Annotated in this window: 59 protein-coding genes and 1 tRNA gene (2 of these 60 only partly in view); 23 read left to right on the top strand and 37 right to left on the bottom strand. The window is 64.0% G+C overall.

Annotation, left to right across the window (positions count from 1 at the left end; genetic code table 11):
* A protein-coding gene (gene glmM, locus RID11_RS04040) for a phosphoglucosamine mutase (RefSeq protein ID WP_350136148.1) crosses the window boundary here: on the top strand, positions 1-1194 show its 3' portion. 147 nt of this gene lie to the left of the window's left edge; only the last 1194 of its 1341 coding nucleotides appear in the window; the start codon falls outside the window, past its left edge; it ends in the stop codon at positions 1192-1194.
* 18 nt (positions 1195-1212) lie between these two features.
* On the opposite strand, the gene rnr is transcribed toward glmM, so the two are convergent.
* A complete protein-coding gene (gene rnr, locus RID11_RS04035) occupies positions 1213-3468 on the bottom strand; it encodes a ribonuclease R (protein WP_350136147.1) in 2256 nt (751 codons plus the stop codon).
* A 180-nt stretch (positions 3469-3648) separates the two neighbouring features.
* Here rnr and RID11_RS04030 point away from each other — a divergent pair, with 180 nt between their 5' ends.
* The 8 genes from RID11_RS04030 (at position 3649) to dapD (ending at position 13155) form a co-directional block, all read left to right on the top strand.
* Positions 3649-4221, top strand: a complete 573-nt coding sequence (locus tag RID11_RS04030; protein WP_350136146.1) for a helix-turn-helix domain-containing protein — start codon at positions 3649-3651, stop codon at positions 4219-4221.
* Between the two features lie 10 nt (positions 4222-4231).
* The gene (locus RID11_RS04025; protein ID WP_350136145.1) at positions 4232-4852 is read left to right on the top strand and encodes a LysE family translocator; all 621 of its coding nucleotides are present in this window, start codon (positions 4232-4234) and stop codon (positions 4850-4852) included.
* A complete protein-coding gene (locus tag RID11_RS04020; protein WP_350136144.1) occupies positions 4852-5223 on the top strand; it encodes a GFA family protein in 372 nt (123 codons plus the stop codon). Before RID11_RS04025 ends, RID11_RS04020 begins: the two co-directional genes overlap by 1 nt.
* 12 nt (positions 5224-5235) lie before the next feature.
* Positions 5236-7680, top strand: a complete 2445-nt coding sequence (locus tag RID11_RS04015) for a GcvT family protein (protein WP_350136143.1) — start codon at positions 5236-5238, stop codon at positions 7678-7680.
* Positions 7681-7682: 2 nt separating this feature from the next.
* The gene (locus tag RID11_RS04010; RefSeq protein ID WP_350136174.1) at positions 7683-8747 is read left to right on the top strand and encodes a zinc-binding dehydrogenase; all 1065 of its coding nucleotides are present in this window, start codon (positions 7683-7685) and stop codon (positions 8745-8747) included.
* Positions 8744-9640 (top strand): homocysteine S-methyltransferase family protein, encoded by an 897-nt coding sequence (locus RID11_RS04005; RefSeq protein WP_350136142.1) that lies wholly within the window; start codon positions 8744-8746, stop codon positions 9638-9640. Before RID11_RS04010 ends, RID11_RS04005 begins: the two co-directional genes overlap by 4 nt.
* Before the next feature lie 57 nt (positions 9641-9697).
* Positions 9698-12145: a GcvT family protein gene (locus RID11_RS04000; RefSeq protein ID WP_350136141.1), complete on the top strand. Its 2448-nt coding sequence runs from the start codon at positions 9698-9700 to the stop codon at positions 12143-12145.
* A gap of 182 nt (positions 12146-12327) precedes the next feature.
* Entirely contained in the window at positions 12328-13155 is an 828-nt protein-coding gene (gene dapD / locus RID11_RS03995; RefSeq protein ID WP_350136140.1) for a 2,3,4,5-tetrahydropyridine-2,6-dicarboxylate N-succinyltransferase, read from the top strand.
* A 309-nt stretch (positions 13156-13464) separates the two neighbouring features.
* On the opposite strand, the gene RID11_RS03990 is transcribed toward dapD, so the two are convergent.
* Positions 13465-13857 (bottom strand): rhodanese-like domain-containing protein, encoded by a 393-nt coding sequence (locus RID11_RS03990; RefSeq protein WP_350136139.1) that lies wholly within the window; start codon positions 13855-13857, stop codon positions 13465-13467.
* 120 nt (positions 13858-13977) lie between these two features.
* Between RID11_RS03990 and RID11_RS03985 the strand changes: the two genes are divergently transcribed.
* Both RID11_RS03985 and RID11_RS03980 read left to right on the top strand, forming a co-directional pair.
* Entirely contained in the window at positions 13978-14310 is a 333-nt protein-coding gene (locus RID11_RS03985; RefSeq protein WP_350136138.1) for a DUF8846 family protein, read from the top strand.
* Positions 14311-14436: 126 nt separating this feature from the next.
* A complete protein-coding gene (locus tag RID11_RS03980; protein ID WP_350136137.1) occupies positions 14437-15723 on the top strand; it encodes a sensor histidine kinase in 1287 nt (428 codons plus the stop codon).
* A gap of 13 nt (positions 15724-15736) precedes the next feature.
* Here RID11_RS03980 and RID11_RS03975 read toward each other — a convergent pair whose 3' ends face one another.
* Both RID11_RS03975 and RID11_RS03970 read right to left on the bottom strand, forming a co-directional pair.
* The gene (locus RID11_RS03975; RefSeq protein ID WP_350136136.1) at positions 15737-16828 is read right to left on the bottom strand and encodes a Hint domain-containing protein; all 1092 of its coding nucleotides are present in this window, start codon (positions 16826-16828) and stop codon (positions 15737-15739) included.
* A 1-nt stretch (position 16829) separates the two neighbouring features.
* Entirely contained in the window at positions 16830-18410 is a 1581-nt protein-coding gene (locus RID11_RS03970; RefSeq protein WP_350136135.1) for a Hint domain-containing protein, read from the bottom strand.
* 361 nt (positions 18411-18771) lie between these two features.
* On the opposite strand from RID11_RS03970, the gene dapE reads away from it, so the two are divergent.
* Both dapE and RID11_RS03960 read left to right on the top strand, forming a co-directional pair.
* Positions 18772-19923: a succinyl-diaminopimelate desuccinylase gene (gene dapE / locus RID11_RS03965; protein WP_350136134.1), complete on the top strand. Its 1152-nt coding sequence runs from the start codon at positions 18772-18774 to the stop codon at positions 19921-19923.
* Positions 19924-19931: 8 nt separating this feature from the next.
* Positions 19932-20519 carry a TIGR04282 family arsenosugar biosynthesis glycosyltransferase gene (locus RID11_RS03960; RefSeq protein WP_350136133.1) on the top strand — a complete coding sequence of 196 codons (588 nt, stop codon included), beginning with the start codon at positions 19932-19934 and terminating at the stop codon, positions 20517-20519.
* Here the strand turns inward: RID11_RS03960 and RID11_RS03955 are convergent.
* The 6 genes from RID11_RS03955 to RID11_RS03930 form a co-directional block, all read right to left on the bottom strand.
* Entirely contained in the window at positions 20516-20767 is a 252-nt protein-coding gene (locus tag RID11_RS03955) for a hypothetical protein (protein ID WP_350136132.1), read from the bottom strand. The genes RID11_RS03960 and RID11_RS03955 overlap by 4 nt on opposite strands.
* Positions 20760-21488, bottom strand: coding sequence for an alpha/beta fold hydrolase (locus RID11_RS03950; RefSeq protein ID WP_350136131.1), 729 nt, complete (start codon positions 21486-21488; stop codon positions 20760-20762). Before RID11_RS03950 ends, RID11_RS03955 begins: the two co-directional genes overlap by 8 nt.
* A 97-nt stretch (positions 21489-21585) precedes the next feature.
* Positions 21586-22569, bottom strand: coding sequence for an alpha/beta hydrolase (locus tag RID11_RS03945; protein ID WP_350136130.1), 984 nt, complete (start codon positions 22567-22569; stop codon positions 21586-21588).
* Positions 22569-23327 (bottom strand): alpha/beta fold hydrolase, encoded by a 759-nt coding sequence (locus RID11_RS03940; protein ID WP_350136129.1) that lies wholly within the window; start codon positions 23325-23327, stop codon positions 22569-22571. Before RID11_RS03940 ends, RID11_RS03945 begins: the two co-directional genes overlap by 1 nt.
* 67 nt (positions 23328-23394) lie before the next feature.
* On the bottom strand, positions 23395-24630 hold the full coding sequence (locus RID11_RS03935) for an MFS transporter (protein WP_350136128.1): 1236 nt from the start codon (positions 24628-24630) through the stop codon (positions 23395-23397).
* Positions 24631-24654: 24 nt separating this feature from the next.
* A complete protein-coding gene (locus RID11_RS03930; protein WP_350136127.1) occupies positions 24655-24900 on the bottom strand; it encodes a hypothetical protein in 246 nt (81 codons plus the stop codon).
* A gap of 266 nt (positions 24901-25166) precedes the next feature.
* Between RID11_RS03930 and thrS the strand changes: the two genes are divergently transcribed.
* Positions 25167-27146 (top strand): threonine--tRNA ligase, encoded by a 1980-nt coding sequence (gene thrS, locus RID11_RS03925; RefSeq protein ID WP_350136126.1) that lies wholly within the window; start codon positions 25167-25169, stop codon positions 27144-27146.
* 12 nt (positions 27147-27158) lie between these two features.
* Here the strand turns inward: thrS and RID11_RS03920 are convergent, their stop codons facing one another.
* Both RID11_RS03920 and RID11_RS03915 read right to left on the bottom strand, forming a co-directional pair.
* Positions 27159-27527 (bottom strand): hypothetical protein, encoded by a 369-nt coding sequence (locus RID11_RS03920; protein WP_350136125.1) that lies wholly within the window; start codon positions 27525-27527, stop codon positions 27159-27161.
* A 46-nt stretch (positions 27528-27573) separates the two neighbouring features.
* Positions 27574-27888, bottom strand: coding sequence for an arsenate reductase family protein (locus tag RID11_RS03915; RefSeq protein WP_350136124.1), 315 nt, complete (start codon positions 27886-27888; stop codon positions 27574-27576).
* A gap of 208 nt (positions 27889-28096) precedes the next feature.
* On the opposite strand from RID11_RS03915, the gene RID11_RS03910 reads away from it, so the two are divergent.
* Complete coding sequence (locus RID11_RS03910; protein WP_350136123.1) at positions 28097-28303, top strand: cold-shock protein; 207 nt, start codon at positions 28097-28099, stop codon at positions 28301-28303.
* A 71-nt stretch (positions 28304-28374) separates the two neighbouring features.
* Here the strand turns inward: RID11_RS03910 and RID11_RS03905 are convergent, their stop codons facing one another.
* The 4 genes from RID11_RS03905 to thyX form a co-directional block, all read right to left on the bottom strand.
* Entirely contained in the window at positions 28375-28671 is a 297-nt protein-coding gene (locus tag RID11_RS03905; protein ID WP_350136122.1) for a hypothetical protein, read from the bottom strand.
* A 157-nt stretch (positions 28672-28828) separates the two neighbouring features.
* Positions 28829-29278, bottom strand: coding sequence for a hypothetical protein (locus tag RID11_RS03900; protein ID WP_350136121.1), 450 nt, complete (start codon positions 29276-29278; stop codon positions 28829-28831).
* A complete protein-coding gene (locus tag RID11_RS03895; protein WP_350136120.1) occupies positions 29278-30141 on the bottom strand; it encodes a hypothetical protein in 864 nt (287 codons plus the stop codon). Before RID11_RS03895 ends, RID11_RS03900 begins: the two co-directional genes overlap by 1 nt.
* Entirely contained in the window at positions 30134-31042 is a 909-nt protein-coding gene (gene thyX / locus RID11_RS03890) for an FAD-dependent thymidylate synthase (protein WP_350136119.1), read from the bottom strand. Before thyX ends, RID11_RS03895 begins: the two co-directional genes overlap by 8 nt.
* A gap of 183 nt (positions 31043-31225) precedes the next feature.
* Between thyX and RID11_RS03885 the strand changes: the two genes are divergently transcribed.
* Together RID11_RS03885 and RID11_RS03880 are read left to right on the top strand one after the other, a co-directional pair.
* Positions 31226-31654, top strand: a complete 429-nt coding sequence (locus tag RID11_RS03885; protein WP_350136118.1) for a VOC family protein — start codon at positions 31226-31228, stop codon at positions 31652-31654.
* 5 nt (positions 31655-31659) lie between these two features.
* Positions 31660-32325: a DUF1194 domain-containing protein gene (locus RID11_RS03880; protein WP_350136117.1), complete on the top strand. Its 666-nt coding sequence runs from the start codon at positions 31660-31662 to the stop codon at positions 32323-32325.
* Here the strand turns inward: RID11_RS03880 and RID11_RS03875 are convergent.
* From RID11_RS03875 to RID11_RS03865, 3 genes are all read right to left on the bottom strand, one after another.
* Positions 32319-32819 carry a MarR family winged helix-turn-helix transcriptional regulator gene (locus tag RID11_RS03875; RefSeq protein WP_350136116.1) on the bottom strand — a complete coding sequence of 167 codons (501 nt, stop codon included), beginning with the start codon at positions 32817-32819 and terminating at the stop codon, positions 32319-32321. The genes RID11_RS03880 and RID11_RS03875 overlap by 7 nt on opposite strands.
* 91 nt (positions 32820-32910) lie before the next feature.
* On the bottom strand, positions 32911-33135 hold the full coding sequence (locus tag RID11_RS03870) for a succinate dehydrogenase assembly factor 2 (RefSeq protein WP_350136173.1): 225 nt from the start codon (positions 33133-33135) through the stop codon (positions 32911-32913).
* A gap of 34 nt (positions 33136-33169) precedes the next feature.
* Entirely contained in the window at positions 33170-33571 is a 402-nt protein-coding gene (locus tag RID11_RS03865; RefSeq protein WP_050662205.1) for a helix-turn-helix domain-containing protein, read from the bottom strand.
* An 85-nt stretch (positions 33572-33656) separates the two neighbouring features.
* Between RID11_RS03865 and RID11_RS03860 the strand changes: the two genes are divergently transcribed.
* Both RID11_RS03860 and RID11_RS03855 read left to right on the top strand, forming a co-directional pair.
* Positions 33657-34859 (top strand): pyridoxal phosphate-dependent aminotransferase, encoded by a 1203-nt coding sequence (locus tag RID11_RS03860; RefSeq protein WP_350136115.1) that lies wholly within the window; start codon positions 33657-33659, stop codon positions 34857-34859.
* 8 nt (positions 34860-34867) lie between these two features.
* A complete protein-coding gene (locus tag RID11_RS03855; RefSeq protein ID WP_350136114.1) occupies positions 34868-35272 on the top strand; it encodes a hypothetical protein in 405 nt (134 codons plus the stop codon).
* 238 nt (positions 35273-35510) lie between these two features.
* On the opposite strand, the gene RID11_RS03850 is transcribed toward RID11_RS03855, so the two are convergent.
* The 4 genes from RID11_RS03850 to ppk2 form a co-directional block, all read right to left on the bottom strand.
* A complete protein-coding gene (locus tag RID11_RS03850; protein ID WP_350136113.1) occupies positions 35511-36866 on the bottom strand; it encodes an MATE family efflux transporter in 1356 nt (451 codons plus the stop codon).
* A gap of 42 nt (positions 36867-36908) precedes the next feature.
* Positions 36909-37805, bottom strand: a complete 897-nt coding sequence (locus tag RID11_RS03845; protein WP_350136112.1) for a nickel/cobalt transporter — start codon at positions 37803-37805, stop codon at positions 36909-36911.
* A complete protein-coding gene (locus RID11_RS03840) occupies positions 37787-38431 on the bottom strand; it encodes a DUF1007 family protein (RefSeq protein ID WP_350136111.1) in 645 nt (214 codons plus the stop codon). The genes RID11_RS03845 and RID11_RS03840 overlap by 19 nt, the downstream gene beginning before the upstream one ends.
* 73 nt (positions 38432-38504) lie before the next feature.
* Entirely contained in the window at positions 38505-39398 is an 894-nt protein-coding gene (ppk2, locus tag RID11_RS03835; RefSeq protein ID WP_350136172.1) for a polyphosphate kinase 2, read from the bottom strand.
* 385 nt (positions 39399-39783) lie between these two features.
* Here ppk2 and RID11_RS03830 point away from each other — a divergent pair, with 385 nt between their 5' ends.
* The 3 genes from RID11_RS03830 (at position 39784) to RID11_RS03820 (ending at position 41704) form a co-directional block, all read left to right on the top strand.
* A complete protein-coding gene (locus RID11_RS03830) occupies positions 39784-40122 on the top strand; it encodes a helix-turn-helix domain-containing protein (RefSeq protein ID WP_350136110.1) in 339 nt (112 codons plus the stop codon).
* A 499-nt stretch (positions 40123-40621) separates the two neighbouring features.
* Positions 40622-41245 carry a hypothetical protein gene (locus RID11_RS03825; RefSeq protein ID WP_350136109.1) on the top strand — a complete coding sequence of 208 codons (624 nt, stop codon included), beginning with the start codon at positions 40622-40624 and terminating at the stop codon, positions 41243-41245.
* 261 nt (positions 41246-41506) lie between these two features.
* Positions 41507-41704, top strand: a complete 198-nt coding sequence (locus RID11_RS03820) for a hypothetical protein (protein ID WP_350136108.1) — start codon at positions 41507-41509, stop codon at positions 41702-41704.
* Positions 41705-41847: 143 nt separating this feature from the next.
* On the opposite strand, the gene RID11_RS03815 is transcribed toward RID11_RS03820, so the two are convergent.
* On the bottom strand, positions 41848-42006 hold the full coding sequence (locus RID11_RS03815; RefSeq protein ID WP_350136107.1) for a hypothetical protein: 159 nt from the start codon (positions 42004-42006) through the stop codon (positions 41848-41850).
* Here RID11_RS03815 and RID11_RS03810 point away from each other — a divergent pair.
* Positions 42005-42784 (top strand): DUF3800 domain-containing protein, encoded by a 780-nt coding sequence (locus tag RID11_RS03810; protein ID WP_350136106.1) that lies wholly within the window; start codon positions 42005-42007, stop codon positions 42782-42784. The two genes, RID11_RS03815 and RID11_RS03810, sit on opposite strands and share 2 nt — an antisense overlap.
* Before the next feature lie 134 nt (positions 42785-42918).
* Here RID11_RS03810 and RID11_RS03805 read toward each other — a convergent pair whose 3' ends face one another.
* The 13 genes from RID11_RS03805 to acs all read right to left on the bottom strand — a co-directional run.
* Positions 42919-43863: an IS1595 family transposase gene (locus RID11_RS03805; protein ID WP_350136105.1), complete on the bottom strand. Its 945-nt coding sequence runs from the start codon at positions 43861-43863 to the stop codon at positions 42919-42921.
* Between the two features lie 92 nt (positions 43864-43955).
* Entirely contained in the window at positions 43956-44408 is a 453-nt protein-coding gene (locus tag RID11_RS03800; RefSeq protein ID WP_350136104.1) for a hypothetical protein, read from the bottom strand.
* 81 nt (positions 44409-44489) lie between these two features.
* Entirely contained in the window at positions 44490-44801 is a 312-nt protein-coding gene (locus RID11_RS03795) for an ETC complex I subunit (RefSeq protein ID WP_350136103.1), read from the bottom strand.
* Between the two features lie 323 nt (positions 44802-45124).
* The gene (locus tag RID11_RS03790) at positions 45125-46921 is read right to left on the bottom strand and encodes an ABC transporter transmembrane domain-containing protein (RefSeq protein WP_350136102.1); all 1797 of its coding nucleotides are present in this window, start codon (positions 46919-46921) and stop codon (positions 45125-45127) included.
* An 88-nt stretch (positions 46922-47009) separates the two neighbouring features.
* Positions 47010-47083, bottom strand: a tRNA-Gly gene (locus tag RID11_RS03785).
* A gap of 56 nt (positions 47084-47139) precedes the next feature.
* Positions 47140-49206, bottom strand: a complete 2067-nt coding sequence (locus RID11_RS03780; protein ID WP_350136101.1) for a 3'-5' exonuclease — start codon at positions 49204-49206, stop codon at positions 47140-47142.
* Positions 49203-49583 (bottom strand): response regulator transcription factor, encoded by a 381-nt coding sequence (locus RID11_RS03775; RefSeq protein ID WP_350136100.1) that lies wholly within the window; start codon positions 49581-49583, stop codon positions 49203-49205. The genes RID11_RS03780 and RID11_RS03775 overlap by 4 nt, the downstream gene beginning before the upstream one ends.
* Positions 49584-49617: 34 nt before the next feature.
* Positions 49618-50124, bottom strand: a complete 507-nt coding sequence (locus tag RID11_RS03770) for a hypothetical protein (RefSeq protein WP_350136099.1) — start codon at positions 50122-50124, stop codon at positions 49618-49620.
* Between the two features lie 3 nt (positions 50125-50127).
* Complete coding sequence (locus tag RID11_RS03765; RefSeq protein WP_350136098.1) at positions 50128-51969, bottom strand: DUF294 nucleotidyltransferase-like domain-containing protein; 1842 nt, start codon at positions 51967-51969, stop codon at positions 50128-50130.
* Between the two features lie 118 nt (positions 51970-52087).
* The gene (locus RID11_RS03760; protein ID WP_350136097.1) at positions 52088-53872 is read right to left on the bottom strand and encodes a sodium:solute symporter family protein; all 1785 of its coding nucleotides are present in this window, start codon (positions 53870-53872) and stop codon (positions 52088-52090) included.
* A 14-nt stretch (positions 53873-53886) separates the two neighbouring features.
* The gene (locus tag RID11_RS03755; protein WP_050662583.1) at positions 53887-54147 is read right to left on the bottom strand and encodes a DUF4212 domain-containing protein; all 261 of its coding nucleotides are present in this window, start codon (positions 54145-54147) and stop codon (positions 53887-53889) included.
* 69 nt (positions 54148-54216) lie between these two features.
* Positions 54217-54903, bottom strand: coding sequence for an adenylate kinase (locus tag RID11_RS03750; protein WP_350136096.1), 687 nt, complete (start codon positions 54901-54903; stop codon positions 54217-54219).
* Positions 54904-54917: 14 nt separating this feature from the next.
* Positions 54918-55646, bottom strand: partial view of an acetate--CoA ligase gene (gene acs, locus RID11_RS03745; protein WP_350136095.1) — the 3' portion only. The gene runs 1212 nt beyond the window's last position; the window shows 729 of its 1941 coding nt (coding positions 1213-1941); the start codon falls outside the window, past its right edge; its stop codon occupies positions 54918-54920.

Below are 55646 nucleotides of genomic sequence, written 5' to 3'. Positions count from 1 at the left end.
GATACACGGCTTTCTGGTTACATGCTGGAATATGCGCTCACCGCCGGGTTCACCTCGACGAGGATGAACGTGTTTCTCCTGGGGCCGGTGCCGACCCCGGCCATCGGCTATCTCACCCATAGTCTGCGGGCCGATGTGGGCGTGATGATCTCGGCCAGCCACAATCCTGCCTCCGATAACGGGATCAAGCTGTTTGGTCCGGATGGATACAAGTTGAGCGACGAGGCTGAGGATGCCATCGAGAAACTACTGAACGAGGGCGTGACCGCATCGGCCCCGCAGCATATCGGGCGCGCGCGCCGCGTCGATGACGCACGCGGGCGCTACGTGGAATATGCCAAGACGACCTTTCCCAAGCGTCGCCGACTCGATGGGCTGCGTATCGTGGTTGATTGCGCTCACGGCGCCGCCTACCGCACCGCACCAGAGGTTCTGTGGGAACTTGGCGCCGAAGTCATCCCCATGGGAGTGGAGCCCGACGGCTTCAACATCAACCTCAACTGCGGCTCTACCCGGCCCGAGGCCGCCGCGCGCAAGGTTCTGGAAACACGGGCCGATCTTGGCATCTGTCTTGACGGTGACGCCGACCGCGTGGTGCTGATCGACGAGCAGGGCCGGGTCGCGGATGGCGATCAACTCATGGCCCTGATCGCGACACGGTGGGCGCAAGAGGGGCGGCTTGCGGGCAATGCGCTGGTCGCGACGGTGATGTCCAATCTGGGGTTGGAGCGGCACCTGAACGCTCAGGGGATCGGACTCAAGCGGACCCCGGTCGGCGACCGTCACGTCGTTGAGGCGATGCGCGCTGGCGGGCACAATCTGGGCGGCGAACAGTCGGGCCATATCGTGATGACGGATTACGCCACAACCGGTGACGGGCTGATCGGGGCGCTGCAATTCCTTGCCGCGATGGTCGAAACCGGCCAGCAGGCGAGCGAGCTCGCACAGGTCTTCGCGCCGGTGCCGCAGCAATTGATCAACGTGCGCTTCGCGAAGGGCAAGGCGCCGTTGAAAACCGATCTGGTTCAGACCGCAATGGCCGAAGCCGAAAAGGAACTGGGCCAGAACGGGCGCCTGCTGATCCGCGAATCGGGCACCGAGCCGCTGATCCGCGTGATGGCAGAGGCGCTCGATCCAGGGCTGCTCGACCGGGTGATGGACAAGGTTGTGGGCGCGGTCCGGAAGGAAAGCTGACGCCGCGCGGCGGGTCAACTAGTCGCGCTTGCGCGCGACCTTGCGCTTGGCCTTGGCGGCCTTGTGCTTGGCTGCGGCCTGTTTGCGGCGGGGCGGCTTGCCGCGTCGGCCACGCCCGCCCTTGGGCATCTGCTCGCCTTCGATGCTCACCAGATCGAGCGCGATGCCGCCTGAGACCGGGGCCGCCTCGGCCAGTCGCACGGTCACGCGCTGTCCCAGCCCGATGGTCAGCCCGGTATCCGAGCCCATCAGCGTGCCCGCCTCGCGGTCGAAATGGAAAAACTCGCGCCCGAGGCTGCGCACGGGGATGAGGCCGTCCGCGCCCGTTTCATCCAGCCGCACGAAGACGCCGAACTTGGCCACGCCGCTGATCCGCCCGGTGAAATCCTCGCCCAGACGTTCCGACAGGAAGGCCGCCAGATAGCGGTCATTGGTGTCGCGCTCGGCCATCATCGAGCGGCGCTCGGTCTCGGAGATATGCTGCGCGGTGTTCTCGAGGTGCTCGATCTCCGCCGGGCTCAACCCATCTTTGCCCCAGCCATGCGCGGTGATCAGCGCGCGATGCACGATCAGATCCGCATAGCGCCGAATGGGCGAGGTGAAATGCGCATAGGCCTGCAAGGCAAGGCCGAAATGCCCGAAATTCTGCGGCGCGTAATAGGCCTGCGTCATGGCGCGCAGGGTCGACATGTTGATGACCTCGGAATGGTCGGTGTCCTGGGCTGCGTGCAACAGCGCGTTGAGATGCGCGGTGCGCAAAACCTGCCCCTTGGCCAGCACCAGCCCCGCCGCCTCGGCCACCTCGCGCAGGCTGTCGAGTTTCTCGGGGGCGGGTTCCTCATGCACGCGGAAGAGCAGCGGCGATTTGCGCGCGACCAGCGTCTCGGCGGCAGCCACATTGGCCAGCACCATGCATTCCTCGATCAGTTTATGCGCGTCCAGCCGGTCGGCGAAATTGACCGACAGCACCTTGCCCTCGTCGCTCAGCACCACCTTGCGCTCGGGCAGGTCGAGATCGAGCGGCTGCCGCTTGTGGCGCGCCTGTTGCAGCGCATCATGCGCGGCGTAAAGCGGGCGGATCACCTCGTCCATCAGGGGGCCGCATGTGTCATCCGGCGCGCCATCCATTGCGGTCTGGATCTGCTGATAGCTGAGCGAGGCGGCAGAGCGCATGAGGCCGCGCACGAACCGGTGCCCGACCTTCTCGCCATGGGCGTCGATCTGCATCCGCACCGCCAGACAGGCACGCGGCACGCCCTCGTGCAGCGAGCACAGATCACCCGACAGCCGGTCCGGCAGCATCGGCACCACGCGGTCGGGGAAGTAACTGGAATTACCGCGTTTTCTGGCCTCGGCATCGAGCGAGGAACCGGGACGCACGTGATGCGCCACATCGGCAATCGCGACCCAGATGACATGACCGCCTTCGTTCTTGGGGTCGTCATCGGCATGCGCCCAGACGGCATCGTCGTGGTCGCGCGCGTCCGACGGGTCAATGGTGATGAGTGGCATGTCGCGCAGGTCGTCGCGGTTTGCCAGCCCGGCGGGTTTCATCGCGTCGGCCTCGGCGATCACGTCGTCGGGAAACTCGTCCGGGATGCCGTGCTGATGGATGGCAATGAGCGACACCGCCTTGGGCGCCGAGGGGTCGCCCAGCCGGTCCAGCACCCGGGCGCGGGGCAGGCCGAGGCGGGTCTTGGGGCCGGCCTGTTCGGCCTCTACCAGCTCGCCGTCCTGCGCGCCGCCGGTGGCGTCGCGGGGGACTTGCCATTCCTTGCCGTCGCCCTTGTCGATGGGCACGATCCGGCCGCCCTCTTCGCTCTTGCGGAAAACTCCCAATACTTTCCGGGGGTTGGCCCCGATGCGGCGAATGAGACGGGCCTCGTAATGATGCGCCTCGGCCTTGACCTCTTGCAGGCGCGCGAGGATGCGGTCGCCTTCGCCGAGGGCCGGATCAGAGGCGCGCGGGATCAGCAGCACGACCGGCTCCACCCCCTCGCCCTGCCATTCCAGGGGCTTGGCAAGCAACTCGCCATCCGGGGTCAACGCATTGATTTGCAAAACAGATACCGGCGGCAGGCGGTCAGGGTCGCGGTAGGTTTTCTTGCGCTTTTCAAGATGGCCTTCTTCCTCCAGCTCCTTCAACAGGCGCTTGAGGTCGATCCGCGCAGAGCCCTTTATTCCAAAGGCCTTGGCGATATCGCGTTTCGCGGTGAGGGTCGGGTTATCCGAGATCCATTGCAGGATCTCGGCCTTGCTGGGCATCTGGCTCATGGCTCGGACGTAGCACGATGCAGGCGGCGCGTCATCCGCGAAAACGGCGGCGGTATCGCGTCGGTATTCTGTCGGTATCGCGTCGGTATCACAAACCGCCCATGAAAAAATACTTGGAATTTTCATTTTCCCCGCGCAGGGTGAAAAAGGTTTGAGAATCTTCACCGGAGCGCCCTGCCGATGCTGCAACAGAACCTGAGCGACGCCCGCACGCTGGGGGCTGATCTGCGCGCCTTGCGCAAGGCCCGGGGTCTGACGCTGGCGGCGCTGGCGGGACGGCTGGGGCGTTCGGTCGGCTGGCTGTCTCAGGTCGAGCGTGACCTGTCGGAGCCGTCGATCAGCGACCTGCGGCAGGTGGCCGAGGTGCTGGGTGTGCCGATGTCGCTGCTCTTTGGTCACGCAAGCGCGCCGGTGGGCGAACAGGGCTATGTGGTGCGCGCGGGCGCGCGGCGGCCCATCGGATCGGGCGAGGAAGGGTTGATCGAGGAATTGCTCTCGCCCGATCTGACCGACGAGTTCGAGGTGATCCATTCGACCTTCAAGCCCGGCTCAACGATGCAGCGTTCGGCGCAGCGCCCGACACAGGAGGTGGGCTATATCATCTCGGGGCAGCTCGACCTCCGGATCGGCGAGCGGCGATTCACCCTTGGCCCCGGTGACAGTTTCCGGTTTCGCGGCGAGCCCTATTGCTGGGCCAACCCTTATGATGACCCTTGCGTTGCGATCTGGGTGATCGCCCCGCCGGTCTATTGAGGGGGCGGCGATGAGCTATCAAGCCTGGACCGTCTTTGCGCTCTTCTGGGTTGTGTTCGTAACCACGCCCGGCCCCAATCACGTCAACTGCATCACCAACGGGATGAATGTGGGCTTTCGCCGGGGTCTGTGGGGCGTGGCGGCAATTCTGACGCAGGCGACGCTGTTCCTGACGCTGTCGGCGGCGGGGATCACCGCGCTGATTGCCGCCTCGCCGATGGCCTTCGAGGCGGCGAAGCTGCTGGGCGCGGGGGTTCTGATCTGGCTGGGCGTGCGCGGCTGGATGCGGGCCACGCGGCCGATCCGAACCCAAGAGCAAACCGGCGGGTCTGTCTTCTGGCGGGCCTTCATGGTGGCCACGATCAACCCCAAGAGCGTGGCGGGCTATCTCGCGGCGTTCAGCCAATTCGTGCAGCCGGATGTGCCGATCTGGGAGCAGATGTGGGTGATCTTTCCCACTGCGCTGACCATCACGGCGCTCAGCTATACCGGCTTTACCGCGCTGGGCGCGGGGCTGGGGCGGGCGGCACTCGGGGCGGTGGTCAATGTCTGGCTGCGGCGCGCAATGGCGGCCGCCTTCGTGATCTATGGCGTGGCATTGGGCAGCGCCGCAACACCGGGGAGGGTGTGATGCTGACAGGATCGTGTCTGTGCGGCGATGTGACATTCACCGTGGGCGCGGCCCCGCAAGGGCCGAGCGTGTGCCATTGCGGGCAGTGCCGCAAACAGTCCGGCCATCTCTGGGCGTCGGCCTATGTGGCGCGGTCGGATTTGAGTATTTCCGGCAAGGTGAACTGGTATGCCGCGAGCGAGACGGCGAAACGCGGGTTCTGCCCGCGCTGCGGGTCGTTCCTGTTCTGGGCGGCGGATGCCGAGGACACGATGAGCTTTGCGCTCGGGGCGCTTGATGAGCCGACCGGGCTGCGGCTGGAGAAGCACATCTTCGTCGCCGACAAGGGCGACTATTACGACATCGCGTGCGGTGTGCCGCAGAAAGAGTAAGGGAGGGGAGACATGGCTGAGATACCAGGCACCGCGCGGGCGGTGATCATCGGCGGCGGTGCGGTCGGGGCGTCGTGCCTCTATCATCTGGCCAAGGCGGGCTGGACGGACTCTGCACTGCTGGAGCGCAATGAGTTGACCGCAGGCAGCACATGGCACGCGGCGGGCAATGTGCCGACGTTTTCCACAAGCTGGTCGGTGATGAACATGCAGCGCTACTCCACCGAGCTTTATGCGCGGCTGGGGGCCGAGGTCGATTATCCGATGAACTATCATCAGACCGGCTCCATCCGTCTGGCGCATAGCCGCGCGCGGATGCAGGAATTCGAGCGCGCCAAGGGGATGGGGCGGCATCAGGGGATGGATCTGGAAATCCTCGGGGTGGACGAGATCAAGGCGCGCTATCCGTTCATCGAGACGCATGATCTGAAGGGCGCGCTTTATGATCCGAACGACGGCGATATTGATCCCGCGCAGTTGACGCAGGCGCTGGCCAAGGGGGCGCGCGAGATGGGGGCCCGCGTGCTCCGCTTTTGCCCCGCGACTGGCGTGCGGCGTGAGAACGGCGAATGGATTGTCGAGACCGAGAAGGGCGAGATCCGCTGCGAGATCGTGGTGAACGCGGCGGGCTATTACGCGCAGCGGGTCGGCGAGTGGTTCAAGCCCTATGGCGGGCGCACCGTGCCGATGATGGTGATGAGCCATCAATATCTTTTGTCCGAGGAAATCCCCGAGATCGAGGCCTGGTCGAAGGAGCAGGGGCGCAAGCTGCCGCTGTTGCGCGATGTCGATGTGTCCTATTACCTGCGACAGGAAAAGCACGGCTTCAACCTCGGCCCCTACGAGCCGCGCTGCCGGGCGCATTGGGTGGACCCATCGGACCCGATGCCCGACGATTTCAGCTTTCAGCTCTGGCAGGAGGATATCGACCGGATCGAGGAGATCGTGACCGACGCGATGGCGCGGGTGCCTTTGCTGGGCACGTCCGGGATCAGCAAGATCATCAACGGGCCGATTCCCTATGCGCCGGACGGGATGCCGCTGCTTGGGCCGATGCCGGGGGTGCCGAATGCCTTTGAGGCCTGTGTCTTTACGTTTGGCATCGCGCAGGGCGGAGGCGCGGGCAAGGTGCTGGCGGAATGGGTGACCGAGGGCGCGACGGAGTGGGACATGTGGTCGTGTGACCCGCGCCGCTACACCGATTACACCGATCCCGACTATTGCGTGGCGAAGGGGATGGAGGTTTATGGCCACGAATACGGGATGCATTTCCCCTGGCATCGCTGGCCGGCGGCCCCCGATCGCCGCGTCTCGGCGCTGCATGACCGGCTTAAGTCGGCGGGGGCGCAGATGGGGGCCTATAACGGTTGGGAGCGGGCGAACTGGTTTGCGAAGCCGGGGGATGATACCTCCGAGGAGGCGACGCAGACATGGGACCGCGCGGGGCCTTGGGAGGCGCGCATCCGGGAGGAGGCGCTCGCGGTGCGCGATCATGCAGGCGTCATCGCGATTTCCGGCTTTACACGGATTGCGGTCGAGGGGCCGGGGGCGCGGGACCATGTGGACGGGCTTACCGCGTCGCGCCTGCCGGAGCCGGGGCGGATCGGGCTGGCGTATTTCGGCGATGACCGGGGGCGCATCCTGACCGAGATGTCGGTGATCCCGCGCTCGGAGGACGAGATCTGGCTGATCACCGCCGGGGCGGCGCAATGGCACGACCGCGACGTGCTGGCGCGCGGCCTGCCCGAGGGGGTGACGCTGACCGACCGGAGCGACAGGTATGACTGCCTGCTGGTGACCGGGCCTGCCGCGCGCGACATTCTCGGGCCGCTGACCGATGCGGACCTGTCGCTGCCCTGGCTGAGCGTGCAGGATACGACGGTCTGCGGTGTTGGCTGCGTGCTGATCCGGGTGTCCTTTGCCGGGGAACTGGGCTGGGAAATCCATTGCCCGGCGGCGGAGGTGCCGGTGATCTGGGACGCGGTGACGGACGCGGGGGCCAAGCCCTTCGGCATGTGGGCGCTGAATTCCCTGCGTATCGAGAAAGGCTATCGCGCGTGGAAGGGCGATCTGTCGACCGATTACTCGCTGCTGGAGGGTGGGCTGGAGCGGTTTGTCAAGCTCGACAAGCCGCAGGCGTTTCCGGGCAAAGCGGCGCTTCTGGCCGAGAAACAGCGGGGGGTGGCGAAGCGGTTCGCGCCGCTGATCGTCGAGGCGGGGGCGGCGGATGCGCCCTACATGTCGACGCTCTGGCACGGGGGCGAGATCGTGGGCGAGACCACGTCGGGTACTTGGGGCTACCGCGTGGGGGCCTCGGTGGCGCTCGCCATGCTGCGCGCCGATCTGGCGGTGCCGGGCACGAAGCTGGAGGTTGAGATCTACGGCGAGCGGTTCCCGGCCACGGTGCAGCCCGACGCGCCGGTTTGGGATCCGCAGAACGAAAGGCTCAAGGCGTGAGCCTGCCCGCCACCATGCGCGGCGTCCACCTCACCCGCCATGGCGGGCCGGAGGCGCTGGTCTGGCGCGAGGATATCCCGGTGCCGCGCCCCGGTGCGGGCGAGGTGCTGGTGCGGGTACTGGCGGCGGGGGTCAACAACACCGATATCAACACCCGCGAGGGCTGGTATGCGGCGGAGGTGACGGGGGCCACGGGCGACACGGGTGAGGGCGTCGCGGCGGGCGGCTGGTCGGGGGCGCTACGATTCCCGCTCATTCAGGGCGGCGATCTCTGCGGTGAGGTGGTGGCGCAGGGCGCGGGCGTCACTGCCCCGACGGTTGGCGCGCGCATCACCTGCCCGATCAATATTCCGCGCCCGACGGACGACAACCCGGTGGGGTTCATCGCGCTCGGCTCTGAGATCGACGGGGCCTTTGCCGAGTATTGCCTGATGCGGGCGGGCGACCTTTACGATGTGACCGACGCGCCGCTCTCGGATGTGGAAATCGCCGCCGTGCCCTGCGGTTTCGGCACCGCGATGGGGCTTTTGGATCGGGCGGGTGTCACGGCGGGACAGGAGGTGCTCATTACCGGGGCCTCGGGGAATGTCGGCCTTGCGGCGGTGCAACTGGCCTCAAGCATGGGCGCGCGGGTGACGGGTATCGCCGCGCCGTCGAAGGCCGCAACCGTCATGGAAGAGGGCGCGGCGGAGGTCATCGCGCGTGACACCCCCCTGCCCCAAGACCACTATCACGCGGTGATCGACCTCGTGGGCGGGCCGGGTGTGGCCGCGCTCATCGACGCGCTGCGCCCCGGCGGGCATTACGCCGTGGCGGGGGCCATCGCCGGGCCGATGATCGAGGCCGATCTGCGCCGCATCTACCTGCGCGACATCACGCTCCACGGCTGCACCTATCAGCCGCCGCGCGTCTTTGCCCGGCTGATGGACATGGTCCGCGCCGGAGAGGTACGGCCCCGGATCAGCGCCACCTATCCCCTGCGCGACATCGCCCGCGCGCAGGCGGATTTTCAGACCAAGAACCACACCGGAAAGCTCATACTCTTGCCACCGGAGGTAACTGCATGACAGACATCACGTTGCTCGACGGCTCCATCGGACAGGAACTCGTGAAACGCTCCGGCGACCGGGCGACGCCGCTCTGGTCCACGCAGGTGATGATCGACCACCCGGAGATCGTGCGGCAGGTGCATGACGCCTATTTCGCCGCCGGGGCGACGGTGGCCACCACCAATACCTACGCGGTGCTGCGCGACCGGCTGGTGCGGGTCGGGCTGCAGGATGCGGTGGACCGCCTCGCTGATGTGGCCGTCAGCGCCGCCATCGCCGCCCGTGACGGGCATGGCGCGGGGCGCGTGGCGGGCGCGGTGGGGCCGTTGGTGCAATCCTACCGCCCCGATCTCTGCCCCCCGGCGAAGGAGGCGGCGGCGATCTATGCAGAGCCGGTGGCCGCCATCGCGCCGCGCGTCGATCTGTTGCTGTTCGAGACCATGTGTTCGGTCGATCAGTCGCGCGGCGCGTGTCTGGCGGCGCGGGCGGCGGGCGTACCGCTCTGGCTGGCGGTCTCGGTGATGGACAAGGACGGCACGCGGCTGCGCTCGGGCGAGCCGCTCTCGGCCCTCGCGCCGCTTCTGGCCGAGATGCCGCCCGCCGCGCTCCTGCTCAACTGCTCGCCGCCCGAGGCGATCACGCAGGGCTTGCCGCATATCGCCGCGTTCGGCCTGCCCTTCGGCGCCTATGCCAACGGCTTCACCCGGATCAGCGAGGGGTTTCTGGGCAGCGCCCCCACCGTCGATGCGCTCGAACAGCGGACCGATCTCTCCCCCGCCGCCTATGCCACGACCGTCATGGGCTGGATCGACGCGGGCGCGACCATCGTCGGCGGCTGCTGCGAGATCGGCCCCGATCACATCGCGGAACTGGCCCGGCGTATCCGCGCGGCAGGGCACGAGATTGTCTGAGCCGCTGTTTCTTCTTGGCAAAAATACCCAATGCGCAACGCTTACAAGAGGCGAGACATGACCGATCTTCCAAACCGGGCCCGCGTGGTCATCATCGGCGGCGGCGTCGTGGGCTGCTCTGTCGCCTATCACCTGACCAAGCTGGGCTGGACCGACGTGGTGCTGCTGGAGCGCAAGGCGCTGACCTCGGGCACCACGTGGCACGCCGCGGGCCTCATCGGGCAGTTGCGCGCCAGTGCCAACATGACCCGGCTCGCGCGCTACTCAGCCGAGCTTTATACCGGGCTCGAGGCCGAGACCGGCATCGCCACGGGGTTCCGGCAGGTGGGCTCGATCTCGGCGGCGCTGACGGCGGAGCGGCTGGAGGAGCTCAAGCGCAGCGCGGCGATGGCGCGGGCCTTTGGCGTGCCGGTGGAGGAGTTGAGCCCCGCCGAGATCGGGGACCGCTATCCGCATCTCAACATCGAGGGCGTAACGGGGGGCGTGTGGCTGCCCACTGACGGACAGGCCGACCCGGCCAATATCGCGCTGGCATTGGCCAAGGGCGCGCGCAGCCGGGGCGCGCGGGTGGCCGAACGGGTGAAGGTCACCGGAATCGCGCGGACGGGCCGTCGCGTCACGGGCGCGGACTGGCAGGGCGAGGATGGCAGCGCGGGCCATATCGCCTGCGAGCATGTAGTGAATTGCGCGGGCATGTGGGGGCATGAGGTGGGCCGCATGGCGGGCACCAACGTGCCGCTGCATGCCTGCGAGCATTTCTATATCGTGTCGGAGCCGATTGCCGGGCTGTCGCAGCTACCCGTGCTGCGGGTGCCGGACGAATGCGCCTATTACAAGGAGGATGCCGGGAAAATGATGCTGGGCGCGTTCGAGCCGAACGCCAAGCCCTGGGGCATGGCGGGCATTCCCGAGAGTTTCGAATTCGATCAGCTTCCGGAGGATTTCGACCATTTCGAGCCGATCCTCGAGGCCGCCGTCAACCGCATGCCGATGCTGGCCGAGGCGGGGATTCACACGTTCTTTAACGGTCCCGAAAGCTTTACCCCCGATGATGCCTATCATCTGGGGCTGTGTCCCGAGATGGACAATGTCTGGGTGGCGGCTGGGTTCAACTCGATCGGCATTCAATCGGCGGGCGGCGCGGGGCATGCGCTGTCGCAATGGATGGAGGATGGCGAGAAGCCCTTTGACCTGGGCGATGTGGATATTTCACGGATGCAGCCGCTTCAGGGCAACCGGCAGTATCTGTTCGAGCGCTCGAAGGAAACGCTCGGCCTGCTCTATGCCGATCACTACCCCTACCGGCAGAAGGCCACGGCGCGGGGCGTCCGGCGCACGCCGTTTCATGCGCAACTGCTGGAGCGTGGGGCTGTGATGGGCGAGACAGCGGGCTGGGAGCGCGCCAATTGGTATGCGCGCGAGGGGCAAGAGCGCGCGTATCGCTATGGCTGGGGACGGCAGAACTGGTTCGACAATGCCGCCGCCGAGCATCGGGCGATCCGCGAGGGCGTGGGCCTTTACGACATGTCGAGTTTCGGCAAGCTGCGGGTCGACGGGCCGGACGCTGAGGCGTTTCTCAACCATGTCTGCGGGGCGGATATTGCGGTGCCGGTGGGCCGGATCGTCTATACGCAGTTCCTCAATGCGCGCGGCGGCATCGAGGCGGATGTGACGGTGACGCGGTTGTCGGAGACCGCCTATCTGGTGGTCACCCCCGCTGCGACGCGGCTGGCGGATGAAACCTGGCTGCGGCGGCATCTGGACGGCCGGATGGTGGTGATCACCGATGTGACGGCTGGTGAGGGCGTGCTGGCAGTGATGGGGCCGAAGGCGCGCGACCTGATGCGCGCGGTGTCGCCGGATGATCTGTCGAACGAGGCGCATCCGTTCGGATGGGCGCGGCAGATCGAGATCGGCATGGGGCTGGCGCGGGCGCATCGTGTGTCTTACGTGGGAGAACTCGGCTGGGAGATCTACGTGAGCGCCGACATGGCCGGGCATGTCTTCGAGGTGCTGGCCGAGGCAGGCGCCGATCACGGGCTGACGCTGTGTGGGCTGAACGCGATGGATAGCTGCCGGATCGAGAAGGCGTTTCGCCATTTCGGCCATGACATCACCTGCGAGGATCACGTGCTGGAGGCGGGGCTGGGATTCGCGGTCAAGACCGACAAGCCCGAGTTCATCGGACGCGACGCGGTCCTGAGGAGGCGCGGGGCGGGTCTCACGCGCCGCCTGCTGCAATTCCGCCTGACCGATCCGGAGCCGATGCTCTATCACAACGAGCCGTTGCTGCGGGATGGCGAGATCGTGGGCTACTTGAGTTCGGGGGCCTATGGCCATCACCTGGGGGCCGCCATCGGCATGGGATACGTGCCGTGCAAGGGTGAGAGCGCGGATGAGGTGCTGGCCTCGGGCTACGAGATCGACGTGGCGGGCAGCCGGGTGCGGGCCGAGGCGAGCCTGCGGCCCATGTATGACCCGAAATCCGAGCGGATGCGCGGCTGAGACTGCGCCGCGCGCAGGCACACATCGCGCGGATGACGGGGAGATCCTCCGGTCAAGCCGGAGGATGACGGGGTTTGGCGCGGCTGAGGTCGCGTGTGCCTTGCGGTTGGTCGCATTGATCCCGGCACGGCTTGCGCTTATAGGCGAACACGACACACGCCATTGATCCGAAGGAAACGCCCATGTCAAACGCAGCCCTTGAAACCGCCATCGAAGCCGCCTGGGAGGCGCGCGACACCATCACGCCCAAGACCGGCGGCGAAACCCGCGAGGCCATCGAGGCGACGCTGAACGCGCTGGATAGCGGCACGCTGCGCGTGGCCGAGCGGCAGGAGAACGGCGACTGGCATGTCAACCAATGGGCCAAGAAGGCGGTGCTTCTGGGCTTTCGCATCAAGGATATGGAAATCCATCCCGGTGGACCGCAGGCGGGCGGCTGGTGGGACAAGGTCGACAGCAAGTTCAACGGCTGGGGAGAAGCCGAATGGCGCAGCGCAGGCTTTCGCGCCGTCCCGAATTGCGTGGTACGCAAATCCGCCTATATCGCGCCCGGCGTGGTGCTGATGCCGTCATTCGTCAACCTCGGCGCCTATGTGGACGAGGGCACGATGGTCGATACCTGGGCCACCGTGGGCAGCTGCGCGCAGATCGGCAAGGGCGTGCACCTGTCAGGCGGCGTCGGCATCGGCGGCGTGCTGGAACCGATGCAGGCAGGCCCGACGATCATCGAGGACAACTGCTTTATCGGGGCGCGCTCGGAGGTGGTCGAGGGCTGCATCGTGCGCGAGGGCTCGGTTCTGGGCATGGGGGTCTACATCGGCAAATCGACCAAGATCGTCGACCGCGAGACCGGTGAGGTCTTCATCGGCGAGGTGCCGCCCTATTCGGTGGTGGTGTCGGGCTCGATGCCGACCAAGAACAACCTCAACCTCTATTGCGCGGTGATCGTCAAGCGCGTGGACGCGCAGACCCGCTCGAAGACCGCGATCAACGAGTTGCTGCGCGACTGATCCGGGCGGCGGCATTGTGGCGAGGAGAGCGTTTCGTTTGGTGCGGGGCGATTTTGGTCTGTTGCTGCCGTTGGACTGAGCCGCGCATCGTCGTGCCGCGGTGTGGCGATCCAACGTCCTTTTTGTAGCGCTTTATCTCAGCCAAGCCCGAAAAACATCAGAGCGAAGAGCAGGTTGCAGCCAAATCGCCGCGCCGGGGGGCGGCACGGCGATGCGCGGCGGCCTTACGGCCGCGTTTCGCGCAGGGACATAACGGCCAAGGTCCGCAACAGGCCAATCGCTGCCTCGCGGCGCGACTGCTCCAGCCGTTCAGCCCTTTCGCGGCTTCTCGGCCACGGCACCCCCTGCGGCCTTCCAGCCCGAGAACCCGTCGCTCACATGGCTCACACCCGCCAGCCCCATCTCCTGCGCCGTGCGTGCCGCGAGCGCCGATCGCCAGCCCGACGCGCAATAGAACACGAACCGCCCTCCGCTCTGGAATTGCGGCTTGGCATAGGGGCTTTCGGGGTCGATCCAGAATTCGAGCATCCCGCGCGGACAGTGGAAGGCCCCGGGGATCATGCCTTCGCGCTCCAACTCGCGCGGATCTCGAAGATCGACGAAGGTCACGCCTTCGGTACCGTGCAGGTCCAGTAGCTGCGCCGCGGGCGCATGCGCCACAACTGCATTCGCCTCGGCCACCATGTCCTTGATCCGTTTCATCCGCACGTCCTCCTGTCACGATCCAGCCGAAGCTAACGCCACCCGGCCTCAATGGAAACCCGGTCAGCTTGACTTCGCAGGCGGCTTAGCGCAGGGCTGCGCGGCAACGGAGGGCCGGAGATGAGCGAGACCGAAAAGAAACCGAATCGCCAGCAAGTCTATACCCTGCTGGTCGAGATTGGCCGCAAGGCCGGGGACGGCCTGCCTGCCAAGGCGACCGGGGCCGCGCTCATGGTCTTTGCCTCGGGTGTGGACGAGGCCGAGGCGGTGCGCGAGACGGTGGCGATCCTCAAACAGGCCGATACCGCGCCGCTCGACGTGTCGGGCTATGGCACATTGGCAGAGCGCGAGGCCGAGGGCCACGAGATATCAGACGAGGAACGCGCCCTGATGCTGCGTGCCCTCGACGAGAATGCGGTGATCGTTGCGCAGATGACACCGTTTTTCGACTAGCGGACCGGGCGGGGCACGGAGCTTGCAGTAGGGCTCCGCGCCGCGCATATTCCGAAGCCGTCCCGCGTGCCGGGTACGCGTTGCACAGCGAAAGATCAGCAAAGGCCAGACTGGCGGAGAGACGCAATGCTTGACGACGTAGCAGAGGCGCGCAAGGGCTCGGAAAAGGCGATCATCCGCGCGCGTATTTCCTTTGCCTTCGTACTTTTCGGGCTGATCTTTACCAGTGCCTGGCTCGCCCTCACGGCGGTCAGTGGGGAATTGCCGGTCTTTCTGATCGGCGCGCTTGCGTTTTCGGGGTTTGTCGCGGCACGTCTGCTGGCCTCGCATCTGCCGCTTGCCTGGGGCAACACCCTCTGGCTCGGCTCGACGAATCTGGCGATCTTCCTCGGGGCCTGCGTGGTGCACCCGGCGGGCGGTGTGGCGACGATCCTCATTCCCATGGCCGGCTTTCCCTTTGCGGTGTTTTCGCTGCACCGCGAGCGCGGGCATATCACGGCGATGATCGCGGTGCCGGTGCTGCTTTGGGTGACGTGGTTCGTGCTGCACGGGTCGCTGTCGCCGCTGATCGGAGCGGATATGGCGAGCCGGTTCTATGCCCCGATGTCGGGGGTAACGGCATTCAGCATCATCATCTTTCAGGTGTTCTATTTCGCATTTGTTTCAAAGACCTACGAGGCCGAGTTGGAAGAGGCCAAACGTCAGGCCGACCAGACGAGCCGCGCCAAGACCGTGCTCTTGTCGGGCATCAGCCACGAAATGCGCACCCCCCTCAGCGCCGTGATCGGGCTGGCGGACCTGATCGAGGAGGACGCGGCCAAGCGCGAGGACCGTCAGCAGGCGCTTTATGCCGCGCGCATCATGGAGGCCGGCAAGACGCTACTGTCGACCATCGAGAACACGGTGCAATTCGCCGATCTGGCCGCACGCCGCGCGCCTGTCACGCTGCGCGCCGTGCGCGTCGCGACCGTGATCGAAGATGTACGTGACCAGTATCGCGCGAAGGTCCGGGAGAACGCGATTCAGTTGTCACAGGCGGACAGCCCGCTGGAGGTTTGGGCGGACCGGACCATGCTGACAGATATCCTGTCGCATCTGGTGGAGAACGCGCTGCGCTACAGCGGGCCGGAGGGCACCGTCAGCATCGGCATCACCCCGGCACGGGACGGTCAGGTGAGGGTGACGGTCGCCGATGACGGGCCCGGGTTTCACACCGACGACCCCGAACAGGCCTTTGCCCCGTTCGAGCGGCTGGATCAGGCGACCGGCACGACCTTTGGCGCAGGCATGGGATTGGCGATCGCCCGCCTGAGCGCCGAGGCCATGCAGGGCCGCGTCGGCATTGACCGGACCGTGTCGCAAGGCGCGCTTGTCTGGGTCGAATTGCCCCGCGCGCAGCCTGCCCGCGCCTGAGAGTGGCCCCGGATCAGGCCGCGCGGTTCATCGCGAGGGTGATCGCCTCATAGGGTTTCAGCACCGGCCAGAGCGGCTTGGGATGTTCGGGCAGGCGCGCGCGATCACACCCCGACAGCACGCTCAGCCCGACCAGATCGGGCTTGCGGCGCAACCGTCCGACATAAAGGCTCTCGGTCTGCGTTCCGGCGGCATCGAGTTCCTCGTGCCCGGGCAACAGCAGGTTGTGATAGCTTACCAACGTCGGGGTCTCGGCAAAAAGCGCCGAGAACCCGTTGACCAGATGTCGGGCGGGCACCAGCACCGCCTCGGAGTTGAAGAGATATTCCACCTCGGAGCCGCGGATCACCAGCCGCTGATGCGGCGCCACCACGATATCGCGGCGCAGGCCGAAATAGGGCGCGCGCAACCGCACGGGGCGGAAGCTGCCGAATGCGGGCACCCGGCGATGCAGGCTTTGCAGCACCGGCACGGGTGCGCCTTCGGTGGTCAACACCTTGTCGGCGCGCTTCAACCGTCCCACCGCCACATAGCCGCCGGGCGTGAGCACCGGAACCGACGCGCTCAGCCCCGGCATCGGGCCGACCGGCTCGATCCGCGACGAGAGCGCCGCAAAGATCACGTCCCGGTCCATATGACGCTGACGCGGATCGGTGAAGACCGTGCGCATGTCCGACAGCGGGATCGGATGCGGCGGCGGAAGCGCGATCGAGGCCACGCCGAACACCTCTGGTCGCTCGACCGAGAGCCGCCCCCACCGCGCGGGCGCGTCCCAGCTATAGGTGATGCGCAGGCTGTCGGTGCGATCATCGAGCCGGTAGGGCAGCGTGGCGTGGCGCACGTCGCCCGCCTGCGTCTCAATCAGGCTGATTCCGCCCGACGGCAGCGCCTGCAGCGAGATCCCGCCATGCCACGGATGGCTGCGGCTGAACGACAAAAGCGTCTGCGGGCGCGGCTCCATCGCCGGGCGTGTCTCGATCATCAGGGTGCCGCGGGCCATCAGATCGCTGGCATCCGGGATCACCTCGCGGCCCGATTGCGGCTGCCCGAGGCCCTGCGGCATGAAATGCCCGCCGTCGTGATCGGTGACCGCGATCCAGCCCATCTCAGGCCGCGCGCGCGTGGGTCATCAGGAGCCGCGCCTCGTATCGCTTGAGCGTGCGCCGCGCAGCGGCACTGTAGCCCGCGCCTGTTTCCGGGTCGATTTCGGGAAAGAGCGCGCAGATCTCCTCGACGATCTCGGCCTCGAAGCTGCGGGCGGTTTGCGGCCCGGGCAGGAAGCTTTCGGTCGGCAAGCCTTCGGAGAAGACCACCTGATGCCGGTCAAAAAGGATATGCACATATTCCACCTCGCCACCCTCGATCCGCCGCACCGAGCGGTCATTGACCAGATCGCGCGCCGCGACCAGCACCTCGCGCTCGCCAAAGAGCAACTCTGCCAGACTGTCGCGGATCAGCACCCGGTGCAGCGGTGACAGAAGCAATTCGCGATGCGCGCCAAAGGTTTCGGCGGCAATGCGAATGGGCGCAAAGTCGCCCGCCGCCATCACGCGGCGCCGCCCGATCCAGCGCAAGGGCTGCGCACCGTCATCCTGTGTCAGTACCAGATCGCCCGGCTGCAACGTCTCGACCGGCACCTCGCCTTCGGGCGTGCGAATGAGCGTTCCGGCCACGAAGCAGGGCACTGAATCGACGGTGACAAAGCCCACATCGGTCTGCCCGGTGCTGCTCTCGACCTCGTAGGTAAAGTTGAAAAGTTCGGTATCGCCATCGCCGATCACCTCGACCGTGCCATCGGCGTTGAGCTGGATCTGCTGTCCTGAATTGAGCGTGACGATATCGCCCGCCGACACCGACTGCCCGTTCAAATGGGTGATCGTCAGCGTTCCGGCAGTGTTGTTGATGTCATTGGCCAGAAGATCGAGCGTGCGCGAGCCATCGGGAAACAGCGTGGTCGTGTCATCGCCCGCGACCAGCGTGGTCTGCACGCTGTCCGCCGCGATCATCACGGTGGAATCGTAGTTGCTGTCGGTCACGTCGGCGATGCCGATCCGGATCGAATTCACCTCGTCCGCATTCACCGGCATGGTCAGCGTCAGTGTCGCAGTGAAGCCGTCCATCTCGGTGTTGAACTGGTCAGCCGTGTTGTCGATGAAGAGGTTGCCGTTCGACCCGGCATTGAGGTTGTTGGGGTCGATATCGCCATCGCCGATGCTGAGCGGCACGAGATTGCCGTTGACCCAGACGCCAAAGAAATCCTGGAACGCGCCGGTGGCGAATTCGGGATATTCCTCGGAGGCGAAGACGAATTGCATCGTCATCACGTCGCCGGTCGGGATGAAATCGACATCGAGATAAGAGGCGTCGAAAGTCCGGGACCCTGCCGCATTGTCAAAATCGTTGACCCCATTGGGTCCGCTCGACGACGTCGTCGTGCTGGCGCTCTGGTTCGACTGGAAGAAATTGTTATTGGTAAAACCGCGCAGATCACCGGTCGAGAACATCACGCCCGTGTCGCCCGGGGTCACCCCCGGCGAGATGCTGTCGCCATTGGTGTAGATGCCGGAACTGTCGCGGTCGCCCGTATAGGAGGCCCCGATCACCGTGACGCCGTCGCCAAATATCGTCTGCGCCATTTCCGTCGCAGACGCACCGCGGTCGATCGGTATCTCTACGCCTGAAACCATATCCTGCCCCACCTCTTTGAAAGGCAGCGCAAACGCAGCATTACACGGCCCGAACTGGGCCATCCGATCCTGAATGACGGGGACGCGCGCCCTTGCCTGCTGACACGCGGCCTGCCCGGATGTCGGGGCCATTGTCCTTGAGGATCTATGTCCTTTTGCGGAACTGGCGGCCCGTAAGTCTGTCTTGCCCTGCCTCGGGTTTTTATTGACTGTCTTTAGATACCAAAAACTTGCATCAGTGTTAAGGTTTATTCGCGTGACGCAGAGTCAGCCTTGCAAACCGGCCACGGGGTCCGGGTTTGCGCTTGGGCGCGATCCGCGCTAACCGGTCGGGGATATCGATCTCAGAGGACCCCTGCATATGCCACATAGCCCGCTCGATCCCGCGCAACTGACTGCCGATCTGATCAAATGCCCGTCGGTCACCCCCGAAGAGGGCGGCGCGCTGCACCTGCTCGAAGAGGTGCTGAGCGGCGCGGGCTTTGCCTGCACCCGCGTGGATCGTGGCGGGGTCAGCAACCTCTTTGCGCGGTGGGGCGACAAGGGGGCAGCGCGCAGCTTCGGCTTCAACGGTCATACCGACGTGGTGCCGGTGGGGGATGAGGCGGCATGGACCGTGCCGCCCTTCGGCGCGGTCGAGAAAGACGGCGTGCTATACGGGCGCGGGGCCACGGACATGAAATCCGGTGTCGCGGCCTTTGTCGCGGCGGCGGTGGATTTCGTGGCAGAAACCCCGCCCGAGGGCGCGCTGATCCTCGCCATCACCGGCGATGAGGAAGGCGACGCGGTGGACGGCACCACCGCCCTGCTCGACTGGATGGACGCGCAGGGCGAGCGCATGAGCGCCTGTCTTGTGGGGGAGCCCACCTGCCCCGAGCGCATGGGCGACATGATCAAGATCGGGCGGCGTGGCTCGCTGTCGGCATGGATCACGGTCACCGGGGTTCAGGGCCATTCCGCCTATCCGCACCGCGCCTGCAACCCGCTGCCCGCCATGGCGCGGCTGATGGACCGGCTGTCTTCGCACCCCCTCGATGAGGGCACCGAGCATTTCGATGCCTCGACGCTGGCCGTGGTCACCATCGACACCGGCAACCCGGCCACCAACGTGATCCCCGCCGAGTGCCGCGCCACGGTCAATATCCGCTTCAACGACGCCCATGACAGCGCCAGCCTCATCCAATGGATGCAAGGCGAGATCGACCGGGTGGCGGAGGAATTCGGCGTCACGGGCGCGATGCGGGTGAAGGTCTCGGGCGAGTCGTTCCTGACCCCGCCCGGCCCGCTCTCGGATCTGGTGGCGGGCGCGGTTAAGGCCGAAACCGGCGTGATGCCGGTGCTCTCGACCACGGGGGGCACGTCGGATGCGCGCTTTGTCAAGGATCACTGCCCGGTGGTGGAATTCGGCCTTGTCGGCCAGACCATGCATCAGGTGGACGAGCGGGTGGAATTGGCGCAGATTCACCAGCTCAAGGGGATCTATAGCCGTATCCTGCGCGACTATTTCGCCTGATGCACCGGATGCGGCGGCAGCTGATCGTCATGGTCAAGGAACCACGCCCCGGTCGCGTCAAGACACGGCTCGGGCGGGACATCGGCATGACGGCGGCGGCGTGGTGGTTTCGCCATCAGGTGGCGCGGCTCTTGCGCGAGGTGGACGATCCCCGCTGGCATCTGAGCCTTGCCGTCAGCCCCGACCGCGCGGGCCTGCAAAGCCGCGTCTGGCCTGCGCATCTGCCGCGTCTCCCGCAAGGGCCGGGCAATCTGGGCGACCGGATGGGGCGGCTCTTGCGCAGCGCGCCGCCGGGGCCGGTCTGCATCATCGGCGCGGATATCCCGGGCATTCGCGCCGCCCATGTCGCGCGCGCCTTTGATGCCCTCGGGCGGCATGATGCGGTGGTCGGTCCGGCGCATGACGGGGGCTATTGGCTGATTGGGCTGCGCCGTACGCAGCGCGTGCCGACAACGCTGTTCGACGGGGTGCGCTGGTCGAGCGAACACGCGCTTGATGATACGGTTCACAGCCTCGGCGGGCAAAGCGTGGCCCTGATCGACCGGCTGCGCGACGTGGACACGGTCGCAGACCTGCCGCGCCGTCGCCCCGGCTAACGCCGTCGCCCCCGCAGCCACCGCCAGAGCGGCACCACGTCGAGCGCCGCCACCGCAAGGCCAAGCGGGATCATCCAGAATCCCAGCACCGGCAGGAACCCCAGAAAACCGCCACAGATCAGCAACAGCCCCGCGACAAGGCGCAGGCCGGGCGGCAGTTTGCGTCCGGTCCACAGCTGCACCCGGCGTCGCCATTGCCGCAGTTTTCCCTTGGCAGAGGCCTCACGTTTCTGGTTTCGATCAGGCATCCACGCGGTTCTGCAACATCAAGGGCCGTTTCAACCACCCCCGCAGCGCTGCTGTCGTCACCTCGGGCTGCTCCAGCACCGGCAGGTGCCCGGCGTCCGGGATCACCGTCAGCGTCGCATTGGGGATCATTTCGGCCATGAATTCATGCCGTTTGAGCGGGGTGAGCGTGTCATGCGCGCCGCAGAGCACGAGTGCGGGCACCTTGCAGCGACGCAGCACCGATTGGTAGTCGCGGCGACGCTGCAGGGCGCGGGTTTGGCGGATGATCGCCGCCACGCCAAGGCCTTCGGCCATCTCGACCAGCGCCGACATCACCCCGGCACGGGCCGGGCCCGGCGCCAGTACATCGCGGCCCAGCATCATCTCGACAGCCTCGGCGATGCGTCCGGCGCGCAGCTTGATGATGAAGGGCTCGTACCCGGCGGCGGATTGCGGGGTTTCGGCCAAGGAATTCGTGTCCATCAGGGCGATGCGCGTCACCCGGTCAGGCGCACGGCGCAGGATATCCATGGCCACGATACCGCCCATCGACAGCCCCGCCAGCGCAAACCGCTGCGGCAGCACGTCGAGAAGCCCCGAAGCGATTTCCTCGATCCGGTCGCCGCCGGTGACAGGTGCGACAGTGACCGCCATATCGCGGCTGAGATCGGCCAGTTGCGGCGCGAAAAGGCGCGCGTCGCACATCATGCCGGGAAGAAACACAACCGGATCACTGCTCATCGGACATCTCGCTCTCCCGAGGGTCTGCGCCCCCGCTTTTGTGCGAAAGCATGACACCGCCCGGGGCCAAAGGGCAAGCCCCGGCTGCGTCCGCGCGTCAGATTACGCCCGAAATCCAGTCGCGCATCACCTCAATGGCCGCCGCAGTGTTGCCCGGCGACATGATTTCGCCCGCGATGACATGCGCAAAGGGATCATCCTCCGATCCCAAATCGGGGGCCGCGCGCGTCACCGGGCCGCCCCAGCGGGCCGCCACCTCTGCCGTGATGTCGGGCCGGACGACCCGGTCGGCGTCGGAATAATAAAAGAGCGCAGGCAGCGTCATGCCAGTGTAATCCAGATCACGCGCATGGGCGACGATGGCCGCCATCGGAAAGACCGCGACACTGGGATATTCCGTCGTCCATTCCGCCGCCTGCCCGGGATTGCGCGGCTCGAAACTGCGCCTTTGACCGGCCAGCAGCGGCAACCAGTGCCGCGCGCCCGGCAGCGTCAGCAGCGGGGCCATGGGGTTGTTGATCCCGAAATTCGGCGAAACCATGATGATCCCCGCCACGCCGTCGCGCAGCGCCGCCTCCTGCAAGGCCACCGCCGCGATGCTTGCCCCGGTCGAGGTGGCGATGATGATCACCCGCTCGCCGGTGGCACGGCCAAGCGCCAGCGCCTCTGCGGCGTCCGCCAGCCAGTCGCTCGCCGTCGCCTCGCCCATCGCATCGGGCGTCCGCCCGTGGCCGCGAAACCGCGTGTAGACGAGGTTCGCGCCAAAGGCCTCGGCGAGCCGATCCGGCACCGGGCGGATTTCCTGGCTCGATGCGGAAAAGCCGTGCAGATAGACAATCGAAATCGGCGTGCGCGTCTCGCGTTGTCCGGCCCAGATCACGCGCTTTTCGCTATCGGGGCGAATGTCGGCATAGGCGGATTCGACCACCTCCAGATAAACGCCGATCCCCTCGCCGAACTTGCGCGGCTCGAACGGCGCGGGCGCCGCCAACTCTTCACGCGGGGCGAGGACAAGCGCCACGGCAATGACCGCGAGCAGCGCCAGCGCCAGCCGTCCAAGCCCGCGCAGCGCCCGCCGCATCACACCTGACCCGCCCGTGCGATCACCTCTTCGAGCGAGGCCCCGATCAGCGCCAGACAGTCGGCATCAGAGAAGCGGTGATCGGCCCCGTCGACCAGCGTGAGCCGCATATCGGGCCCGGCAGAATGGTCTAAAAGCGACAATGCAACAGATTTATCCACGTCCTGATCGGCTGTTCCTTGCAGAAATCGAACAGGAAAGGGCAAATCGAGCGGGCTGCGTAAGACCAGGTTGTCGCGCCCCTCCTCGATCAGGCGACGGGTGATGATATAGGGCTCGCCATAGTCGCTCGGCAGGGCGAGTTGCCCGTCGTTCTGCAACGCCGCGCGCTGCGCCGCGTCAAAACCCGCCCACATCGAATCCTCGGTGAAATCCGGGGCGGCGGCGATGGTCACCATGCCCGCCACGCGCCGCGGCATCGCCCGCGCCAGCAAGAGCGCGATCCAGCCGCCCATGGACGAGCCCACGAGGATCTGCGGCCCCTTGGTCAGCGCCTCGATCACCGCCCGCGCATCCGCCGCCCAATCGCCGATGCAGCCGTCGGTGAACGCCCCCGAGGAGCGCCCGTGCCCGGAATAGTCGAACCGCAGGAAGGTGTGGCCTGTGCGCTGCGCCCACTCCTCGAGCCAGAGCGCCTTGGTCCCCTCCATGTCGGATTTGAACCCGCCGAGAAACACCACGCCCGGCCCCTGCCCCGGCGTGAGGTGATAGGCGAGTTGACGCCCCTCGGCGGTGGTCAGATAAGACGGCTCTTGCATTGCGTCCTCCCTCGTCATGCGGGGCGATCATGCACGCGCGGCCCGATCAGGGCAAACCGCTTTCGGCTCACGCCTGCACGCGACGCAACGTCAGAGCACAGCCACCGCCCGCCAGCGCCATTGCGGCAAAGCCCGCCAGCGCCCCAAGCGGCCCGACAAAGGACAGCGCGCCGCCGATCAGCCCGGCCAGAAGCAGAACGCCGCCGACCGCGGTATTGGCAATCGCGGCATTCTGCGCGCGCAGGTCCGGGTCGGAGATATCCACGAGGTAGACCGACCGCGCCTGCCGCACCCCGTGATAGGCCAGCATCAGCACGAACAGGATCATCGGGATCACGCCGGGCACCTGAGCAAACCCCATCACCTGCGCCGCCATCGCCGACAGCATCGCCAGCCCGGCAAAGCCGCCTGCCATCGCCAGCACGCCCGCACTGTTGCGATCCGCCAGCCGCCCCCAGACATAGGAACTGACAAACGCGGCCACCGACGAGGCCAGCAGCATCGCCCCCAGCGTGCCCAATGCGCCGCCCTCTTGCGCGGTCAGCAAAACCATGTAGGGCGGGGCCAGCGCGGTCGAGACCAGAAGGCCACGCACCAGGATGAAGCGGCGCAGGTTGGCGTCCCGGCGCAAAATCTCTCGATAGGTCTCGACCGGCGAGGCACCGTTGGGCGTGCTGTCCTCCTCGCGCAGCCCCGCCAGAACCAGCGCCGCCACCAGCCACGCCAACCCGGCGACCGCAATGGCCGCGATCAGCGCATCTTGCGATTTCAGAACGCCGGTCAGCATCAGCGCGGCGAAAATCACCACCGCCGCCGCCGAAACCGACCCTGCAAGACCCGTCACCGCGCCGCGGCGTGACTGCCCGACGGTCTTGCCCAGAATATCCTTGTATGAGACCGAACAGGCGGCGCGCGCCACCGCGAGACAGGCAAGCAACGCGCAGATCAGCACCCCGGCCAATGCGCCCGCTGTCCACAGGGCGGCAAGCGCGATCCCGATGGCCGCCACGCCCTGCACGGCGCTGCCGATGACCCAGACCCACCGGCGTTGCCGCAGCCGGCTCAGCCAGCCGCCAAGAACGACCTGCGGAAGAAGTGCCCCGGCTTCACGGATCGGCACCAGCATGCCGATGAAGGCGGCGGGCACACCCATGCCCCCCAACAGCCAGCTCAGCACCAGTTTCGGATCAACCAACCCATCCGACAGCTTGCTGAGGCTGAGCGCCGCGATGTGCCGCCGGGCATTGCGCGCCTCAGGCGGTTCCATGTCCGGCGCGATCAGCCGGTCGGTGAGCGATGACATAGGGTTCGCGGCAGACCTGTGCGATCACCCGCCGATATAGGCACCGCGACGCGGGCGGTAAAAGACCTTTTGATTGTGCAGACGGCCCAGCAGATCGTGGATCTGGCGCAGCGTCTCATCGGCCTCGCCGATACTGTCCTCGGTCTTGTCGTGCTGTTCCGCTTCGGGCAGCACGCGCGCCGAAAGCTCTGACTTGGTCTGACGCAGCGCCGCCTCGATCAGATCCATGTCCTCGACCGACAGTTCGAATTTGGAATTGTAACCCGGCATGTCTGTGGCCTCCTCAGCCCTCGCGGCGCCCCATCACTTTGCAGGCGCAGCGTAATATTGTTTCGCGACCGATAAACGGCATTTAGGCCATCAATTCCGACATGTCCAATTCTTTTTGGGTATGCATCGGTATGGTGTTTTGCGCCGATGCCATCTGCCTCTTTCGGAGGCAGGTCTTGACCTGCGGTCGCGCGGCGGGCATTAGGCGTCAACCATACCCGCAACCGGGCGTTCCGTGGGCGCCAAACCGACGAGGAGCCAGAACAATGGCCGATATCTCCCTCACCTTTCCCGATGGCAATGCGCGCAGCTACCCCGCAGACGTGACCCTCGCCGACGTCGCGGCCAGCATTTCGACCTCGCTGGCGAAAAAGGCCATTTCGGCACATGTCGACGGCCAGCACTGGGATTTGCAATGGCCGATCCCGCAGGACGCGGCGGTCAGCATCAACACGATGAAGGACGAGGCCCCGGCGCTCGAACTCATTCGCCATGATCTGGCGCATATCATGGCCCGCGCGGTGCAGGAACTCTGGCCCGAGGTGAAGGTCACCATCGGCCCCGTCGTGCAGAACGGCTGGTATTACGATTTCGACCGCGCGGAGCCCTTCACCCCCGAAGATCTCGGCCTCATCGAGAAAAAGATGAAGGAGATCATCAACCTGCGTGATCCCGTGCGCACCGAGATCTGGGAACGCCCGCGCGCCATCGAGCATTATCGCGGCACCGGTGAGCCCTACAAGATCGAGCTGATCGAGGCGATTCCCGGCGACGAGCCGCTGCGCATGTACTGGCACGGGCACTGGCAGGATCTGTGCCGTGGCCCGCATCTGCAACATACCGGTCAGGTGCCCGCCGATGCCTTCAAGCTGATGAGCGTCGCCGGGGCCTATTGGCGCGGCGACAGCAGCCGCCCGATGCTGCAGCGCATCTATGGCGTGGCATTCCAGTCCAAGGAAAAGCTCAAGGATTACCTCACCTTCCTCGAAGAGGCCGAACGCCGCGACCACCGCAAACTGGGCCGCGAACTCGACCTTTTTCACATGCAGGAAGAGGCCCCCGGTCAGGTTTTCTGGCATCCCGACGGATGGACCATCTACACCGCGTTGCAGGATTACATGCGTCGCAAGCAGCGCGCCGGCGGCTATCGCGAGATCAACACACCTCAGGTGGTCGACCGCAAGCTCTGGGAGGCGAGCGGCCATTGGGAGAAATACCAGCACCACATGTTCCTGGTCGAGGTGGATGAAAGCCGCGACGGCGAGAATGACGATGCCAGTGCCCGCAACCGTGATCAGACCCGGATCAACGCGCTCAAGCCGATGAACTGCCCGTGCCACGTGCAGGTCTTCAACCAGGGCCTCAAGAGCTATCGCGATCTGCCGCTGCGGCTGGCGGAATTCGGCTCCTGCGCACGATTCGAGCCGTCGGGCGCGCTGCACGGCATCATGCGGGTGCGCGGCTTTACCCAGGATGACGCGCATATCTTCTGCACCGAGGACCAGATCCAGGAGGAATGTGCGCGCTTCATCGATTTCCTCGCAGATATTTATCGCGAGTTGGGCTTTCCGGATTTCGAGATCCGCTTTGCCACGCGCCCCGAAAAGCGGGTCGGCTCGGACGAAAGCTGGGACCATGTCGAGGGCGCGCTGGAAAAGGCGATCAAGGCGGTCGGGCGCGACTATGTGCTTGAGCCGGGCGACGGCGCATTCTACGGGCCGAAGCTCGATTTCTACCTGACCGACGCGATCGGGCGGGTCTGGCAATGCGGCACCTTCCAGGTCGATCCGAACCTACCCGAGCGCCTCGGCGCCACCTATATCGGTGCCGATGGCGACAAGCACCGCCCCTATATGCTGCACCGCGCCTGCCTCGGCTCGTTCGAGCGGTTCATCGGCATCCTGATCGAGAACTGGGAGGGCCGCCTGCCCTTCTGGATGGCGCCGCGTCAGGTGGTCGTGGCCACGATCACCTCGGAGGCGGATGACTATGTGCAGGAAGTCGTTGAGAAACTGACCGCCCTCGGCATCCGCGCCGAGGCCGATACGCGCAACGAAAAGATCAATTACAAGGTGCGCGAGCACTCGGTCGGCAAGGTCCCGGTGATCCTCGCCTGCGGCATGCGCGAGGTTGAGGAGCGCACCCTGTCGGTGCGTCGTCTGGGCGAGAAACAGACCAGCATGCGCGGCCTTGACGAGATGGCCGAGGCGCTGGCGCGTGAGGCGACGCCGCCGGACCTGCTCTGAGGCGCGCGCGCCTCAGAAATGTGATTTCGGCTCGTCCGGCTTGCCCGCAGTGACCGCGAGCAGCCCGGCGAGACCGGTCATGCCGAGGGGGAACATGGTGAAGACGTTGAACCCGAAGGCGTAATACATCAGCCCCGCCGACAGGATCAGCAGCAGCCCGCCGCTGAGCGCGCGAATCTTGGCCATCGCGCCGCCGGCAATTGCCAGCAAGGGGGCGAGAAAGCTGGCGGTGCGGATCAGTGCCGGGTCAGTCACCTGCGTCAGCAACCCCTCGACCTCGCCGAACCGGTTCACGGCCTCGGTATAGCCATAGCTGAAGAACCCCACGAGGATCGCCAGACAGCCGCCGATTATTCCCAGAACCATTGCCGCGCTGCGCATCAACTACACCTCCTAAGCCTTTGCCTTATATAGGGATTGCCGTGCCTTATCCAAGCAGTGCGGCCTGCGTGTCGGGCCCCCAGCCCAGATAGAGCGTGCCGCCATCGTCGATCAGCGGGCGCTTCATCAGCGTCGGGTGATCGGCCAGCAGGGCAAGCGGGTCGCGGCCGCGCTCCTCGTCGGTCAGCGCGCGCCAGGTGGTGGATTTGCGATTGATCAACGCCGGGCCGAATTGCGCCAATGCCGCCTGCGCCAAATCTTTGGGCAAGCCCTCGGCGCGGACATCGCGGAACTCTGCCTTATCAAGGGATTTCAGTGCCTTGCGGCACGTATCGCAGGTTTTCAAGCCATACAGGATCATTGCGTCCCCTCGCCGTTTCGCGCCTGCTTACCCGGCATTTTCACACAGGTCACGGAGTTTCGCTTGATTTTTACATTGGCGGTGCAATCATTGTAACCGTCACGGCAACGGTTAGATCTCCGATTATTCAGGGGTTTCGGGGGTTTACACGATTTTTCGTGTCATGGTCGGGCATTTTCCCGGGAAGCGAAGACAAAGGAGAAGCGGCATGCCGACTGGCACCGTGAAATGGTTCAATACGACAAAGGGTTACGGCTTTATCGCGCCGGACGGCGGCGGCAAGGATGTGTTCGTCCACATCTCTGCGGTCGAGCGGTCCGGGCTGACGGGGCTGGCGGACAATCAGAAGGTCGGTTTCGAGCTTCAGGATGGGCGCGACGGGCGGCAGATGGCGGCCGACCTGAAACTGCTCTGAGCCGCTCGGCGCAGACAGGATGCAGGGGGGCCGCCCTATGGCACCCCTGCAGAATGATGCGCTGATCCGGCTCAGTTACAGCCCTTGGCCCCGACCGGGCACTCAAGATGCGCCCGCGCGCTGCGCGTCCGGCGCGGCTTGTACGTGACCGGATGGGTCTTGGCCTGCTGATAGGTCTGATCGGCGGTCGGCTTGCCGCAGCAGATCACGCCATTCAGGCTGACCGGTTGCAGGCCCGAGGGGCAATAATTGGCATGGCTTTGATAAGCATAGACTTTCGACGCCTCGGCAAGGGCCGGACCGGCCAGAAGGGCGAGCGCCAGGGCGGGGAAAAGCGGTGTCTTGGAAACGCGCATGGGGAACCTCATGAACAGGTGATGCAAGTGGGGTGGATGGTAAAGACTCCGCCCCGTCTGTCAATTTCTTTCGGGTAAACAAGGTGTTCTGTGTGGGGGGTGCCTGTTGGGCGGGGTTTAACCTCGCATACGGGTTTCGGATCTTTTGGATCTTTGGTAAATAAATTCTTTATCCTGTTAGTTTCTTAAACAGCACCATACACCGCCAAAAAGTACCAAACATGTATGCCAAAAGAACAAGCGTAATGACCGCCAACCAGTCTGGCCCCTGATTTTCCAGACTAAACTTTGGAACAAATACCATGGATGCTAAACAGGTAGCTATGAGGATTATTGACATTACTAGTGCATGGCGTGTCGTAACAAGCAGCGCTTCGAAAGTCGGTGTGGTTCGAATTTGTTCTAAAAATGGTGTACTTCTTGAAGCTACAAAAAAGTAGAACGCAGCCAGAAATCCAGATGCAATGGACACCAAAGCAGTGACGCCGGAATAAAACACTGTAACTGAAGCATCACCGATGTTCGAAGCACTATATAAAAGCCAACTCAAATACACTCCGCTAACGAGAGCGCCGACTAACGTCGCCGGTGATAAAGCGTTATTAATTAACGCTCTCATCAGTTCTGCCCATAAAGCCCTATGAGTTCTACCTCATGTTCTTCGAATGCATCTCTCACGAAATCAATCCTAGTTTGGTATGCTGCTTCTAAATCGTCAGCATCCAATCCAAGAACGCCTCGTTTGTCCATGCGCTCGGCAAACATGTCGATCGCATCCGTTTCTTCTTCTAACTTTACTTTAAACTTCTTGACTTGGCCGCGGTTTCCAGTTGCCCACCGGAACAGTTCGAGTAGCCTTTCCCGGTTTAAAAGAGCGTCTCTCTGTCCTCGCTCAAACCCAACACTAAGATCTACGACCTGTCCGTCAACGAAGTTCTGAAGTGCCGACAAGCTATCCTCAATCATACCGAAATTGGGGTCAATTCTCGCTAGATCATTGGGTCTTGCCACGCGCATTTCAAGTCTACGGGGGGAACCTGCAGCTAGCCTTAAAAAGGCATCTGAAGAAAGGCATGGGTCCATGAAGAAGCCCTTATGGCCCGGAATTCTTCTTCTAATGTAACTATTTATCGCACTTGCCGCCACCCCAGGCCGACCATACTGTATTGCCAAAATGTTATGCTCAGTTGAATAATGAAATGCTGATCTATGACCCATCGGATTTGGGTTTGCAATAAGGGGCTGCCCAGCATGCGCGATTGGCGGCAAATTATCTGTTTGTTGCCTCACATAATCTCCCTCCCAAGCCAAATTTACAAAATTCAGCCGTTCGGCTCTAACAAGTAACCCGTTGCCACAATTGGTATAATTAATAAGGTCAGGTTGCGCCGATATAGTGTTTAGGCAACCTCCAAAATCCAGATCATTATCTGCAACCCTGTTGGGCTGCCAAAACAACACTCTTATATTTCGATCAACCATGTACCATTCCCTCAAACTCCCGCCATTCGCCCTTGCTCATGCCACTATTCTCCTGCGTCACTTCCTCACCCTTCAACATCCGGCGGATACAATCAAGCGCGGTGGCAGAGAGCGTGGCACCGCCCATGCGGTAGTCGGCGAAGGCCTTGTAGGCGGCGGGCACCCAATCGGCGACGATGTCGCAGATCGCGTCGGCATAGACCCGGATTTCATATTGCGCGTGGGCATCCGCCCGCAGGCGCAGGAAATGCAAGAGGTTGTGCAGATCGACCTTCCAGTACCATTGCGTGTAGATATTGTCGGGCAGGTTCATGCGGGCCAGTTCACGCGCCAGCCCCTGCTGCCCCTCGTCCGAGATCATCGCCTCGTAATGGTCATAGCAGCGCATCGCGTCCTCGGTCAGCAGGCGCAGCACGCGGTCGGCCTCCTCGCCCTCGAGCGCCGCCCCGCGCCCCTGATTGTTGGTCGTCGATTGCGCGGCGAGCGCGTCGGGCGCGGGGATGTAGAACTCCCGGTCGAGGATCGAGTAGAGGGCGGAATATTCGTTGACGTTGGCGGTGCGGTGCCGGATCCACTGCCGCGCCACGAAAACCGGCAGTTTCACATGCAGCTTGATCTCGCACATCTCGAACGGGGTCGAGTGCCAGTGCCGCATCAGGTAGCGGATGAGCCCCTCGTCATTGCTCACGGATTTGGTGCCGCGCCCGTAGGACACCCGCGCCGCCTGGCAGATCGCGGCATCGTCGCCCATATAGTCGATCACCCGCACGAAGCCGTGGTCGAGCACGGGATGCGCGGTATAGAGATGTTTTTCCATCCCCGGGGCGGTGGCGCGCAGGGTCTGCTGCGTCTCGCGGCGTTGCGCGTCGATTTCGGCCTGCTGGTCTGGGCTGAGGGGCATGGCGGGGCCTTTCATGGGCTGGTCATTGTCTGGTCATGGGCTGAGATGAGTCGCTGCCCACTATATCTTGCGGGGGGGCGATGCGCCAAGCCGATATCGGGTGTTTCTGGCGGCGGCTTTGCCCCCTCGACATCGGGGCGCGGGCCACTATCCTCTGCGCAGACGCAAACACGGAGGCATAGGATGAAAATCAGGTATCTGCACACCATGGTCCGGGTCAAGGATCTGGACGCGACGATGCGGTTCTTTGGCCTGCTGGGTCTCAAGGAAACCCGCCGCTGGGACAATGAGGGGGGCCGCTTTACGCTGGTCTTCATGGCACCCGAGGGGCAGGAAGAGTGCCCGGTGGAGCTGACCTATAATTGGGATGGCGATGATGCGCTGCCCGATGACAGCCGGCATTTCGGCCATCTGGCCTATTCGGTCGGCAATATCTACGAGATGTGCCAGCATCTGCAGGACAATGGCGTGGTGATCAACCGGCCGCCGCGCGACGGGCGCATGGCGTTTGTGCGCAGCCCCGACAACATCTCGGTCGAGTTGTTGCAGGAGGGCGACGCGCTGGAGCCCGCCGAGCCATGGGCGAGCATGGAAAACACCGGCCATTGGTAAGGTGGATGGCCTTGTTGTCGGGGCTGTTCGCGGCCCCGGCAGAGGCGGCCTGCCGCCTTGCGCTGCTGCTGGCGCTCGATGTGTCGTCCTCGGTCGATGCGCGGGAATATGATCTGCAGCGCGCCGGGCTGGCGGCGGCATTGGATGCGCCCGATATCCGGCACGCCATTCTGACCGGCGAGGGCGATGTCGCGCTCGCGGTCTATGAATGGAGCGGGCGGTTTCAGGAAAAGCTGCATCTCGACTGGACCTATCTGCGCAGCCACGCCGATATCACCCGTGCGGCGGCGGGTCTGGCGGGGATGGAACGCTCGACCTCGGACTATCCCACCGCGCTCGGCTCGGCCCTGGGCTATGGCGCGCAGGTGATGACCCGCGCGCCGGACTGTGCGCGGCGGGTGATCGACGTGTCGGGCGACGGGATCAACAATCAGGGATTTGCACCCGCGCTGGCCTACAAGCATTTCCCGTTTCAGGGGATCACGGTGAACGGGCTGGTGATCCTGGGGCATGATACCACCGTGCTGCGGCATTACCGCGACGAGGTGCTGCGCGGCCCCGGCGCGTTTCTGGAACTGGCGCAGGGGTTCGAGGATTTCGAGCGCGCCATGGGCCGCAAGCTCTTCCGCGAGATCAGCGATATCATGCTCGGCGCGCTGCCCGCTCAGTAGATATAGCGGATCTGGTCGGTCCAGTACCGCTCCACCCGGCGCAGCGACGAGGTGATCTGATCGATCCCGTCGGGCCCAAGCACGCCGCGCCCTTCCAGCCCCTCGGCATGTCGCGCGAAAAGACTGGCCACAACATCGCGGATGCCGCGCCCCTTTTCGGTCAGGCGCACCCGGACCGAGCGGCGATCCACCTCGCAGCGCTGGTGGTGCATATAGCCCATCTCCACCAGTTTCTTGAGGTTGTAGCTGACATTGCTGCCCTGATAATACCCGCGCGTCTTGAGCTCGCCCGCGGTGACCTCGTGATCGCCGATATTGAACAACAAGAGCCCCTGCACCGCGTTGATATCGAGAATGCCGAGGCGCTCGAATTCGTCCTTGATGACGTCGAGCAACAACCGGTGCAGCCGTTCGACCAGCGACAGCGCGTCGAGATAGGCCGTGATGAACGCGGTATGCCCGGTCGGCGGGCTCAGGGGTTTTTGAAAGCTCATATCCGTCTCCGTGCGTGTCTGCTCGCAACGGAAACTGGGCCAAAAAGCCCAATAATCGGTTAAACCGCGACAATGACGCGTAAAATCCGATCTATTTTCCCGAACAGGAGACCTGCGAGATATCGCTGACCAGATCGGCAAAGCGCGCCGGGGGGGCGACCTGACCGGTCACCCACTGGTAGAGATCCTGATCGTTTTCAGACAGCAGCGATTCGTAGGTGCCAAGGGTACCGTCATCCATCGCCGCCAGCCGGGCCTCGGCATAGCGGCTCAGGATGATGTCCATCTCCTTGATGCCGCGCCGCATGGAGCGCATCGACAGACGCTTGAGACGGTGCTCGCGCGGCTCGTCACTCAACGGCTTCCTCCCGCAGCTTGGCGCGCAGGCTCTTCTCGATCCGGCCGAGGCGGTCGGTGGAAAAGGTGAGCTGCGCGCGAATATCTCGGATCTCGGTCAGCATCTGGCTGATATCGGGGGACAATTCGCCAACGGCGGGCGTATCGGGCCCGTCGCCCTCGCCCGAGAGCAGCCAGAGCAGCGAGACATTCAAGAGCCCCGCCATCATCGACAGCTTGTTGGCGCGCGGCTCGGACTGGTCGTCCTCCCATGCCTTGAGTGTCTTGAGCTTCACGCCGAGGCGCTTGGCGAGGTCGCCCTGGGTCATGCCCGCGCGCTCGCGCGCGCCCGCTACGCGATCGCCGAAGGTGGTGGCATCGGGGTCGAACCAGCTGTCATTGGTGTCTGTTGTCATCTCATCCCTTTCCGGCGATCATCCTTGATCAACCTTTGGCGGCAACCTATGAGATTTGTCAGATGAATTCAAACCGGAGGCGGCGATGTCCGATCTTTCAGCGACATTATCGCGCGTGAAACCCTCGCCCACCATCGCGGTGACGACGAAAGCGCAGGAACTGAAAGCGGCGGGGCGCGACGTGATCGGCCTTGGCGCGGGCGAGCCGGATTTCGACACGCCCGACCATATCAAGGCGGCGGGCATCCGCGCCATCGAAGAGGGCAAGACGAAATACACCGCCGTCGATGGCATCCCGGAACTGAAGGCGGCGATCTGCGCCAAGTTCAAGCGCGACAACGGGCTCGATTATATGCCCGCACAGGTCAGTGTTGCCTCGGGCGGCAAGCAGATCCTTTACAACGCGCTGATGGCGACGCTCAATCCCGGTGACGAGGTGGTGATCCCCGCGCCCTATTGGGTCAGCTACCCCGACATGGTGCTCTTGGCGGGGGGCGAGCCGGTGGTGGTGCCTGCGGGCATCGAGACCGGGTTCAAGCTGACGCCAGAGGCGCTTGAGGCCGCAATCACGCCGAAAACCCGCTGGTTCATCTTCAATTCACCGTCCAACCCCACCGGGGCGGGCTATACATGGGACGAGTTGAAGGGCCTGACCGAGGTGCTGCTGCGCCACCCCCAAGTCTGGGTGATGACCGACGACATGTATGAACACCTCGCCTATGACGATTTTCAGTTCTGCACCCCCGCGCAGGTGGAGCCCGGCCTTTATGACCGCACGCTGACCTGCAACGGCGTCTCCAAGGCCTATTGCATGACCGGCTGGCGGATCGGCTATGCGGCGGGGCCCGAGCGACTGATCGGGGCGATGCGCAAGATCCAGTCTCAGAGCACCTCCAACCCCTGCACGATCAGCCAATGGGCGGCGGTCGAGGCGCTGAATGGCAGCCATGATTTCATTGCCGAGAACAACGCCGTTTTCACGCGCCGCCGCGATCTGGTGGTGTCGATGCTGAACGAGATCGACGGGATTGAGTGCCCGGTGCCCAACGGCGCCTTCTACGTCTACCCGTCGATTGCCGGGCTGATCGGCAAGACAAGCGCGGGCGGCGCGCTGATCGAGGATGACGAGGCCTTCGCCACCGCCCTTCTGGAGGAAACCGGCGTCGCCGTGGTCTTCGGTGCGGCCTTCGGGCTTTCCCCGAACTTCCGGGTCAGCTACGCTACGTCGGACACGGCGCTGAAAGAGGCCTGCGGGCGGATACAGGCGTTCTGCGAAGGGCTGAGATAGGGACGGACATGGCGGGCGATCTCCCCGATTATTACTTCCGGGTCCGCGAGAACGGGGCCTTCGTGTTCCGGGTTGATACCGAGAACCGGCAGCGCCGGATCGACATGGACCAGATCGCCGTCGTCAATATCCGCAAGTCCGAGATCAAGCCGCATGGCGACCGCGAATTGAGCGAGGCGGATATCGCCGCGATCACGGAGTGGATGACCGAGCGGCTCAAGCTGATCGAGCATCGCGATATCGACGATATCCTGCGGGCGGTGGATTATCTCAACACCACCACCCATTGGGCGCAGTCGCGCGCCACCGATGAGCAGTTGGAGCAGGTGACGGATGCGCTGTTGCTGGCAATGCATGACCTGCGCACGGTGCTGGTGCGCAAGAAGGCGGACCGGTTGCTGAAGGACGAGTGACGGGGATGTCGCCGTGAGCCGCGCATCGACGGGCCGCGGTGCGGCGATCCAACGCTCGTTCGGCAGACCTTTATCTCTGCCACGTTGGGAAAACATTCACGCAATGCGCAGGTTGCAACCAAATCGCCGTGCCGTCGGGGCGGCGTCATACCGAAGGCATGCCTCTGGCATGGCGATGCGCGGCGGCCTGACGGCCGCGTTTCGCGCGGATACTTCATTCAGAAGCAGTAATTTTCTCTCACGCTGCCACGCCGCGCGCCGACCAGCCCCAGAACCGCAGCAGCATGAACACCCCCGCCAGCGCCAGCCCCGCCGCTAGGCCAAGCCAGATGCCCGCCCCGCCAAATCCCAGCGTAAAGCCGAGCATGTAGCTCACCGGCACGCCGACGGCCCAATAGCTCAGCGCCGCGATCACCATCGGTACGCGGGTGTCCTGCACCCCGCGCAAGAGGCCCAGCGCCATCACCTGCGCCGCATCGACCAGCTGAAACAGCGCCGCCGCCGCCAGCAGCCCCCGCCCGATCTCGATCACGGCAGCGCGGTCGGGGTCATCCGGATCGAGAAACAGGCCGATCATCGGGTCCGGCACCGCCAGAAACAGCGTCATCGTCACCAATGCCACAGCGCCCGACAGCCCCAGCACCACCCGCGCCCCGTCGCGCAGCCCCTGCCCGTCGCCACGACCGTAAGCCTGACCCGCGCGCACCGTGGCGGCGTTCGACAGGCCGACATGCACCATGAACACCACCGATGTCACCTGCAGCGCGATGCCATGCGCCGCCAGCGGCAGCGTGCCCAACCAGCCCATCATCACCGAGGCGGCGGCGAACAGCCCGACCTCCGCGAGATTGGTGATGCCGATGGGCCAGCCCAGGCGAAAGACGCGTGTCAGCGCGTCCCAGTCAGGCCGCCAGAGGCGGGTGAAAAGCGCGTGTTCCGGGGCCACGAGGCGCACATAGAGCATGAGCGCCAGAAGCGAGCCGATATGCACCGCGAGCGAGGCAATGGCCGCGCCGCGCACGCCCAGTTCCGGAAAGCCCAGATTGCCGAAGATCAACAGGTAGTTGACCACGATATTCATCGCCACCGCCGCCAGCGTGATCCACAGCACCACCGCCGTGCGTTCCAGCGCCGCGAGATAGGATTTCAGCACCATCACCATCAGCGCGGGCAGGATGCCCCAGCCGGCAATGATCAGGTAGTCGGCCCCCAGCGCCGAGGTGGACGGGGCCTGTCCCAAGAGACCGAACACCGTCTCGGAGCCGAGCATCAGCGGCAATGTCACAAGACCAAAGAGCACCGACGCCCAGAGCCCCATGCGCGTGACGCGGCGCACCTGCGCGCCTTCGCCGCTCGCCTCGGCAGAGGCCACCATCGGCATCACCGCCCAGGCAAAGCCCGAGCCCATGATGAAGAGCACGAAAAACATCGTGCCGCCCAGCACCTCGGCGGCCAGCGCCTCGACCGAATACCAGCCGAGCATCAGCGCATCGGTCAGGGTGATGGCAAACTGCGCCACGTGGCTGCCGACCAGCGGCAGGCCAAGGCCCATCACGGCGCGGGCGTGCTGGCGATATGAAAGACGCGGTTGCATGGAATTGGCGTTAGCCGGGGCGGTCCGCGCGCGCAAGCCCCCTCAGAGCACCGCCAGCATCAGTTGCAGCGCCAGCGCCGCAATCACCACACCTGCCGCAAGCTCCAAGAGCGGCAGGGCGCGGGCAAGGCCGCCCCCCTGCCCCGCGCCAAACCGCGCCAGCGCCCCCTCGCGCAGCGTGACCGAGGCCAGCGCCACCGCGAGCGTCACACTCGCCGTGCCCAGCCCCATGGCAAAGGTGCCGAGGATGCCCGCCATCTCCAGCCCCATGCGCCATGTCAGGATCAACAGGAACAGCGCCCCGGTGCAGGGCCGGATCGCCACGGCGGCGATCAGCGCCAGCGCATCGCGCCAGCCGGTGACCGATGCCGCCTCCTCCGCCGTGGGGCCATGCTTGTGCCCGCAACTGGAACAGGTGCCGTCGTGGTCGTGACGCATCACGCGCGCGGCGCGCAGCCGCCGCAGACCGCGAAAGGCCAGCCATGCGCCCACGGCGGCGATGGCGCCGTAGCTGGCAGGGGCCATGATATCCTCGGCCAGCCCGGTCATGCGTTGCCGCGTCAGATCAAAGAGGAACACCCCCGCATAGACCAGCAGCACCGCAGAACCCGCCTGTGCCAGGCTCGAGGCGAGCGCCAGCGCCGACAGCCGCAGCGCGCCCACCCGCGCGGCCATGCCATAACCGCCGATCAGCAGCTTGCCATGCCCCGGCCCCGCCGCGTGGAAAAAGCCATAAGCGAAACACAGCGCCATCAGCCCGGTCAGCGCGCCCGGATCGCCCGCCCGCAGGCTGCGTAACAGTCGCGCCATCGCCTGCTGCGTCTCGGCCTGCCCGGCATTGGCCCAGGCCGATACCGCCCCGGCCCCGCCGAACCCCCAAAGCCAGATCACCAGCGCCAGCAGGCCCAGCGCCGAGAGGCTCAGGACGGGGCGGCGCATGACAGATACATCGCCTGCGAAAAGAGATTGCCCACCTCGACGCCCTCATATTGCTCTTCGGCGCTAAGCTCGCCCAGCATCTCGCGAAAGGCGCGTTGCGAGGCATCCAGATCCGGCTCGCGGATCGTGTAGCTGCATCCTTGCGGCAGGTTGATCGGGCCGGTCAGCGTGTGCTCCACATAATAGGTGGGATCATAGGCCTCGACCTTCAGGCCATCACCGGGCACCGGGTCGAAGCTGCGCTCATGCGTGGCGACGATGCGGCCCTCCTCCAGCGCGATGCCGGTGGGCACCGGATGATCGAGCGCGATCTTGTCACCGCCGTGATGCATGTAGAGATCCCCCTCGAACCCCTCGGGCCATTCCACCAGATCGAACCCCTTGAGCTGTGCCAGTTCATCCTCGGTCAGCACCCCGTCGCCATCGGGGTCGAGCCCCATGTCGCTGAGAATGAGCAATGAGAAGAAATCGTCATAGGTCCACGTCACCTCGACGCGGCTGAGATTGCCCTGATCGTCGCCGGTGAACTCCAACGCGACATCGACAAAGACATGCGGATGCGCGGCAAGATTGCCGACGGGCAGGCAGAGGCAAAGGGCAAGCGCGATGCAATGGGTCCGGATCATGGGCGCATGATTACGCAGGTCGCGGCATACGGGCAAGCGCGCAAGCCGCGCCCGCGCCCGCCATGCGCGAAAATCAGCGCGGCTTGCGATCTTCGGGATGCAGCGACTTGCCCAGGATGTGATCGCTCTTGTGCAGCACATGCTGCGCGGTCGAGACGATCAGCGGATCGGGCGCATGCGCCACTTTCGGATCCTTGCCCGGATAATCCAGCGAATGAAGGAAATGCAGCATGCAATTAAGCCGCGCGCGCTTCTTGTCGTTGGATTTGACCACGGTCCAGGGCGCATCGGCGGTGTCGGTGTAAAAGAACATCGCCTCCTTGGCCTCGGTGTAATCCTCCCACTTGTCGAGGCTGGCGCGGTCGATCGGGCTGAGCTTCCAGTGTTTCAGCGGATCGGTCTCGCGGCTGGCGAAGCGGGCGCGCTGTTCGCCCTGCGTGACCGAGAACCAGTATTTGCAAAGCCGGATGCCCGCGCGCACCAGCATGCGCTCCAACTCGGGCGTCTGGCGCATGAATTCGAGATATTCCCACGGCTCGCAAAAGCCCATCACCCGCTCGACCCCGGCGCGATTGTACCAAGAACGGTCATAGAGCACGATTTCACCGGCGGTGGGCAGATGCTCCACGTAGCGCTGGAAATACCACTGGCCCTTCTCCTGATCGGTCGGCTTGTTGAGCGCCACGACCCGCGCGGTGCGGGGGTTGAGATGCTCGGTGAACCGCTTGATCGTGCCGCCCTTGCCCGCAGCATCGCGCCCCTCGAAAAGCAGCACGAATTTCTCGCCCGCATCCTGCGCCCAAAGCTGCACCTTCAGCAGTTCCGCCTGCAACTTGGCCTTCTGCGCCTCATAGCTACGGCGGCTGAGCCTTGTCGCATAGGGATATTCGCCGTTCTCGAAGGCCAGCCGGAGCGCGGTCGCCTCTTGCTGGCGCGGCGGGGACGGGGTCGCTTGCGTGTCCGCCATATCGGTCGGCGCGATCTGAGTGTCCGTCATATGGCTATCCCTCGTCTGTTGGTTTTTTTGATGAGCGACAGCTTACCTCCACATGCGGAAAAGTGCCTTGATGCGTGTCAATCCAGCCTGTCGCGGCAGGAATCGGTACATGTGACGTAACGTCAATAAAATCGTATCAGAAGGCAAGTGTCTGAAATATATATAGTTTTGGATTGAATACGCAATTTTGAATTCAAAAACTACCCGAACGCATAGTCGCGGCATGATGTGATTTATGCCACAACGCGTGAAAATAGGGTACAAACAGAAACTGCCCGCCCTCCGGCACGGTTGCCACGATGGGCGAAAGCACCTTAAAAGCTGGGGATGTTGAGCATGTATGGAGCGCGTGAGTATGCCGCGTGAACATCTGGAACAGGCCGGGTTCGACATGGATGCATTTCGCAAACGCCTTGCTCATTACATGGCGCAGGAGGGCATGAACCCCGCAAAACTGTCAAAACGTGCAGGCCTGAATGCCCGTGCGGTGACAGATATTCAGCAAGGCCGCATCAAGAGCCCCCGCGTGCAAACGGTGATGGCCCTCGAAAACGCGCTCGGGCTCAGTCCGGGGGCTCTTCTTGGTTTTGGTCCGGCGACGGTGTCGGCGGAATTGCAAGAGCTTCTTCATGAGCTTGACGAAGCAACGCAGCAACAGCTGCTGGTGACGCTTCGATCGCTGCGGAAGACGTAAATCCATAGCACCGCAGCTTTGTGGCGAAAATAAGGCGCGCCGCCTCACCCATGGTGGCGTTGAACTCTGTCATGAATTGACCTTGTTCCATTGCAGGGGCACCTCACTTGCCTTGCAGGATCATTTGCGCACCGACGGATACCCCCTCTGAAACCGATACGTCATGGCGCAGGCACACTACCGTGCCAGAAATACCCGATTATGATCGCTTAAAAACATGAAACCGCATTAAAGTTATGCATTCCCATAGTGATTTATCACATAGATTTTCGGGTGGTCAATGCAAGCGACGAATTACCTTCGGTTGAGCAATATTTTGCCCAGTCAGGCGCGCATTAAGAAAAATCATGCCAATAAGTGTTATACCCCCTTGTGCACACCCTATGAGTGTACCACACTTTATGAAGAAGCTTGAAGGTCCGCCCTCATTTCGCAACAAAAGCTTGCATGATGTGTTTTATCACATATAATGAATTCATGGTTGAGATGGAGGATGTCAATGAGTTTTGAGTCCCTGAAAATGCCCGAGCGATTGTCGTTCTTCGAGCGCCTGGTGTCCTATCTCAAGCCTGCCCCGACACCTGCAGCGCACAAATGGGACGAGGCGCAACTGCCCGGCCTCGCGACCCGCCTGTTCCGCGAAAGCGAGCGCCGTCTTGACGCGGTGAGCTTGGACAGCCCGCAGGCGACCGCCCGCGAGATCGAGGTGCGCGGGGCGTTCACGAACCAGACTGTCCTGATCCTCGCCAAGCCGTCGCATAATGTCACCAACCTTCAAATCTGGCTTGAATCGATCTTTGGGCTCGACGTCACGGTGGTGCATGACCCGGCGTTTTTCTATGAGTGGCTGTTTCGGTTTTCGGGGCTGGCCGACCTTGTGGTGATCGACCGTGACAGCTTTACCGACGAACGGCCCGCCTTTGGCACCTTTCTCAGCGCCGCCGGGGACGCGTGCGACGACACGCCGGTGGTCGTGATGTCCGAGGATTTCGCTGCCAACGATTTCGCGCCGAACTGGCAGGACAAATGGGATATCACGCTCAAGGCCCCGGTCGCGCAGACCACGCTTTGGCTGGCCATCAAGACGGCCGCGGATCTGGCGCTCAACGGCAAGCCCCGCTGAACGCCGCACAGGATCGGTCTGTGCCAGTTCCCAGCTGACACGGACCGCGCAAGCAGCACCGGGATGCGGGTGCCCCAGATCCCTTCCAGGTGCTGCTTCCCTTTTCAGCACTGCTCCGAGGCCTCCCGCGCAAGGTCTTTGCAAAGACCTTGGCAACGCGGTTTGAAAACCGCGTTTCAAGCCGTTTGAAAAGGCGATTGTATATTTGACAAACCCGTGAGGTAAAGGCATGGTCGGATTCCATTTAAAGGAGATTCGAGAATGTCTGACAACACTGTCGTTCACATTGGCGAAAACTCACCCGAACACGTAGCGTTCAATCTCATGAAGGAGATCGCCAGCGTCGAAGGCAGGGAACTATATTCACACGGCTCAAATCCAGCAAACCGCAAATGGGTCTTAGATACGTATGCCGAATGCCTGAAGGCGGTGCGTGGATTTAGGAAGATTGATGGGTGACAAAGCGGTATAGCTGCTCTGCCGCCGCCTTCATGTCTGCGGCGGGCAACCCGCTTCTAGAAACCCATTCAGCAATCTTCATTTTGATTTCTGTTTCAGTCATAGGTACTATATTACCCCATAGTGCAAGGTAACTCAATACCTCACTTACCCTTATCGTCGTCCTTGGGCTTTTGCTTCACCAACTTTTTCAACTTCTTCTCAAACCGCTCTTCATCGTCGTCCGTCTCTAGCTGGCGGGCGGCTTCTTTGAACTTGTCGAGTTGACTCTTTTGTTTATCTGTAGCCAATATTTCCTCCATGTATCGCATGTACTTAGATGAACACGGCGTCGATAGTATGACGCGCCTAGATTTAGATAAAAAGCGTTATCTTAGCCTCACTGGCGTGATGATGACAAAAGATCATGCTCGGGATTTCTTAATTCCGGCCCTGAGCGCCATCAAAGCTGAATTCTTCAATGAAGACCCGGATGAACCTATCTGCTTGCATCGCAGCGATATCCGCCATGCAAAAGGGCCGTTTCACCCCCTCGCGGATGGCGACACTCGTTTGCGGTTTGATGAAAGAATTCTCGGCGTAATGCGCGATACGGAATATACAGTAATTACTGTATTTTTGGATAAACTTGGCATGGACAGTAAGGTTCATTGGGACCGGACGCATCCGTATCACTTTCTTATGGAGGTGCTAATGGAGAAGTATGCCCTCTGTTTGCGAAAAAGGGGCACCATTGGGGATATCATGCCAGAAGCAAGGGGGAAGCCGCAAGACGCGGCCCTCCAGAAAGAGTTTTCAAGGGTTCTCGAACACGGCACAAGATATGCGTCTTCTGACAGCATCCGTGAAAGAATACCCTCTAAAAACCTAAAATTCAGAACCAAAAAAGACAACATCGCAGGCTTGCAATTGTGCGATCTTCTCGCCCACCCAAGCCATTACGCGATCCGCTGGAATCTAAAACACCCCGTCCAGGTGGGGCAGTTCGCTGAGCGCGTTGTGAAGATACTAGTAGATGCAAAATACAATAGATCCGCGTATGGCAAAGTATGGGGTTGGGGCGCTAAATCTTTGCCATAAAACTAGAAGGGGGCGAAAACGCCCCCTCCGATGGATTATGTACCATCATATACCGACCGCTTACGCATCGGGCTATCGATTAGATAGTCCAAAATCCCGATTCTGTCAAGAGAATCAGCTACTTCTTGGTTAAGCTACTGATTAGGCTGAACATATGTCAGCCGCTTTCCGGCTGCCCCTGAAAGAGCAATGATGCCACGCTCAGCATCCTCAACGCCATTCGCCACGCGGTTATTATAACGGAACTCAAATTCCGCTGCATAGCGGTGCAGGTGCTTCTTGCTGCAATGCTGATAGACGCCCTTCATGCCGCGCTTGAAGATGCTGAAATAGCCCTCAATCGTGTTCGTATGAACGTCGCCGCGCACGTATTCCTTGGCGCGGTGGCTGACCCACTCATGCGCGCCAAACTCTTTGCCGACTGCGGTGTAGTGCTTCGCCTCATCGGTGTAGAGGTGTGCTTCCTTCGCCATGTTATCGCGCAGGATCGGGGCCAGCGTGTCCTTGCGCAGATCATCGACCACCATGGAGCGGGCGCGGCCCGTGTCACGGTCCACAAGGCTCAGCACCTTCATTTTCCAGCCAATGCCGCGCTTGGGGGATTGGCCCGGCTCTTTACCGATGAACGTCTCGTCAACCTCGACAATGCCGCCACCCGCGCCGAAATCAACAGATGTGTCGCTGCGCATTGCCTCACGGATACGGTGAGACATGAACCACGCGGACTTGTGCGTGATTTCCAGAACGCGGTGAAGCTGGTGGCTGCTGATGCCCTTCTTGCTGGATACCATCAGGTGAATGGCTTGCAGCCACTTGTGCATTTCGATGTGGCTATCTTCAAAGATCGTGCCCTTGCGCACCGTGAACTGCTTACGGCACTCGCGACACTTCCAGAGGCCATGACGCTCTTTGCCTTCGGGGTTCTTCTTGCTGGCCTTGGTGCGAACGCCAGTCAGGCGATAGGCGCTGTCCACCACTCCACAATGCGGGCAGACCGGGCCATTGGGCCAGATGATGCTTTCGACATGCGCAAAGGCTGCGGCTTCGTCGTGCATATACGGTTTGCTCAGAACAGACATGACAGGCTCCTAACTCTATGACCTAGAGATAGGATTCCCAGCTGGGTTTGTCAAGTATACAATCGCCTTTGAAAACGGCTTTGGCACACCGCTCAGAAGTCGAGGATACTGTCGAGGTTGTTGAGGATCGCGACCATCAGGACCACCCCACCGATAAAGAGCGCCATCCAGAACAGGTATTGCATCAGGAATGCCCCGGTTCCGAAACCCAGGGCCAAGAGCGGCAGGCTGAGCGGTTCGCGGCGAAAGAGACCGATCGCCCCGCACAGCGCGGCCCCTCCGGCCAGAACCGGAATGGTGAGGGTGATGATCGTGGCCACGGTCATTGCGGGGGTTTCGGGCACCGGTTGCTCGGTGCCCATCATGCTACGTATGGCCGATTTGCGAATTTCAGCGGCCATTTCGCCGATCTGCGCGGCCATATCGGGCTGTGGCTCGGCAAAGATCGACGACAGGCTGAGCGTCACCAAGGCGACTGCGATCAGCCCGGCGATGACGCCAGCCAGGCCCCAGACGGGGCGCGGGGATTCGATGGTGTGGGTCATTCGGGTTCCCTTGCGACAAGAAAGATCGCAAGCGGCATAACGCCCGAAAGCGGCGGTATTATGGAAACAAGCGGGCTAGGCTCAGTGGGTCCAGACCTGACGGCGGTTGGTGGCGAAATTATCACCATAGCCACCCGGGCGGATGTTCGTCTTGCGCTTGTGCGGTTCCTGCACCACGGCGTCGATGCCGTGTTCCTTGGCATATTGCAGCGCCGCCTCCTTGGTGGCAAAGCGCAGCCGCACCTGCGCCTGCGTGTCCTCATTCGAGGTCCAGCCCATCAGCGGATCGACCTCGCGCCTGGTCTCCGACACGAATTCCAGCACCCAGTGCTTGGACTTGGCGGTGCCGGACTGCATGGCATTACGTGCGGGTTTGTAGATGCGCGCGGGCATGAGCCTCTCCGTGATTGATCTGGTAAAGGTTATCCCAAATCGCAGGGGGTTGGGCAAGGGGCGAATGGCCGCGCGCCGGACTGTCGGTTGGTGCGGGTATTGGCCTTGAGCTGCAGTTGCCGCATCCCGCGCGAAACGCACCGAAGGTGCCGCGCGATCGCCGGGCCGTCCCGCGGCCTGGCGATTTGAGGGGTCGTACAACCTGTTGGGGTTACACGAATTTTGCTGGGATAAAGTACCTGCCACACACGTTGCATCGCCAGTCCCCGGCCCTGCGATCACGCAGCACCTTCTGGCGGGGTGCTATGACCGCTCCAGCCCCCTCATGCCGCCTCGCCATCGGTGAATTGCAGCCGCGCCAGCCGTGCGTAAAGCCCGTTTTCCGCCACCAGACTGTCATGCGTGCCCTGCGCCACAATCCGGCCCTGATCCATCACCACGATCCGGTCAGCCTTTTTCACCGTGGCCAGACGGTGCGCGACGATGATCGTGGTGCGGGTCCGCGCCATCGCATCAACCGCCTGCTGCACCGCGCGTTCGCTCTCGGCATCGAGCGCCGATGTCGCCTCGTCGAGCAGCAGCACGGCGGCGTCGCGCAGGATCGCGCGGGCGATGGCGATGCGCTGTTTCTGCCCACCCGAGAGCATCACGCCGCGCTCTCCCACATAGGTGTCATAGCCCTCGGGCAGCTGCGCGATGAAGTCATGCGCATTGGCCGCGCGCGCCGCGGCCTCGATTTCGGCATCGCTCGCGTCAAGACGGCCAAAGCGGATGTTCTCGCGCGCCGAGGCGGCGAAGATCACCGGGTCCTGCGGCACGAGCGCGAGGTCGGCGCGAAACTCGTGCCGGGCCATATCCCAGAGCGCCACGCCGTCAAGCGTGATCCGGCCCTCATCGGGGTCATAGAATCGCTGGATCAGCTGAATGACCGAGGTCTTGCCCGCCCCCGACGGACCCACCAGCGCCACCGTCTCGCCGGGCTTGATGTTCAGGTTGAAATCATGAAGCGCCGGGGTCTCGGGACGCGCCGGATAGGCAAAGCGCACCGCATCGAACTCGATCCCGCCGCGCGCGGGGCGCGGCACCGCCACCGGTGCGGCCGGGTCCTTGACCGGGTCATCGGCTTGCAGCAACTCGACCAGCCGCTCGGTAGCACCAGCCGCGCGCTGCAACTCGCCCCAAATTTCCGACAGCGCCGCCACGGCCCCCGCCACCATCACCGAATAGATCACGAACTGCACCAGGCTGCCGGGCGTCATCTCGCCCGCCCGCACATCGCGCGCGCCGATCCACAGCACCCCCACGATGCCGGTGAATACAAGGAAAATCACGATCACCGTCATCAGCGCGCGGGTGTTCACCCGGCGGCGCGCGGCATCATGGCTGCGCTCGGTCACATCGGCAAAGCGCGCCCGGCTCTCGCCCTCATGGGTAAAGGCCTGCACCGTCTGCACCGACAACAGCGCCTCGGAGGCATTGCCGGAACTGTTGGCGATCCAGTCCTGATTCTCTCGGCTGAGCACGCGCATCTTGCGGCCCAGAAAGAGGATCGGAAATATCACCAGCGGCACGATCAGCAGCACAAGACCGGTCAGCTTGGCAGAGGTCAGCAGCATCAGGGCCATGCCGCCGATGAACAACAGCAGGTTGCGCAGCGCGATCGAGATCGACGAGCCGATGACCGAGAGGATCAGAGTGGTGTCGGTGGTGATCCGGCTCAGCACCTCGCCGGTCATCAGCCGCTCGAAGAACGCGGGGCTCATGCCGATCACCCGGTCGAACACGGCCTTGCGGATATCGGCCACCACGCGTTCGCCCAGACGGGTCACCAGCAGGTAGCGCGCCCCGGTGCCAAGCGCCAGCAGCGCCGCGATAAAGAGCGCGCCGCCGAAATACTGATCGAGCAGCGCACCGTCCTCGGTGCCGAAATTGTCCACCACCCGGCGCACCGCCATCGGCAGCACCAGCGCCACCGCCGCTGTCAGCACCAGCGCCGCAATCGCCGCGCCCAGAAGCGCACGATAGGGCCGCAGGAACGGCCATAATTCGGCCAGCGCCCCTACCCGCTTCGATCTCTCGCGATCCAGTTGATCGGCCCCGTTTTCGGCCTTTCGCACCATCGGTTCTTTTCCCTCGTCGTTTCGCACAGGGTCTTGGCGGGCGCACGCGCCGAGGTCAAGGGGCAGTTCAGCCGCAGGGGGAAAGGAATGGAGCAGGCGACGGGTATCGAACCCGTATCATCAGCTTGGAAGGCTGAGGTCTTACCATTACACAACGCCCGCTCAACGGCCCCGTTGTTAGTGGAGCATGAGGCGAGGGTCAAGACGCCAAGCGGCGCTCAGTAGTTCTGCGCCTTGCGAATGCGGGTCATCCGCCCCTCTTCGGTGATCGCACCGCCAAGCGTGGTGACGCCCTTTGCCTGCAAGAGGTCCAGCATGCGCACGAAGACCTCGGCCGTGGCCACCGTGTCGCCCATGGCGGTATGGCGCGCCTCGGGCGGGATGGTGATGCCGAACCGGTCGCAGAGCGCGTCGAGCGTGTGCTGACCGGTGTGATCGAACAGCCCCGCCGACATCAGCACGGTACAGAGCACCGGATTGTCGAACCGCCGCCCGATGACCTGCTCCTTGAGCCGCAGAAAGGCCAGATCGAACGGCGCGTTATGCGCGACCAGCACTGCACCCTGACAGAAATCGTGAAACCTCTGCCCGGCCTCGGAAATACCCGGCGCACTCTCGACCATCGCATCGGTGATGTGATGCACGCGGGTCGAGGCGGGCGGGATGGCGCGGCCCGGGTTGACCAATGTGTCAAAGGTCTCGCCGCGCAGGATGCGGCCGTTGACGATGCGCAGACCGGCAATCTGCACGATCTCATCCCCGCCACGCGGCGAGAGGCCGGTGGTCTCGGTATCAAAGACGACAAAGCTGAGATCCGACAAGGGCCTGTCGGCCAGATCGCCGCCGGGCGTGTCGGGCAGGTTGAAATCGTAGAATTCGGGGCGCGCGTCGCCCGGGGCAAGAGGCGGGGCGGCCGAGGCCAGCGGCAGGACGATCCGGTGGCCGGCAGCATGCGTTTCGGCCCAGATGTCGGTCTGATGCGCGGCCAGCGCATCGCGCCCGGAATAAGCACCATACGCCTCCGAGAGCGGCGCACCCAGCCAGCCGGTCAATTGCCCGTCGGTCACCGCCTCGCCCTGCCAGCCGAGGATCAGCCGGGTCTCGCCCCCCTCCACTTCCGCCGAGAGGGCCAGCGCCTCGCGCGTGCCGTCCTCGGTCAGGTGGCATGAGAGCAGCGCCAAAAGCGTGGTCACGGCAAAGCCGTCGCAGGCCAGCATCGCCTCGCTGCGGGTGATTCTGACATCCGCGTCTGAGTGGGCGCGCACCCCGTCAAACACATGGCTCACCGCAACCGGCGACATCGGCCAGCGGCGCGATTTGATCGCGGCGTGGCGCGCGCTGAAATCATCGAGACAAGAGAACAGCCGCGCGACCTCATCCTCAATCCCCTGCCGCATCTGCGCGCGGTCCTCGGGGGCAAGATCGTCCACCGATTGCAGAACTTCCAACAGCGCGCCGATGGTGCCCGCGGGGCGGCGCACCCCCTCCATCAGCGCGGTGAAAAGGTGATCATGCGCGGCATGGGCGCTCAGATCCTCGGTCGCGTCACGGAAGATCAGGACATGGCCCGACAGTTCCTCATCCGACAGGATCGGGCTGACCCGGCCCAAGAGGAACCGTTGGCCATCGGCAGAGGCGGCAAGGAAGGTCTCGGCAGTAACCTCGCCGCGCACGCGGGCCTTTTGCATCCGCGACAGCGCGTCCATCACCGGCTCTGGCCGCAGGAAGGCCGAGAGCGGGCGGTCAAGGCCGATCTCGCCCAAGAGGTCCTGCGCCATGCGGTTGTAGAGCATCACGCGATTGTCTGGCGTGGCCACCACCGCGCCCTCGCCCAGATCCCGAAACAGCGCCTCAAAAAGCGCCTTTTCGCGGGCGATGCGGGCAGTCTCACGCTCCACCGCGCGTTGCCGCGCGGCGCGCGCCTCCGAGAGCGCGGCGTTGATCGCGTTGGCGGCGGGGGCCAGCGTGCTGAGATGCTTGGCCTGGCCCTCGTCGATCTGCAAATCCACATCGGCACGGGCGCGGGTTGTGAGGTCCGAAGCGAGCGCAAGGATCGGCTTGGCGACGTTTTCATCGAACAAGAGCCCGATCCAGGCCGCCAGCCCCAGCAAGCCAAGCCCCCCGATCAGCCCCGCGATCACATAGCCATCGGGCGGCCCGCCCGCGCGGGAATAGCCGAAAACCAGCGCCCCGGCGATCAGCACAGCCCCACCCAACCCGAGGGCGGCAAAGAAGAGCGCAAAGCGCAGCCGCAGGCCAAGCCGCTTGGTCAGACGCTCAATCATGCCCCCTCCTCCGCCAGCAATGCGTTGATCTGCGCGGTCAGATCCGCAGCCGCGAAAGGCTTGGTCATGAAGGCATCGGCCCCCACCGCCATGCCCTTGCGCCGCTCCACCTCACCGCCGCCTGCGGTGATCATCAGCACCTTGATGCCCTTGAGGGCGGCATCCCGGCGGATCAATTGGCAAATCTCGTAGCCCGAACGCTCCGGCAGCATCACGTCGAGCACCACCAGATCGGGGCGCGCCTCGGCCAGCGCCTCGAGCGCGGCATTGCCCGAGGCCACCCGGCGCAGGGCATAGCCCGCCCGCCCGATCAGATGGGTGAGCGCCAGCGCGATATTGTCCTCGTCCTCGACGAGCAGAACGGTTTTTTGCGACATTGCGGGCCTCCTCTCCCGGTCATGTCCGGGGCACTCACGTCTGGCAGAGCGCCTCGCTCAGCGGATCGTCCTCGGCCATGCTCCTCCACGTGGCCTCGGACGGGTCAGCGAGCGCCGCGCCACTCACATCGGCGCGCGCGCCCTCTGCGCAGTTCACAAGTTGCGGGCGTTTTGCGGGCGGTGTCCAGCGCGCAAAGAAATAGAGATCGGCCAGCAGGATACCGGGGGCATCAGGGTTGGTCTGCACGCTCTCGCGATCGAGCGCCATGATCCGCGTGGTTTGCGGGATGACATAGGTCCAGGGCTTCCAGAACCGCGTTTCCTCGACCGTGACCAGAACCTCCACCCCCTCGGGCAGCCCGTCGGTGGTGCGCCCCGCCCAGCTATATTCCGACCAAATCGCATAGCCCAGCATGGCGATCCCGGCCATCACCGGGGTGATCCATTTGGGCAGGCGTCCGCCACTCAGATGCCCCGCGATCAGCGCGAGACCGGCAGCGACCGCGCCTGCGGCGAATGTGGCGATGAGTTCAAAGAACATGGGTTATCCTCTTGCCCCGCGCGACTGTCCGATGGCCGATTGCATTGTCTTGACCACCATGAAGGCATCGCGCAGGTGATTGCGCTCCAAATCCGACAGATCGGACGGGTTCATGAAATTATCCGGGGTCTTGCCGCCCGCGATCTGCGCCGCCTGATGGCGCAGCCGCGTCTCGGCGATCAGGTCATAGGCATCGAGCAGATCATGCGCGCCGCTTTCCGAGATCACGCCGCCCGCGCGCGCGCCCTCGATCCGGTCGCGGGTGCCCGCCTCTTCCAAGGAACCCAGCAGCGCATAAATCCGCCCCAGATCGACCACCGGCACGACGCCGGAATGCTTGAGGTCGATGGTGTTCTTGTGCTCGCCCGAGCGGATCAGCGCAAACCCCCGCAAGAGGCCCAGCGGCACGGTATGCTTGAGCGCGTTCGAGATCATATGCGCCACGAAGATCGAATTTTTCCTGGCCTGCGCCAGCACCTCGGCCTGAAGGTTCTCAAAGAGCGCCGCCTCGCCCGCGATGGCGCGCAGGTCGAACATGACCGAGGCCAGCATCTGCGCCTCGTTGTCGGGCTGCGCGATCCAGCCCGCGAAATACTCGCGCCACACGCCACGCGGCTGCCGCCAGCGCGGATTGGTCGCCATCATGTCGCCGGGGCAGTAGAAGAACCCGCAGGTATCGAGCCCGTCGCTCACGAACTTGGCGAGATCGGCGAAATAGGCGTCATGCGCGTCGGGGTCGAAGGCATCATCGAGGATCAGGCAATTGTCCTGATCGCTGACCCCGGTCTGCTCGCGCCGCCCCTGAGAGCCGCAGGCGGCCCAGAGATAGGGCACCGGCGGCGGGCCCAACCGCGCCTCGGCCAGCCGCAGCAGCCGCCGGGTGATCGCATCGGTGATATCGGTGATCCGTCGGGTGATCGAGGCGGGCTTGACCCCCGCCTGCACCAGTTGCGCCAATAGGCCCGGCACACGCTCCATCACATGCGCCATGTCATCGGGCGTTTCGGCATGGGTGATATCGGCGACCATGTGGCTCGCCGTGGCGGCCTGTTGGCGGAAGAGGTCGGTCTTGCCGATCATCCCCACCACGCGGCCACCCTGCGCCACCGGCAGGTGATTGACCTTCAACTCTGACAGCAGCATCAGCGCGTCGAGGCCCAGACGGTTCGGCGCGATCGTCACCGGGTCGGGCGTCATCACCTGGGCCACCTTGATCTGCCCGTCCAGCCCCTCGGCCAGCACCTTGTTGGTCAGGTCATGGGCGGTGATGATGCCGGTCAACTGCCCGCTTTCCATCACCACGACCGAAGAAATCACGTGATCGCGCATCAGCCGCGCGACATCGGTGATCGTCGCCTCCGGCCCGCAGGTGACGGGATGTTTCGCCATCAGGTCCGAGACCTGAAGCGCGGTGAGGCCGGTCGCATAGGGGCCGGTGTCGGCAGGATCGGTGGGCCGCGCGCGGGCGAACCAGCGGGCGATGTCGTCGCATTCCTCCATCAGCGCCAGGAACTCCGACCCGGGGATGAGGATGAGGCGCGCAGACTCTGACGCGCGGGCGGTCAGTTGCGCGGTGCCATCGCGAAGCAAGCCGCGTTCGCCCATGATATCGCCGGGGCCGCGATGCGACACCAGGTCATTAGCCCCGGTCTGAATGTCGAACGCGCCCGAAACGATCACGTAAAGCCCCTTGAGCGGCGCGCCCTTGGCAAAGAGCGTCTCGCCCTGCGCCAGATCCACGGTCGTCAGACCGGGGGCAAGCCGCGCGCGCATCGCATCGGTCAGCGCGTCAAAGGGCGGCTGCGCGCAGAGCGTGTCGATCAGGGCGGGGTCGGTCTCGGGCATCGCCGGGCCTTTCTTGGGGTGTTCGGGATCAATAACCTAAAAGCGCCCTGCGTGGCCGTAAATATCGGCGGGCGAAAGAGACAGGGGCGGCATTGTGCGCCGCCCCTGCCCGGTTTGCTTAGTGATCGGCCGCAGCCGCCGCCGCACCCTTGGGCACGCGGACGCTTTCGACCAAGTCCTCGATCTCTTGCGGGATCGGGGCCGTCATCTTCGACACGGTGAAGGCCACCGCGAAGTTGATCATCGCACCCACAGCCCCGAAGGAGGTCGACTTGATCGTGCCAAGCAGCGGATCGGCGTCGGTGAAGCTGTTGGTGTCAGGGATGAACAGCCAGCCCTTGTGCAGGAAGATGTAGATCAGCGTCACCGCGAGACCCGAGATCATGCCCGCCACGGCGCCCTTGTTGTTCACCTTGGTAAAGATGCCCATCATCAGCGCCGGGAAGATCGAAGCCGCCGCCAGACCAAAGGCCAGCGCCACGGTTTGCGCGGCAAAGCCCGGAGGGTTGAGACCCAGATAGGTGGCCACCACGATCGCCGCCGCCATCGCGACACGTGCCGACAGCAACTCGCCCTTTTCCGAGATCCGCGGATTGAGCTGACCCTTGATCAGGTCGTGGCTCACCGCCGAGGAGATCGCGAGCAGAAGACCGGCAGCGGTCGACAGCGCGGCAGCAAGACCACCGGCAGCGACCAGACCGATCACCCAGCCCGGAAGGTTGGCGATCTCGGGGTTGGCCAGAACAAGGATGTCGCGGTTGAAGTTGGTCAGCTCGTTGCCTTCCCAGCCATTCGCGGCCGCCTTTTCCTGCATCTCGGCATTGGCGTCGTTGTAGTACTGGATACGCCCGTCGCCGTTCTTGTCTTCCCAGCCCAGAAGACCGGTTTTCTGCCAGGTGGCCATCCAGTCATACTTGGGGTCGGTTTCGATATCCTCGACGGAAACCGCCTGCGCATCGGTGCCGTTGGGCCACATCAGCTCGGTGATGTTGAGCCGTGCCATTGCACCCACAGCCGGGGCCGTGAGGTAAAGCAGCGCGATGAACACGAGCGCCCAGCCCGCCGACCAGCGCGCATCGGCCACGCGGGGAACGGTGAAGAAGCGCATGATGACGTGCGGCAGACCGGCGGTGCCGATCATCAGCGACAGCGTGAACAGCACCATGTTGAACGTATCGCCATGATGGGCGGTATATTCGTTGAAGCCCAGTTCCCGCACGATCTGGTCAAGCTTGGCAAGAAGCGGCTCGCCGCTCGCGACGTGATCGCCGAAAAGACCCAGTGCGGGGATCGGGTTGCCCGTCAGTTGCAGCGAGATGAAGATCGCCGGAATGGTGTAGGCCATGATCAACACGACATATTGCGCCACCTGCGTGTAGGTCACGCCCTTCATGCCGCCGAACACCGCGTAGGCAAAGACCACACAGGCCCCGATCAGCAGACCGGCGGTGTTGGAGATCTCCAGAAAGCGGCCAAAGGCCACGCCGACGCCGGTCATCTGACCGATCACATAGGTCAGCGACGCAACGATCAGACAGACCACCGCCACCATGCGTGCGGTCGGGCTATAGAACCGGTCGCCGATGAACTCGGAGACGGTGAACTTGCCGAACTTGCGCAGGTAGGGTGCCAGCAGCAGCGCCAGCAGCACGTAACCACCGGTCCAGCCCATCAGGAAGGTCGAGTTGTCATAGCCGGTAAAGGCGATGAGGCCCGCCATCGAGATGAACGAGGCAGCCGACATCCAGTCGGCGGCGGTCGCCATGCCGTTGGTCACGGGGTGAACCCCCCGGCCCGCCGCGTAGAATTCAGAGGTCGATCCGGCGCGTGCCCAGATCGCGATGCCGATGTAGAGCGCGAAGGATGCGCCCACGAACAGCAGGTTGAGTGTAAACTGATCCATTGTCCCCGGCTCCCTTATTCTTCACCGACGCCGTGTTCGGCATCGAGTTTGTTCATCCGCCAGGCGTAGAAGAAGATCAGCGCCAGAAAGACCAGGATCGAGCCTTGCTGTGCGAACCAGAACCCAAGGTCGGTGCCGCCCACGGCGATCCCCGACAACATGGGGCGCAACAGAATGCCGAACCCGAACGAGACCAGAGCCCAGATCACCAGGCTCCAGAGAATGATGCGCACATTGGTTTTCCAATATGCCTTTGCGGCTTCCTTATCGGACAAAGCGTGTCCTCCCTTTTGTCAAAGGTTTCCTCCTGCCCGGGCCGGGACCATCCCGGCGCGGGCCTTCCCTTACGCGGTCGCCTGCTTGACGATCGTGTTCAGCTCTTGCGCCACGGTGCCGATCTCGGCCATGGCATCGACGCGGACCAGCACGCCCCGCGCGTCGTAATAGTCGATCAGCGGCGCGGTCTGCGCGTGATAGGCGCGCAGGCGGCTCTCCACCGTTTCGGCATTGTCATCGGCGCGGCGGGTCATTTCGGTGCCGCCGCACTTGTCGCAGACACCCTCCACGGCAGGGGCCTTGAACGTGTCGTGATAGCCCTCGCCGCAGCCCGCGCAGGTGAACCGCCCGGAAATCCGTGTCACCATCGCGGCGTCGTCCACCTCGAGGCTGATCGCCGCCCGAATGCCCGCGCCCAGATCGGCCATCAGCCCATCCAGCGCCTCGGCCTGCACCGTGGTGCGCGGAAAGCCGTCGAGAATGACGCCTTGCGCGCAGTCCGGCTCCGCCAGCCGGTCACGCAGGATCGCGATGACGATCTCGTCGGACACCAGATCGCCCGCCTCCATCACCGCCTTGGCCTGTTGGCCCGCCTCGGTGCCCGCCGTGACGGCGGCGCGCAGCAGGTCGCCGGTCGAGAGTTGCACAAGCCCGAATGCGTCTTCCAGCATCCGCGCCTGCGTGCCCTTGCCCGCCCCCGGCGGCCCGAGCAGGACCAGATTGGCGGCGGTTTGCGCTGTCTTGGTTCCGTCCATTGTCACAGCCCCCCTCATGCGCCGGCGCGGTTGGTGATGAGATCATCCACCACCGAGGGATCGGCCAGTGTCGAGGTGTCGCCAAGGCTGTCGAAATCGTTCTCGGCGATCTTGCGCAGGATACGGCGCATGATCTTGCCCGAGCGTGTCTTGGGCAGGCCCGGCGCCCATTGGATGACATCCGGCTTGGCGATCGGGCCGATCTCCTGACGCACCCAGTTGGCAAGCTGCGTGCGCAGCTCGTCCGTGGCCTCGATCCCGTCCATCAGGGTGACATAGCAATAGATGCCCTGCCCCTTGATATCATGCGGATAACCGACCACGGCAGCCTCGCTGACGGTCGAATGCGCAACCAGCGCGGATTCGACTTCGGCAGTGCCCATGCGGTGGCCCGAGACGTTGATCACGTCATCGACCCGCCCGGTGATCCAGTAATCGCCATCCGCGTCGCGGCGGCAGCCGTCGCCCGAGAAATAGTAGCCCTTGAACATCTCGAAATAGGTCGAGACGAACCGCTTGTGATCGCCCCAGACGGTGCGCATCTGACCGGGCCAGCTGTCCTTGATCGCCAGCACGCCCTCGGTTGCGCCCTCCAACTCGTTGCCCTGATCGTCGAGCACCACAGGCTCGACCCCAAAGAACGGCTTGGTCGCCGAGCCGGGCTTGGGGTTGGGTGTCACGCCGGGCAGCGGGGTGATCAGGATACCGCCGGTTTCCGTCTGCCACCACGTGTCCACGATGGG

The sequence above is a fragment of the Roseovarius sp. genome, from assembly GCF_040219995.1.
GTDB lineage: Bacteria > Pseudomonadota > Alphaproteobacteria > Rhodobacterales > Rhodobacteraceae > Roseovarius.
The sequence above is the reverse complement of the archived record's forward strand: the minus strand, read 5'-3'. Positions and strand labels throughout refer to the sequence as shown.

Coding starts and splice junctions, on each gene's coding strand:
- rnr (WP_350136147.1), bottom strand. CDS start 3,468: ATGAGCCAGATGCCCAGCAAGGCCGAGATCCTGCAATGGATCTCGGAT.
- RID11_RS04030 (WP_350136146.1), top strand. CDS start 3,649: ATGCTGCAACAGAACCTGAGCGACGCCCGCACGCTGGGGGCTGATCTG.
- RID11_RS04025 (WP_350136145.1), top strand. CDS start 4,232: ATGAGCTATCAAGCCTGGACCGTCTTTGCGCTCTTCTGGGTTGTGTTC.
- RID11_RS04020 (WP_350136144.1), top strand. CDS start 4,852: ATGCTGACAGGATCGTGTCTGTGCGGCGATGTGACATTCACCGTGGGC.
- RID11_RS04015 (WP_350136143.1), top strand. CDS start 5,236: ATGGCTGAGATACCAGGCACCGCGCGGGCGGTGATCATCGGCGGCGGT.
- RID11_RS04005 (WP_350136142.1), top strand. CDS start 8,744: ATGACAGACATCACGTTGCTCGACGGCTCCATCGGACAGGAACTCGTG.
- RID11_RS04000 (WP_350136141.1), top strand. CDS start 9,698: ATGACCGATCTTCCAAACCGGGCCCGCGTGGTCATCATCGGCGGCGGC.
- dapD (WP_350136140.1), top strand. CDS start 12,328: ATGTCAAACGCAGCCCTTGAAACCGCCATCGAAGCCGCCTGGGAGGCG.
- RID11_RS03990 (WP_350136139.1), bottom strand. CDS start 13,857: ATGAAACGGATCAAGGACATGGTGGCCGAGGCGAATGCAGTTGTGGCG.
- RID11_RS03985 (WP_350136138.1), top strand. CDS start 13,978: ATGAGCGAGACCGAAAAGAAACCGAATCGCCAGCAAGTCTATACCCTG.
- RID11_RS03980 (WP_350136137.1), top strand. CDS start 14,437: ATGCTTGACGACGTAGCAGAGGCGCGCAAGGGCTCGGAAAAGGCGATC.
- RID11_RS03975 (WP_350136136.1), bottom strand. CDS start 16,828: ATGGGCTGGATCGCGGTCACCGATCACGACGGCGGGCATTTCATGCCG.
- RID11_RS03970 (WP_350136135.1), bottom strand. CDS start 18,410: ATGGTTTCAGGCGTAGAGATACCGATCGACCGCGGTGCGTCTGCGACG.
- dapE (WP_350136134.1), top strand. CDS start 18,772: ATGCCACATAGCCCGCTCGATCCCGCGCAACTGACTGCCGATCTGATC.
- RID11_RS03960 (WP_350136133.1), top strand. CDS start 19,932: ATGCGGCGGCAGCTGATCGTCATGGTCAAGGAACCACGCCCCGGTCGC.
- RID11_RS03955 (WP_350136132.1), bottom strand. CDS start 20,767: ATGCCTGATCGAAACCAGAAACGTGAGGCCTCTGCCAAGGGAAAACTG.
- RID11_RS03950 (WP_350136131.1), bottom strand. CDS start 21,488: ATGAGCAGTGATCCGGTTGTGTTTCTTCCCGGCATGATGTGCGACGCG.
- RID11_RS03945 (WP_350136130.1), bottom strand. CDS start 22,569: ATGCGGCGGGCGCTGCGCGGGCTTGGACGGCTGGCGCTGGCGCTGCTC.
- RID11_RS03940 (WP_350136129.1), bottom strand. CDS start 23,327: ATGCAAGAGCCGTCTTATCTGACCACCGCCGAGGGGCGTCAACTCGCC.
- RID11_RS03935 (WP_350136128.1), bottom strand. CDS start 24,630: ATGTCATCGCTCACCGACCGGCTGATCGCGCCGGACATGGAACCGCCT.
- RID11_RS03930 (WP_350136127.1), bottom strand. CDS start 24,900: ATGCCGGGTTACAATTCCAAATTCGAACTGTCGGTCGAGGACATGGAT.
- thrS (WP_350136126.1), top strand. CDS start 25,167: ATGGCCGATATCTCCCTCACCTTTCCCGATGGCAATGCGCGCAGCTAC.
- RID11_RS03920 (WP_350136125.1), bottom strand. CDS start 27,527: ATGCGCAGCGCGGCAATGGTTCTGGGAATAATCGGCGGCTGTCTGGCG.
- RID11_RS03915 (WP_350136124.1), bottom strand. CDS start 27,888: ATGATCCTGTATGGCTTGAAAACCTGCGATACGTGCCGCAAGGCACTG.
- RID11_RS03910 (WP_350136123.1), top strand. CDS start 28,097: ATGCCGACTGGCACCGTGAAATGGTTCAATACGACAAAGGGTTACGGC.
- RID11_RS03905 (WP_350136122.1), bottom strand. CDS start 28,671: ATGAGGTTCCCCATGCGCGTTTCCAAGACACCGCTTTTCCCCGCCCTG.
- RID11_RS03900 (WP_350136121.1), bottom strand. CDS start 29,278: ATGAGAGCGTTAATTAATAACGCTTTATCACCGGCGACGTTAGTCGGC.
- RID11_RS03895 (WP_350136120.1), bottom strand. CDS start 30,141: ATGGTTGATCGAAATATAAGAGTGTTGTTTTGGCAGCCCAACAGGGTT.
- thyX (WP_350136119.1), bottom strand. CDS start 31,042: ATGCCCCTCAGCCCAGACCAGCAGGCCGAAATCGACGCGCAACGCCGC.
- RID11_RS03885 (WP_350136118.1), top strand. CDS start 31,226: ATGAAAATCAGGTATCTGCACACCATGGTCCGGGTCAAGGATCTGGAC.
- RID11_RS03880 (WP_350136117.1), top strand. CDS start 31,660: ATGGCCTTGTTGTCGGGGCTGTTCGCGGCCCCGGCAGAGGCGGCCTGC.
- RID11_RS03875 (WP_350136116.1), bottom strand. CDS start 32,819: ATGAGCTTTCAAAAACCCCTGAGCCCGCCGACCGGGCATACCGCGTTC.
- RID11_RS03870 (WP_350136173.1), bottom strand. CDS start 33,135: ATGCGCTCCATGCGGCGCGGCATCAAGGAGATGGACATCATCCTGAGC.
- RID11_RS03865 (WP_050662205.1), bottom strand. CDS start 33,571: ATGACAACAGACACCAATGACAGCTGGTTCGACCCCGATGCCACCACC.
- RID11_RS03860 (WP_350136115.1), top strand. CDS start 33,657: ATGTCCGATCTTTCAGCGACATTATCGCGCGTGAAACCCTCGCCCACC.
- RID11_RS03855 (WP_350136114.1), top strand. CDS start 34,868: ATGGCGGGCGATCTCCCCGATTATTACTTCCGGGTCCGCGAGAACGGG.
- RID11_RS03850 (WP_350136113.1), bottom strand. CDS start 36,866: ATGCAACCGCGTCTTTCATATCGCCAGCACGCCCGCGCCGTGATGGGC.
- RID11_RS03845 (WP_350136112.1), bottom strand. CDS start 37,805: ATGCGCCGCCCCGTCCTGAGCCTCTCGGCGCTGGGCCTGCTGGCGCTG.
- RID11_RS03840 (WP_350136111.1), bottom strand. CDS start 38,431: ATGATCCGGACCCATTGCATCGCGCTTGCCCTTTGCCTCTGCCTGCCC.
- ppk2 (WP_350136172.1), bottom strand. CDS start 39,398: ATGGCGGACACGCAAGCGACCCCGTCCCCGCCGCGCCAGCAAGAGGCG.
- RID11_RS03830 (WP_350136110.1), top strand. CDS start 39,784: ATGCCGCGTGAACATCTGGAACAGGCCGGGTTCGACATGGATGCATTT.
- RID11_RS03825 (WP_350136109.1), top strand. CDS start 40,622: ATGAGTTTTGAGTCCCTGAAAATGCCCGAGCGATTGTCGTTCTTCGAG.
- RID11_RS03820 (WP_350136108.1), top strand. CDS start 41,507: ATGTCTGACAACACTGTCGTTCACATTGGCGAAAACTCACCCGAACAC.
- RID11_RS03810 (WP_350136106.1), top strand. CDS start 42,005: ATGTATCGCATGTACTTAGATGAACACGGCGTCGATAGTATGACGCGC.
- RID11_RS03815 (WP_350136107.1), bottom strand. CDS start 42,006: ATGGAGGAAATATTGGCTACAGATAAACAAAAGAGTCAACTCGACAAG.
- RID11_RS03805 (WP_350136105.1), bottom strand. CDS start 43,863: ATGTCTGTTCTGAGCAAACCGTATATGCACGACGAAGCCGCAGCCTTT.
- RID11_RS03800 (WP_350136104.1), bottom strand. CDS start 44,408: ATGACCCACACCATCGAATCCCCGCGCCCCGTCTGGGGCCTGGCTGGC.
- RID11_RS03795 (WP_350136103.1), bottom strand. CDS start 44,801: ATGCCCGCGCGCATCTACAAACCCGCACGTAATGCCATGCAGTCCGGC.
- RID11_RS03790 (WP_350136102.1), bottom strand. CDS start 46,921: ATGGTGCGAAAGGCCGAAAACGGGGCCGATCAACTGGATCGCGAGAGA.
- RID11_RS03780 (WP_350136101.1), bottom strand. CDS start 49,206: ATGATTGAGCGTCTGACCAAGCGGCTTGGCCTGCGGCTGCGCTTTGCG.
- RID11_RS03775 (WP_350136100.1), bottom strand. CDS start 49,583: ATGTCGCAAAAAACCGTTCTGCTCGTCGAGGACGAGGACAATATCGCG.
- RID11_RS03770 (WP_350136099.1), bottom strand. CDS start 50,124: ATGTTCTTTGAACTCATCGCCACATTCGCCGCAGGCGCGGTCGCTGCC.
- RID11_RS03765 (WP_350136098.1), bottom strand. CDS start 51,969: ATGCCCGAGACCGACCCCGCCCTGATCGACACGCTCTGCGCGCAGCCG.
- RID11_RS03760 (WP_350136097.1), bottom strand. CDS start 53,872: ATGGATCAGTTTACACTCAACCTGCTGTTCGTGGGCGCATCCTTCGCG.
- RID11_RS03750 (WP_350136096.1), bottom strand. CDS start 54,903: ATGGACGGAACCAAGACAGCGCAAACCGCCGCCAATCTGGTCCTGCTC.